This is a genomic window from Oscillatoria nigro-viridis PCC 7112, from assembly GCF_000317475.1.
GTDB lineage: Bacteria > Cyanobacteriota > Cyanobacteriia > Cyanobacteriales > Microcoleaceae > Microcoleus > Microcoleus nigroviridis.
The window spans coordinates 2014288-2071958 of the sequence record NC_019729.1 but is presented as its reverse complement, the minus strand read 5'-3'; the positions used below and the strand labels follow the sequence as shown (position 1 = coordinate 2071958).

The following is a 57671-nucleotide window of genomic DNA, read 5'->3' as shown; positions in this document are numbered from 1 at the left end:
ATTATAAATTTTTCTTTAATTCTGCCTTCGGTCTTCCACCTTCAAATTTTGGCTGCCTTCGACTGTAAACCATCCTGTCATAGAAGCGGCGTGGGAGAGGGAGCCGCTAGCAATCTCAAGTCATAATTTGTATCGCCTTGAAATTGAGAAACGCGGACAAAATAAGTCCCCGCAGGTAAAGGCCCATTGCTGACAATTGTTTCTGAAGACGTGCCTAAATTGTTAGACGAAGCAATAATATCGTTTAATCCAACGGCGCCGTTGCCGTTGATATCTTGAATTAATTCAACATCAACATCTGCACTCAAACCGTCAACATTTACACTGAAAAGGCTGGGAGTATTGAGGATGAAACTGTAAATGTCGGCTGGTTCAGCAGATCCCACAAAATCGCTCGCCGTTTGAATTTCTGTGAGAATGCCCAGGCTTTTTGCTGCGTTCAAATTGTCGGCGGGATCGGGGAGAGTGCTCAACAGTCCTTCTTGTTGACCGAATTGAATGTAATGGTCGATCGCACTTTTAACGGCGCCGCTTTGGACGGCTGCTGCTACCAGCGGATATTTTTCTAGATAAAAACTGGGATCGAAGAAAACGCTGGCTTTGCGGTTTTCTAATTGACCTGCTTTGAAGTAGTGTTCAAATGGGGTAAATTGATTTGTTTGGACTGCTGTCTGAATGTCGGGGTTGCTTGCTAGATAGAAACCAACATCGAAGAAAGGGTTGGGGTTGCGTCGTTCAAATTGACCGAATCTAATAAAGTGATCGGCTGCTGAAAAGCCATTGAGTTTCGCTGATACCGCTACATCTGTATTGGTGTCTAAATAATAGCTGGCGTCGAACAGGGCATTCGGGTCGCGATTTTCAAATTTACCAATTTTTCGGTAGTGATCGAAGGGACTCGATACCGTGCCTCTGGCAACTGCTACGGCGACATCTGGGTTGTTTTCGAGATAAAATTTGCTGTCGAACAGTGTTCTGAGGGTTAGCATTATTAAAAAAATCTCTCTGGACTTTAGTCTGGAAATTGCACGATCGAGAATCCAGTTTACATCAAAGTTTTGTTTTGTGAGGATGTCTTAATTATGGCTAAGTCTGCACTGATGGCAATGCTGCGCCGCGCTGCGAGTATTGCCCAGAAATCAAGGGAAACGGGCATTCCGGCTGCTGAACTGCTGGGGATGCTGAGCGATGGCATTCCCAATTCTCCCATATCTCGGCGTAGCTTGCTGCACGGGGGCTTAGCTGCTGCGGGGGCTGTCGCTGCTGCGACTTTTACCAGGGAGGGAGGGGGAGCTTTTGCTCAACAGGGCGGACGATCGCCGATTTTGGTTGTGGGTGCGGGGATTGCGGGTTTGACGGCGGCTTATCGCTTGGGCCAAGCGGGCGTGCGCGCCGATATAATCGAGGCAACTAACCGCGTGGGGGGGCGGATACGCACGGTTCCCAAGGTGGCTGGAACGCTGATTCCGGCGGATGTGGGGGGAGAATTTATTGACACCGGCCACACTAATTTAATCTCGCTGGCGACGGAATTGGGTTTGCGGGCGATCGACTTAGTTGACGTGCAGCGGGGATTTGTGAAGGATACTTTTTTCTTGCAAGGGCGCCGCTTTTCTCTCGAGCAAATAATCGCAGAATTTGCGCCGCTAGCGAGTAAAATTAGCGCTGATTTGCAGGCTATTGGAGATAATATTAGCTATCAAGATTTTACAGAAGCAGCGGAAAGATTGGACAATCTTTCGATCGCTGAATATGTAGACAAAGCTGAGACTAGCACCATTGTCCGGCAGTTGCTCCGCATTGCTTACACGACGGAATTCGGTCGAGATCCCGAAGAACAGTCGGCGTTAAATCTGCTGTTTTTAATCGGTTCTGAAGCTGGCAGTTTTGAATTGTACGGCAACAGCGATGAGCGTTATCAAATTGACGGCGGCAACAGTCAAATTATCAACCGTTTGGCGGGTCAATTGTCTGGTTCGATCGAAGCGGGGACGGTTTTGGAAGCGATTACTCTTTTGCCGGATGGCCGCTATCGGGTAAATTTGCGATCGGGACAAAGCGCGTTCGATCGCACTTACGAGCGAGTTTTGTTAACTTTGCCGTTCAGCACTCTGCGAGACGTTAACATTAACGTACCTTTGCCGCAACCAAAGCGCAGGGCGATCGAGCAATTGGGTTACGGTACTAATTCTAAGTTAGTTACCGGCTACCGCAGCCGAATTTGGCGGGAAGTTTATCGATCGACTGCTTCTGTTTATAGCGATTTAGGATTCCAGAATACCTGGGAAGCTACGCCTTTCGCCCCTACTCCTAACGGTTTAGTTACTAATTTTACAGGAGGAAAGCAGGGTTTGTCGATCGGTGCGGGAACTCCTGAAGACCAAGCACAAAGATTTTTGAACCAATTTGAAAGAGTTTTTCCCGGAGTGAGAAATTTGCGATCGGGCAAAGCTGTGCGAGCTTATTGGCCGGGAGAACGCTTTTCTAAAGGTTCTTATGCCTGCTATTTAGTCGGACAGTGGACGCAAATGTACGGCGTTGAAGGCGAACGAGTTGGCAATTTATATTTTGCCGGGGAACACACTTCCCTGGAAAATCAAGGTTACATGGAAGGCGGTTGCGAAACTGGACAAAGGGCGGCTGTTGAAATTTTGCAAGACTTGGGTTTGATACCTTCTGCTGATGCTTTGAATGCTCGAACTGCGAGCAGTTTAAACAGTCGCCGTCCGAGCCGGAAAATTCCCGGAGCGCGGAATCTTGGGAATAGAAAACCGAGTATTAGATAATCTCGTAAGGCGTGCATCTAATTCTTGTGGGGTGGGCTTCTAGCCCGTGCATCTAATTCTTGTGGGGTGGGCTTCTAGCCCGCCCGAAAATACAATTTAGATGCCCAACAGCTTATGGCGTACAACTTATCAAATAATCTCGTCCGGGTTAATTCCCCGATCGCGCAAATATTCAGCCAGTCGTTCGGCCCGTTCACGTTCGCGATCGGCCCGCTGGCGTTCTGCTGCTAACTGTTCTACACCCCATAAAAGCAGATTTCCTGCTTCATCCCACCAGCGCAACCAATAGCCTGAACGCTGTTCTTTCTCCCCTCGCCACGTTCCTAAATACAAACCAAGATCTGCCATCCAGTGGCGACCTTCCGCGTCGGGAAATTCTAATTCGTATTTGCCATTTTGCAAGCGATATACTTCCAGCCAGCCAGTTTCTGGGTCAAAAATGATGTAAGTTGGTACTTGCAGAATTTGTTCGTAAAAAAACCACTTTCCCGGAGGAAAAGTACGTTTTACAGAATATTCGCCGCCGTCTGTTTCCGACAAGAATTCCATCACAATGGTCGGGATTTCTCCTTCCAAGTTTGGGGTATAACTTTTGCGGTCTCTTCTCGATTCGGCGGGCAGTACCGACGGTACATAAACCCAATCAGGTGCTTTGATTACTAACTCGCCGTTGACAGTAGCGCAAATGCCAAAATTGCTGGCTATCAGCATTTGTGGCCCGATAAATCCTCTCAGTTCTAAGATTTCTCGCAGTGCTCCAGCAATTAGCGGTTGACCTGTATTCTCCACTGGTTTTTCTTCTAATTGGAAGTCGTCGGGCAACTTCTCCCAAGTTACGATCAGTTCTAACGTTTTTTGTCCTGGGTTATCTTTAGTAACGACCATGACTTTACTTTACTTTCTCAAGTTTGATGTCTTATCATAGCACAATGCAGCTTGAAGGTGGCGTGTCCTAAATATAGATATGCCAGCCTAAATTTTAGGTGACTTATATTGTAGAATTAATTCCAAACACTTCCCAAAAACAACATGATTGTTTTACCTTTAACACTAGCTTTATCTAGTTTGCTAATGTCGCCGATATCGGCTCGCCCTTTGCTTACAGACTCTACAAATACAATGGCTCAAAACTCACCAGTTGACGAGCCGTTTTGCTACATGAAAACCCCCGACGGCAAAACAGTAGACTTGGGCAAGTTGTGCGAGAAACAGCCAGCTTCTGGAACTTCCCAAACTTGCATTCCCGGTTCCAACATTGCTGCAAAAGTGTCAATTGCGGCGGCAAATTATGACGGCAACTTTTTCAGCGGTCAAGTCCTTAATCAAGGCTGCAAAACAATCAAGAATGTCAAAGTCAATTATGAAGTTTTGGACGAGTCAGGCAATTTAATTGACAACGGATTTATCTACGCTGAACCAGTTACTCTTGCACCCGGACAGTCAGCCACTTTTCGGGGCGAAGTGGTCACGGGGGATCAGGTACTAGCGACTCATGCAGACGGGCAAGAATGATTTTAGATTTTAGATTTTAGATTTTAGATTGAAGAATTGGACAATTAACCCCACGGATGAATCCGGGGGCTTTATCTCCCGGATGCTTTCGGTGAAGAATGATTGTTGAGATTTGTCCGATCGCTGATATCATATTCAGGCTCAGATATCTCTATGACTTACGCAGAGATCCCCCTCGCATCCCCCTTTTTAAGGGGAACTTTGAATAATCATAATCTTGTGCCACCCTTACTAAAGGGGGTTAGGGGGGATCGAAGTTGGAATATTCTTGCACAGATCCCCAAAAACAGAATTTGCGAGGGCAAAATATCTTGAAAACTCGATCGACATACTGGCAAATCTTACCCTACCTCCGTCCCCAAAAACACACCATCGGTAAAGCATTAGCTTGTACCGTAGTATTTACCGTATTTTGGCCGATTATAGCGTGGCTGGTTGGCGAAACAGCCAAATTTATAGGTAAAGGAGATTTACAAGGATTCGCTCAAATTGCTGCACTCAGCGCCATTATATTTCTACTTCGCGGTACGGCCCAGTACGGTCAAGATACGCTGATGGCAAAAGCAGCTTTGACTATTGCTTTAGAACTCCGGAAAAAAGTCTACTCCCACCTGCAAAAACTCAATCTCGGATACTTTGAAACTGCCAAAACCGGAGACTTATCCTACCGCCTCACCGAAGATATTGACCGCATTGGCGAAGTCGTAAATAAATTTTTTCATCAGTTTATCCCTTGTGTTTTGCAGCTAATTGCCGTCATGGGATATATGATTTATCTCAACTGGCAATTAACTTTGGGTGCATTAATTATTGCACCGCTGATGGCTATCTTAATTGGTTGGTTTGGCGAGAGACTGCTGAGTTACTCGCGCCAAAGTCAAAATCGCATCTCTGATTTATCCGCTTTGCTGACAGAAGTATTCAGCGGCATTCGTTTAATCAAAGCATTTGTGGCTGAAGACTACGAAATTGCCCGCTTTGCAGAAGAAGCAGAACAAAACCGCCGCGCTAAGTATTTGTCAGAAAGAGTAAAAGCACTTCAGTTCGTTGTAGTTGGCTTTTTGGAAGCGATGAGCGTGATTTTGCTTTTTTTCCTCGGAGGTTGGCAAATTGCTCGAGGAAATCTCACAGGTACTCAATTTATCAGTTATATCGCAGGGGTGGCACTTTTAATTGACCCGATCGCCATTACAACTGCTAATTACGGGGACTTTAAGCAGGGAGAAGCTTCGAGCGATCGCATTTTTGAATTATTAGCAATTGAACCCACAGTAGTTGAAAAACGGGGGGCAATTGAACTTCCCCACGTTACCGGCAAAGTCGAATACCGCAATATTAATTTTGCCTATAACTCAGAGACACCCGTTCTGCAAAACATGAGTTTGTTGGTGCTTCCCGGAGAAATGATTGCCCTTGTAGGCGCATCCGGTGCGGGGAAAACTACGTTAGTAAACTTGTTACCCAGATTTTACGATCCGCAAGCGGGACAGATTTTAATTGACGGTATTGATATTCAAGATGTCACCTTAAATACTCTGCGGAGGCAAATCGGAATTGTACCGCAAGAAACGATTTTATTTTCGGGTACAATTGCTCAAAATATCGCTTTCGGTCAATCTTATTATGAACTGAAAGATGTGCAAAAAGCTGCGGAGATTGCTAACGCTCATCAATTTATTAGTGAGTTTCCCGACGGCTATCAAACTTGGGTAGGAGAAAGGGGTGTAAATTTATCTGGTGGACAGAAACAAAGAATTGCGATCGCCCGTGCAGTTTTGCTCGATCCGAGAATATTGATTTTGGATGAAGCGACATCGGCGCTGGATTCGGAATCCGAAGGTTTAGTGCAAGAAGCGCTGGAAAGATTGATGCGCGATCGCACGGTGTTTATTATCGCTCACCGGTTGGCTACTGTGCGGAGAGCCGATCGCATTTTAGTGTTGGAAAAAGGCAGAATTGTGGAATCTGGGACGCACGAGGAGTTGCTCGAAAAGGGCGATCGCTACGCAGGCTACTACGCTCAACAGTTTAGTCAGTAGGTACGTTAGAAACCGGGTTTTTGGCCGTGTCTGCTGGCCTCAACGAAGTATTCTCGTAAAAACCCGGTTTCTGACCACCCGTGGGTAAGTCCTGTTCGGGATAGCTTCGGTTCACGAAGTTTATTTGTGGGGTTTGGGCGAAGCATTGGGATAGTTTAATTCTGGTTTTTTCTATTAGAGTGTCGCGCGAATGCTTCGCCCCTACGGGGGTTGGCGCCACAACGGAAAATGCGATCGCTAATCAACCCAATTTTCTAAGGTTAATCCTGGGATACGGGACAATTCTCTCACATTATTCGTCACCAGTGTCAGCCCCAAACTGATTGCTTGGGAAGCTATCAGCAAATCCATTGCACCCGCGACAATACCTTGACGTTCTAATCCTGCTCTAATTTGTCCATAAGTTTGCGTGCATCTTTCATCAAAAGCAACTATTGGTAAAGTTATTAAAAACTGAGTAAGTGCTGCCCGATTTTGCTCTTGACGCTGACTCTTGTAAACGCCATACTCAAGTTCAGCAATAGTAACAGATGAAATACCGATATCAAAAATTTCAACTGTTTGGAATTTCTCGAAAACTTTTTGGGGTTTTTGCTTGATGATGTAGATGCAGATGTTAGTATCCAGTAAAAATCTCATTCAAAATCCTCTCTACTCTCCACAGGAAGCTGCTCCCTAACTAGCATAAAGTCGTCCGAGAACATATTCAAACTATCAAAAAAAGTTGTCCAAGGATTTTCTTTCGAGATCAGGACAAGAGCATCTCCTATTTTTTTGACGTACACTTCATTTCCTGCAAAATGGAATTCTTTGGGTAATATGACTGTCTGATAGTCATCAGCTAGCGATAATTTAGCAGTATTCATTGTTTTTCCTCCAGAGTGATTTAACTTATACTTTAAATTGAATCTCCACTTGAGCCAATTAAATTGTAGCAGAGGATGGTAGGTTTAGTTGTCCCATGAGTTTCTTTCTTATTCTAGTTCCCGGTCAATTTCTTCAACAGTTCTGGAAACATGACGGCTGCGGATTTCTGTAAGCAATTCCAACACTTTACGCCGCCCCGGAGGCTTTTCTGGTATAATCACAAAAACTTCAACCTCTTCGCCCATAGAACCAGGAGGCACTTGAATTTCGAGTTTATTTCCTGCAATAACTTTGGTGGTAATCCGTATTGCTGACTGCATAGTTCCTCCTTTGCGGTGATTAATTTTCCACAGCCCCTAAAGCTTTGAGCGTGGCTTTTTCAACTTCCGTTAAACCCGTAACTCCAGCAATATTCATATTTTCATAAAGTCCGTCTGTGAGAGTCTTTATGCACTCTCCTTTATTGACATTCCAGAGTTTAATCGTGTTGTCACCACTGCCACTGGCAAGCCATTCACCGCTGGGACTGAATACGACTGAAATAACGGCGTTTTCATGTCCGGTTAAAGTCCGCAAACACTCTCCAGTATTGCCATCCCAAAGCTTGATAGTGTTGTCATCACTGCCACTTGCAAACTGTTGATTTTCGGGACTGAATGCGACTGAGTAAATCGAATTGTTATGTCCGATGAAAGTCCGCAAACATTCTCCGCTATGGCTATTCCAAAGCTTGATAGTGTAGTCATCACTGCCGCTTGCAATCAATTCACCATCAAAACTAAAAGTGACTGAATTCACCCAATTATTGTGTCCGGTGAAAGTCCGCAAACACTCTCCGCTATGACTATTCCAAAGCTTGATAGTATTGTCACTACTGCCACTGACTAGCCATTCACCATCGGGACTGAAAGCCACTGAACGCACTCTATCTTCATGGCCCATGAGAGTCCGCAAACACTCTCCGGTATGGTTATTCCAAAACTTGATAGTATTGTCATAACTACCACTGACTAGCCATTTACTGTTAGGACTAAATGCGACTGAATAAATCCAACTTTCATGTCCTATAAAAGTCTTCATACACTTTCCTGTATGGCTATTCCAAAGTTTAACTTTGTTGTCCAAACTGCCACTGACAAGCCATTCACCATCGGGACTAAATGCGACTGAACGCACTTTATTTTCATGTCCTTTGAAAGTCTTTATACACTTTCTAGTAGTGCTATCCCAGATTTTAATACTATTATCACTACTACCACTGGCAAACCATTGACCGTCTGGACTAAATACGACTGAAATAACCGCGTTTTCATATCCGGTCAAAGTCCGAAAACATTCTCCGGTATGGCTATTCCAAAGCTTAATTCTATTATCATGGCTGGCACTAATCAGGCATTGACCGTCGGGACTAAAGGCGACTGAAAGAAGCGAATATTCATGTCCGGTGAAAGTCCGCAAACACTCTCCAGTATGCCTATCCCAAAGCTTGATATTATTATCAAAACTGCCACTGACTAGCCATTCACCATCGGGACTAAAGGCAACTGAACACACGCTATTTTCATGTCCGGTGAAAGTTCGCAAACACTCTCCGGTATGGCTATTCCAAAGCTTGATAGTCTTGTCATAACTGCCACTAGCAAGCCATTCACCATCGGGACTAAAAGCCACTGAAAGAATCGAATTTTCATGTCCGGTAAAAGTCGGCAAGCATTCTCCAGTATGCTTATCCCAAAGCTTGATAGTATTATCAAAACTGCCACTGGCAAGCCATTCACCGTCGGGACTAAAGGTAACTGAACTTATAGAATTTTTATGTCCTTTTAAAGTCCGCAAACACTCTCCTGTATGGCTATTCCAAAGCTTGATAGTCTTGTCATAACTGCCACTAGCAAGCCATTCACCATCGGGACTAAAGGCAACTGAACGCACTGAGTTTTCATGTCCGGTGAAAGTCCGCAAACATTCTCCTGTATGACTATCCCAAAGCTGGATATTATTGTCAACACTGTCACTGGCAAGCCTTTCACCATCCGAACTGAAAGCAACTGAATGCACTGAATTTTTACCTGCCTGACAAGTTAAAATTTCTTTGGCACTTACTGCATCCCACAAACGAACAACACCATCTCTACCACCTGTAGAAAACAGTTTGCCATCGGGACTAAATGAGACAGAATTAACTGTACTAAACGCTTTAGCAAAAACAGATTCTGATAAATTTGTCTCAGTCAAATTGACGCGCCGCAGGCTAGCCTTTGTAAAATCACCACCTTTAATGATGGTATGAGAAAGGTCTTTTCCTTCTAAAGCAGCATTGTCCTTTTTTACTAACAGCGTCGCCGCATTCCCTCCCACGTAGCCTACTTCGCTTTCAGTTTTACCTCGCGTTGCTGCCAGAATTTCTAGAAGAGGCAAAACGCCAGTTTCAGAAACCATCGGTAACAACAAATCCATGACTGCTTTCGTCAGCGGCGCTTGTCCGAAACTGTGGCGAAGTTGCCCTAAATCTTCAGCAGCAAATCCCTTCAAAGCTGCGATAAGTTCACCCTTATTTCTCTTCTGGGCCTGAAGCCGACAATAATTAGACCAAGTATATTCTTGAGGTGCTGCATCAGGGTTGACACAAGACTGTTCCGGCGCAACTAATTCGGTAAAATCTGCAGCCAAAACTCCCAATTCCGCTGCAAATTTATAAGCGACAAAAAACTCTAATAACGAACGGTGCGCCGGAGCATAATCGCCATCTGCATTGCGAATCAGCATCGTTTGACCCATCATGTCATAATGCCAGTGGTCTAAGTCTTTTTCCTCTTGCACGACGGAACCAAACAAGCTGCGGATGCGATCGGGAAAACCGCGATAATTGAGGCTCATTTGGTCTGTAGACAGCATTTCCCACGATAACTCGCACAAGAAATAAAGCTTATCTGCTACAGAAGTAAAAGTACGTTCTGCTTTGATATCTCTCTCTATCTTCCGCCGCACCGCATACAAATAAATCCGCGACATATCCACTGGTTTTCCTGCTTCAATATCGGGCAATGCTTCCAAAATTAACTCGGTCATCACCGGGCGACGCGCTAAATCCAATAGTTGCGGGTTTCCCATCACTTTTTCCACTGTCGCCGCTTCTGTTTGAAATGACAGCGCTTGCCCAATTTGCTCGTCGTTAAATTTCTCTAATTCTAATACTTCAAATTGAGGAGTTTCGCCTGTTAAAATAGTTGTTGATGCTTGCAGTTCGGCATTTAACAATGCCCGTCCTTCCTTGGCTTCGGGAAAGTGTTCGGTACGGCAAGTGAGGATGACTTTTGCGCCGGGAACGACGGTTTTTGCTAATTCCCAAAAGTTGTTAATCATTTCCTGCCGATCGCACTTGGCGGCCATTTCATCAAAACCGTCGAAAATCAGCAGAAATTTACCCATGCGATTCAGTTGTTCAAAGGCCGAATAACCCGCCAAAGGTATCTCGTGCTTCCGAAAGAAAAACTCGGAAAATAGCGACTCGACACTAACTGCTTTGGCGTAATCCCGCAAAGGAATTACTAACGGCAAACGCGGACGTTCTAAGCCGCGCTTTTGAGCATCTCGGTAGCGTTGCAGCGCCATCCAAGCATAGTGCATCGCAAACCAAGTTTTCCCGGTTCCAAATTCTCCTAAAACTGAAATATGTTCTTTTACTGGGTCATTCAACCACAGGTCAATATAACCTTCGATCCAGCCATCTCGCCCGTCATAATGACTGACGCCTATTTTGCACTGAGTATCTGGGTCGATTTCGTCTTTCGTACAAGCTAGCGGTACGTATTTAGTATCAATTCCCCGCTTTTTGATTGCAGTTTCCAGCCAATCCAGATAAGCGGTAAAATCGGCATCTTGGTCGAGCAATTCATCGAAAGTAAAGCAAGCTAGATCGCTATTTTCATCTTTTTCAACTTCATCCCGCGCGGCGCGACTGATCCGGCGGGCGGTGACTAACCATCCTTCATCGGTGCGCTGTTTTTCCACCGACTCGCGCAAGGCTAAGATGTCTCTGAGTCCCGCTTCTCCGGCAATTCCGCGCACTAAAATGCGATCGTACCGATTGCGTCTAACCGGGACATTGATAATCCATTCAAAATAGTTATCTCCCCAGATTTCATATTTCTCAAACTTATAACTTAATGTTTCAAACCAACCGCGAACTTGTTGCGATAAAATAAAGGCTTGAGACTTTTGAATATTAGTTGATGCTGCTGCGGGAAGTGCGGGATAATCTTCGGCTTCCAACCGCGCAAATTCGGTGCGAATTCCTTCCAGCGTGGGGAGGCGTTCGATGCGATCCATTACCATAGATAGGCGTTTTTGCAAAGAGGCGATCGCATTTCCCACCATCACATCTCCCAGCGTGCGCGTCCGTTTTGCGACTTCCATAAACACGGCCGCAAATGCCATGAATTCCCGTCTGGGGTCAATGCCTAAATCTCGAATTTCTCGCCCCAAAGCACTTTCGTTGAGAAAGTCATCGCCTGCTTGAATTAAAATGGCTGGGCTATCGGACTCGAAAGCTTTGCGAAATGCTGATTCAATCTCTTTTTGGCGAAATAGTTCTAAAATCTGCTTGGGTTTGCCTGCGCCGTACTCTACTAAAGTATAAACATAAACTCCGCTAAAATCTGCCGGCGGAGCATCGGGGTCGAGGTTAAATCTTTTTAAGATTTTGATGACAGTTTCGTTGCGCTGAAACTTGTCTTTGACGGTGCCGAAGGGAATTGCCGTCAGGAGGCTGATAACTAAGTCGAGACTAATTGGGATCATTGAGTTCTTCCTGTTTATCCGGGGTCGTAATGCTCAAATCTCAAATCGGTAGGCTGTGTCCCTGAAATGCGCTGCGGGCGATCGCAAACTGCTTGAATTTTATGTTAACGCATCAGCCAACTGTCGCGCACTGACAGTCCGAGATTCGCACAGTCAGATATTTGCCATATTCCGACAGTAATCTCACAGTCCGAGATTTGCCATATTCCGGCAGTAATCTCACAGTCCTAGATTTGCCATATTCCGACAGTAATCTCACAGTCCGAGATTTGCCATATTCCGGCAGTAATCTCACAGTCCTAGATTTGCCATATTCCGACAGTAATCTCACAGTCCGAGATTTGCCATATTCCGACAGTAATCTCACAGTCCGAGATTTGCCATATTCCGACAGTAATCTCACAGTCCGAGATTTGCCATATTCCGACATTCCGCCAGGGGTTGAAACCCCTGTCTCATAGCTAAAGTCCTCTCAAGAGGACTATGGAATCATATTTTATTTAGTAATTTGATTTAACCCAGAAATTGCATGATATGTAATAACATTATTTGGTAAGTTGTTACTCACAGTTTGCATCATTTTTAAGAAATATTTCAGTCCTCTTAAGAGGACTTTCGCTATGAGGCGAATATTTTAACCCCTGCCGGACTGTGGGATTCTGCGAATATTTTAACCCCTGCCGGACTGTGGGATTCTGCGAATATTTCAACCCCTGCCGGATTGTCGGATTCTGCGAATATTTTAACCCTGCCAGACTGTCGGATTCTGCGAATATTTTAACCCCTGCCGGATTGTCGGATTGTGCGAATATTTTAACCCTGCCAGACTGTCGGATTCTGCGAATATTTTAACCCCTGCCGGATTGTCGGATTGTGCGAATATTTTAACCCTGCCAGACTGTCGGATTCTGCGAATATTTTAACCCCTGCCGCAGCGTGGGAATACCTAAAAAATATTACCATTTTTTCCTCGAAATGACCACTATAATCTCGAAAAAAACCGATACATATTGTAGTAATGATAGCTCGAATTTAGTTGGCATATCCAATTTTTAAAAGTTAAAATATAGATAACTAACCAATAAAAGTTGCTATCTATGAAAATACAATCTTCTGTCTTAGTCCACCTGGGATTTGGCAAATATGTACGCTCCGATCGAGTAACAGCAGTAATACCAATTGAAGAAGAACGGGGGCCGGGTCGGCGCACTTTCGTGCACGTTGATGGCGAAGCAGACCCGATCGTTGCTTCGCGCGCCGAAGATACAATTGTTCGCGATTTGGTGCAGGAACCGCGCGAAATAACTCAAGCTCGGCAGCAACAAGAAATCCTCCAAGATTTGCTGGCAGATTTGAGCAATGTTAACGTCACCGTGCGCCGGATCAGCCGCGATGAAGGCGGACTCGACCTCGAACGTTTGGAGCGCCGCATTCGCCAAATTTTAGACGCCTAAAAATGAAAGACCGCCCGCGCGGTCTTTCTTATTGTTGGTGTCGCTAAGGGATGAGAATTAAATAAAATCCACTTTTCATGACTGTTGTGGGATGGGCTCTTATAGCCCGTCCTTTCTGGGCGGGCGGGACGCCCATCCCACAAGAAAAAAGGGAAATTATTTAATTGACGATCCTAAAAATTTTAAGTTACGGGTTTCAATGTAATTTCGATGTCCGCTAAACCGGTGAGTTTTTCCACCACGGGCTCTTCTTCAACTCGCGGTACAAAAATAGTTAAACCTCCCGGAACGCACTCAATAGAAACCGGAGTCATGCCGATGATTTCGCCGTCTACAACCACTTTTTGAGGCGGATCGGCACTAATTGTTACTTTTTTTGCCCGCAAATAACCGATGTCGTCGCGATCTGTAGGATTGCCGCTCAAAGCTGTTTGCAAAAGGTGATAAGAAGCTGCGATCGCCCCAGCTTTATTCTCAGGCGCCACCAGCGTTACGTCCAGCAAGCCGTCATCAAAAATAATCCCGGCAGGCCCTTGAGCTAAAATGGAAGTAGGCGGCGCTGCATTCGCCACTGTCACCGCCACAGCAGTAAGGCTGATAATTTTATCATCGGTTTCGATTTCCGCTTCAAATCTTTCTAAATTGTTTAACTGTTTAATTCCTGACAAAATGTAAGCCAGCATTCCCCAGCGATTCTTCATTTCGCGATCGGCTAGTTCGACGGTTTCCGCCTCAAAACCCACTCCAGCTAACAAAACCATCGGCATTTCACCGTTGCAAATCCCCGCATCCACCACCCGCGTCAACCCTCCCAAAATAGTGGCGCAGGCGGCTTCAATTGTATTTGGAAGGTCTAAAGCATTAGCAAAAGCATTAGCAGTTCCCCGCGAAATAATTCCTAAAGGAATATTTGTACCCACAATCGCCCCGGCAACTGCTGACAATGTGCCGTCGCCCCCGGAAGCAATAATTGCCTCAACTCCCCTAGCCACTGCTTCGCGGGCAATGTCATCTGCGTCTACTTCTGGGGTTGTCAGCCGAATGTCTAAGTCAATAAAAGGCTCTAAAAGTTCCTGAATTCTAGCTAAGTCTTGGTCGGGGTCGCTATTACCGGCGACGGGATTGAAAATAAGGCAAGCTGAACGTTTCATAGTTGGTAATAGGTAATCGGTAATCGGTAATGGCTGAACTCAAACCCTAGATTTTTTGTCGTTTGTATCCAAGTTTCGACCGCCATCGCATCCCCCTTAATAAGACGACTTTTGACTGTTCTTATCCCCCCTTATTAAGGGGAGTTAAGGGGGAGCAAGACTCAACTATAACGCTGATTGATATCATGTCCGATCGAGTGACCGCGATTAAAAGGGCGGGTTTTTGAGATTGTCAGTTATGGGCAGATATTTTTCGTGAACCCGCCCCTACCTGATTTCGGGCGAAGCGAAGCGGAGGGAATCGACCGGACATAATATGAGACATGGTGTTAACATTAAGTTTACACAAATGCCATGCCCGCTAAACTTCTACAACAAGCCTCACCTATTTTTCAAAGGTTTAATTAGGACTTGACAAAAGTCCACTCTAAGACTTCGCGGGGAGCTTTGTGCAGCGCTTCCTTGATTTCCTGGTTGCTGTCGAACTTGACTCGATCCAAGTGGCACGCTTCGACGTTCACAGTAAATTTATCGCATTCAAAAGGCCAAGGAGTTACAGTCACGAGTTCGTTGCTGTGCTGTACAATATCGTAGCGCTTGCCGTCCGGGCCGACACTAATTTCTAAAGCTCGTTCTCCGGCGGGTAACTCGCGGCTGCAAAGAATTAACGATAGCCGATCGCACCACTGGAAAAAAGCATAAGCTGCTTTAGCATCTTCCTCGGAAATTTGCAACTCTTTTTGCCATTTTTTTTGATTTTCCAGTTGTTCGTCCAAAAACTCGTCGAGTTCTTTCGACTCTCCCCGCTTGCCTTCGTTGAGATAGCTCATGTGCATAGAAATCAGCATGGCTACCCACCTACCGCGATATAGGGCATTCTCCGTCATGGCTTTAATTTTCGGCAGAGAGGTTTCTGTCTGCAAGGTAAAATCAAAGGGCGCGCCCGCTTCAGTTAAAATATTTTCTTCCCACTCTTTCTCCAAATCGTCGTGATGAGAAATCGCCGCTATGGTTTCGTAAAGGCGAACCGGAGATTTCGAGCGCTTCCACTGTCCGCCAAGTTGCGCCGCGAGCAAAGCGTGGGCGCGGTGGTAAATAATTTCCCAGCCGGTGGCGGTTAAGTTAGCAATCATTGAATTTTTCTCCTGAATTAAGTTGAGTGCAAAGATGAGACGAGCAATTGCTTTAATCTTTGATTGATAGATCGATCGCAGATGCAAGGCAGATTAACGCTGATTAACCCAGATAATTTCCTGTTACGGCGATCGCATGAATGCAATGCGAGTCTATTGAAGTTTTCCGGGTTTGAGAGAGAATCTTGAGAGTTTCAAGCTGAGGAATTAAGCCGTTTGCTGCGGCCTGCGCCCGATCCTGACGGCAACTTCATTTGTTAAATTACAAAAGGTTCGATCGAGATCTCCTGCCATTTCCCCTCAAATCGTTCGACAACCAAAGGTCGGATGCGGAACTTCGGGGGACACCCGTCGAGAACATCAATCCGCAAACACGAATAAGGACGGCGTTTGTGGGAACCTTGACCGCTGCGGCCGACAAATAGCAAAGATTCCGCTACCCGCCGGCTGGCTGTTTCGGAACCCGACTGCCGCGCCCACCGATAAGCTTCAGGACTCGATACTTCCTGCAACACCGGCCCTTCCGGGCGCTGGCGGCGGAGACTGTGGCCGCTTCCCCCGCAGACAATCCAATGAATCCCAGAGTCGCCGTGTCCGGTATTCCCAGTCCGCAGGTATTCCAAACAGTGAGCGTGGCCGGTCAGCACCAAATCTACTAGCGGACGCCCCCGCGCCACATCCCCAACAGCATCGGCCACCCCGTCGAGAACCTCGCGCAATCGCCACCGAACCGCCAAAGTTTGAGCTTGATTCCACTTTGTCGTCTCGGTCACGTAGGGGGGATGGTGCAGGTAAATTACCCGCCCCCGCACCTCGGAATCAGCCCAAGACGCAATCAGTCTTTTTTTCAGCCATTCGAGCTGTTCAACGTCGGTGGCCGCTGTTTGGTTGGGCGACAGTTGTTTGTCAATGTCCATCAGGATTTCGTCAACTTGCTCTAATTTGGCGGCTAAGTCGTCTAGCTGTTCGGCTTCCTCGGGAATTAGGGGGTTGAGCCGATCGCACATTTCGAGCATTGCCAATTTTTCTTGTTCCAACTTCTGCCGGTCGAGTTCCAAATTCTGGCGGCGAAGGTCGCCCTGTTTGGTTTTCGGGATCGGCAAGGGCTCGTTGAAGGTGTTGGAGTCGAGGGCGAAGAAGTCGATACCGCCGCTGCGGAACGTGTAGTAGCGGTTGGGTAAGCGGGTAAAGCGTCCGGGTTGGTAGCGGAGGCAGCGGCCGGTGCTGGTGCTGGCGCTGTAGTGGGCGTCTAGGTGGCGATCGAGTTCTTCCGGCATTTTGTGAGCTTGCAGGTAGTCGAGAAACGCTTTGGCGTAGGCATTTCCGCGATCGGAACCGTGCCAGCCGACATCGAGATCCAACTTGGAACCCAACAGCCGGCGCAGCGGCAAAGCTGTCGCCGACAGAAGGCCGTAGACTATGGGCAAGTCGTAATAGTCGTGGTTTCCCGGTACGGGCAAAAACGGAAAGTTAAACACCATGCGATCGTAGGCAATCCGAGAGGGATGCTCGCCGCCGACTATAAATTCTCGGTAGGGGCGAATAAAGTTTTGCAAGTAATATTCGCTGGAACCGACGAGATAAACGACATCGCCCGTGTGGATGAGGAAACGGCAATTTTCGCGCTCCGAGAGCATCAGTTCGGCCACTTGCCGCTGGGGATTGTGGCCGCGGTGATTGCCCGTGCCGCTGTCGCCTGCGACTAAAAACGAAAACTCTGGAGAGTCGCTGGTTTGAGTTTCTAAAACCATCCGAGTTTGGTCTATTCCCCGATCGACGATCGACTGTTCTTGCCACCGCACCCGCTCTTTCATTTTGCGGATTTTGACTTTTATTTGCGGGTCGGAAACGAATTTCAATTCACCTCTTCTCCAAAATTGCTGAGTTCCTAGTTAATAGTGTAGCGATCGGGCGAGTTTTTACCTCTCTCTAAAAGCTGAAAATCGAGGCGCGGGCAGTCAGAAAGCGGGTTTGGGACGAGAATACGGCGTTACAACTGACATCTTGCGCCATTCTCTTTAACCCGCCGGGGGTTGAAACCCCCGTCTGACAGCGAAAGTCGGTTAAAACCGACTGAAAAGCTGATAGGAAAAGGCTTTTAGTCCTATGCAAGAGGACTTTCGCTCTCTCGACAGGGGTTTCAACCCCTGGCGGTTATTAGATCTTTAGTTTTACCTAGTTAATCGCTGACACAATTATGAAAAAAGCGAATAAATTAATCGATATTTATTAACCATTTTTTAACTAAAGTTGCGTCTACTTCTTATGCTGCCTTCACATCTCGCTGAAGTCAAGTGGTTGTGCAAATTATGCACAATTGATTCCCAGCAAGCCATTCAGCTTTGGCCCAGATGTCTGGTGTTTTTGCGAAATAGTTTTAACGTTCTGGACTGGAGGGATTAAACGGAACTTACCCCCTGCGGAGGGAGTTCCGAGGGCTGTATTCTTTTCCCCATCTCGGTTTTAGCCAATTGACCGCTCTCAAACCGTAGTCATGTATTTAAGATTTTCTTAATATTGAGGGCGAAAGTATTGTTCTATCATGAATTTAAGCAAAAACCCCGCCACATAAGGGTTAGAGAAAATTGTAGTCATGTAAAAGATTTTCCCCCTCCGGGAAAGTCTTACCCTGTAATGGTTTCAGACCAAACTTCCCCCGTGTATGGGGGAAGTTCCGATTAAACCTCCTAATCCTTTCATCCCCGCAACTATTGCTGAGGAGTGTTAAGGTTTTATAAATAAAACCCTGAAAACCCCGTGACTTTAGTCCGGGGATGAAAGGGACAAGGAGGCTTTAGCCTCCCAGTCTATTTTCTGAGCTCTCAGGATGGCGCTGTCAAGTAAAACCATGTAAATCTTTGTGAACAACTAGAGGGATGTTAAGCCGACTCTGGTAGCATAAGACTATCGTGATGAGGTCGAAGTCATGTTAGTTTTTGAGTTCAAGGCATACGGGAAAAAACAGCAATTTGACGCTGTAGACGAAGCAATTAGAACAGTGCAGTTCATCCGAAACAAAGCACTGCGATTTTGGATGGAAAACGAAAAAGTTGATAAATACGCATTGAACAAGTATAGCGCTGTTTTAGCTAAGGAATTTCCGTTTTGCGATGACTTGAACAGCATGGCTCGACAATCTAGCTCAGAAAGAGCGTGGTCGGCAATCTCCCGATTCTACGACAACTGTAAAAAGAAAGTCCCAGGAAAAAAAGGATTCCCGCAATTCCAGAAACACAACCGCTCCGTCGAATACAAGACTACGGGCTGGCGTCTGGCAGACGACCGGAAATCAATCACTTTTACCGATAAAAAAGGAATCGGAAAGCTCAAGTTAAAAGGAACCCGCGACTTGCATTTCTACCAGCGCAGTCAAATCAAACGAGTACGCTTGGTAAGGCGAGCAGATGGATATTACGTGCAGCTTTGCGTGCAAGTTGACCGTTCTGAAGAAATTGAAGTTACCGGAAAGACCATCGGATTAGACGTGGGACTCAAAGAGTTCTACACGGATTCTCATGGCGTTGCAGTTGATAACCCGCGTTTCCTCCGCCAGGGAGAACGCAGGTTGAAAAAAGCCCAAAGACGAGTTTCAAAACGAGTTAAGGGTTCGCAAAACAGAAAAAAAGCTAGAGCAATTCTAGGAAAGCGCCACCTCAAAATAAGTAGACAGCGTAAAGATTTTGCCGTGAAGTTGGCAAGATGCGTCATCCAGTCTAACGACTGTGTAGTCTACGAAGATTTGAGGATTAAAAATATGGTGAAGAATCACTGTCTGGCAAAATCGATTAACGACGCTTCTTGGTATATGTTCCGAATTTGGCTGGAATATTTTGGCAAAGTATTCGGAAGAATTACGATTGCTGTGCCAGCTAACGGAACAAGTCAAGAATGCTCTAGTTGCGGAACAATTGTTAAGAAAAGTCTCTCAACGCGAACCCACGCTTGTCGGTGCGGGCTTGTCCTTGACAGAGATTGGAACGCCGCTAAAAACATCCTGAGTCGGGGGTTGAGTACGACGGGGCACATCGGAACTTGGATCTTAGATCCGAACGCTTGTGGAGAATTGACCGCTACCGATGTTGAAGTAATTCTGCATCGGCAAGTCGATTCTGCGAATCAAGAATCTCCTCGGCTTTAGCCAGGAGAGTGTCAATTGATAATCTCAATCAACACTCAAGGCATCGAACCACTGTAAAATCCGATTCCATGCCCACCACCGATCGCGATCGGCAAATTGATGCTGACAGCGTTTACTACTGATATGCCCAACATGACCGCCGTAGGCTGTCAGCACTAATTCTAAGGCTGGATTGTTCGCGCTAATGGCTTGCAACTCAGAGACAAGCACCGGGTCAAACATCGGATCGTCTGCTGCATAGAGGATGAAAGTGGGTTTTTTGAGGTGAGGCAAAATGTGTAGAGCGCTGCTAGCGTCATAGTATTCTTCCACAGAGGAGAAACCTAACGGGCCAATTACCAGTTCATGGTCAAAGCCCCAAATGCTGTTGGCGCGTGCAATAGCGGCAGGATCGATCGCCCCCGGATGTGATGCGGCGATGTTTTTTGCTAGTTTTTTTAACTCTCGCGCGATCGCCTTTTCTAAAAATTTCCCCCACTCATCTTTAACTAGATAAGACAGAGAACGGTTCGAGTCCAAGCTGGGGCAAATCACCGCCGCGCCTGCTAGTTCTGACTCTTCGATCCCTAAGTCCGGCCCCCAATCTGCGATCGTCTGAGCTGATTTTACCGCCCACAACGCTAATTGTCCGCCCAGGGAATAACCCGTGAACCAAAAAGGGGCGGGACATCCCATTTCTTTAGCAGCCGCAGCAATCCGAACGAAATCTTCGCCTTCGTATAGGCCATCAGAAGTCAGGGTGGGAGAGAGTTGGGCTGTTTTGCCGTGAGCTCGCCAGTCAAATAATACCACTGCACAGCCTCGGGCATAGGCTTTACGGCCTAGTAGCCTGAGAAACCATTGATTATCCAGATCGCCAGTAATGCCGTAAGTCCCGACAATGGTATATCGGGGATTTTCGGGGATGGCAACCCAGCCGAAAATCGGGACTCCACAGGCACCAGTAAAGATGTGTTCTCGGTAAGGGGGCTCTGGGTCAGCGATCGTCTTTTCCCAGCGGCGACTAGCCCTTAATGCGGTGTACAACGTCATTAATAGGCCGTTGTTCAGCAGCCAAGGTGGAGTATAGGGAATGGTCATAAGCGGATGTGGGAAATGTCTGTCTCGTTGGTGGGAGGTTTTTACTTGACAGGTTGGCTATTCTAGCGAATAACCCTGAAAACCGCAATACTTTTTGAGTAAATGCACTCAAGGGCGAAGTCAAGCCAAAATAATAAACAGGACTTACGCAGGCAGGCTATATGTAGCGTGCCAGTGTTTAAGCGATCGCTCTCGATTGGTCTGTGGCCCAAAAGTTGTTCGGGATGGAACGATCGGTAGTTGCTGTTTCAGCATTCTCAATTTTTTCAAATATTTCATTTACAATTTCATACTCTTTTCCTGAAGTTTTATATTTTTTAGTGTTTTCTATTTTCATAAAACTTTTCCACTCAGTAGTTGCTATTTCACCACGATTAACTATTAGTTGAATACTATAATATTTCCTCAAAAATTCCTGCGGTAGTAATAACATTTTTTCAATTTTCTGTTTGTAAGCTGTCGCGCATCTAAATTAGATTTTTAGGGCGGGCGAGACACCCCACAAAACTTTTAATAAAAATTACTATACAAATTAGATGCACGCCAGCTTATCAAACATTTGTTGCCTTAAAAAAAAGATTTTTATTCCTCTCTAAAAAATCTAGATCTTCTAAATATTGAAGACTGTAGCAAATATTACTTCTTCAAGCCTCATGATATTGATATTTTGTATCATCTCTTTCTCTAAACTTCCTAGTCAACTGTCTTAAGTGCTCTACAGGTGTAGGAAGAAGTTTATGATTTTCTATTTTTAGCATAATGCTTTACTAGATTAAAATTTTTATTTTTTGAGCCGTCAACCCACATAAATGAGCTACCCTATCATCTATCTCAGCTTTCGCACCTCTTCTGACCATTGGATAACAACTGTATATTTCATGGTTCTGAAGTTTCGGGTTGAAATTATAGTCCTGGACACCCTAGCCCACAAAGAAACCGGGTTTTTTAACTCTTATTGAGGGTTTTAAGCAAGTATTGTGGTTAAAAAACCCGGTTTATGGCTACCCGTGCGTAAGTCCTGAATTATTAGACCTCTTGCAAAAAAGATATATGTTATAATCAGAAGTTTTAAATTTAGCCCCCTAGAGCTAACTCATAATTGTAAATTGCTGCAAATTACAACGCAGACCGTAACGGCGACGGCGATTTCGAGGGAGCATCTCAATGAAAGCAGCCCTCCGCTAGAAATAGGAGTTAGGAGTCAGGAGTCAGAAGCCAGGAGAAAAGAGTCAGAAGTCAGGAGCCAGAATCAGTGTTTTTACAAATATGAGATGCTCCCGATTTCGATAACGACTCGACAATATTTTAAAAATTTTGAGACTCCGATTGACGTGTTCAATCATAATTCGCTCCTGTGCTAGAAATCGATTGTAGTCTTTTTCTATTCGAGAAAGTTTCCCCTTTTTTTGTTTCTTTCTAGGGATATAACTATTAGGGCGATCGTCCTCGATCCCTTGATAGCCACTATCTTGTCAGCTATTTGTTTCGGGATGAAAATGAATTTTACTTTTTTAAAATAAGTTAAAGTCATGGCAATGCCCGGTCCAAAAGCAGTGCAAATAATTTCTCTGGTCTCTTGATTAATTACCAATTGAGTTTTTAGAGTCTGACATTTTTTCTGGCATGAGTAATATCTTTTCTGTTTTTTTTGGGTCGTTCAATCGCTGTTTCTGTGACATCCATCACCACGACCTCTGGATAATCAGAGTTTTTGAGTAATGCCTTTTTCCCAGGAATACGGAACTTTCCCGTTTTCATTAAAGTTGATTCGATATCAGTTACAATTCGGCTGCTGGGTTGATTCAAATACTCCCCAACTTGTCCCAATATGAAAATATGTGCGATATTCTCGCCAATATTAATCGGCGACTAAGACCTGTTCTTCGAGAGCGCCGGATGGTGCGACCTCCTCTTCTGTCTTTAGGATTTTCTACAGCCAAGTTTACGCTTGGCATTAACCATTGCTTTTAGGGTTTGAATCTTGATACCAAATCTACGTTGAAATTGATCGGGTTTCAAATTTAGGTAAAATTGATTTTTCATGATTTACTTATTTTGTAACGACCAACAGAACTTTCTAGCATCTTATCCTGTTTCTAGCAAGACAAGAGTGCAAATAAGTCAGGAGTTGGGATTCAATCAACTCTCAGCAAAAAATTTCATGATATCATAAAACTATTTTGCAAGAGAGCTATTGGTTATTTGTTATTGGTTCCCAACTAGCAATTCCCAATTCCTAATACTTCGGCTACGCGATCGTACAAGTGCCCGATGCCCTACGCGGGCCGATGCCCTATTCCCCATGCCCTACGCGGGCCGATGCCCTGCGCGGGCCAATTTCCCATGCCCCATGCCCCATGCCCGATTCCCCATTCCCGATTCCCCATTCCCCATTCCCCATTTATGAACAATCCGATTATTTGGCTGCACGGCGACTGTTTGAGTCCAGAAGGCCCCGCTTTTCAAGCGCACCCAGAGGCACCGGCAATCTGGGTTTGGGATGATGCGCTGATTGATGAATGGCAGTTGAGTCTCAAACGAATGGTGTTTATTTACGAATGTTTGCTGGAGTTGCCTGTAGTTATTCGGCGGGGCGATGTGGCGGCGGAAGTGATCGCTTTTGCGATCGAATCCGGTGCGAATCAAGTGGTAACTACCGAAAGTCCCAGCCCTCGGTTTCAGGATATTTGCCGGAAAATTAAGCGATCGCACCCAATAGAAGTTTTGCCACCGGAACCCTTTGTCCGCTACGATGGTTACATTGATTTGAAGCGTTTTTCTCGCTATTGGCGCGTCGCTGAAAAATATGTTTTCTAATTGGGAATTGGGAATTGGGAACTAGAAATTGGTAACTAGAAATTGGTGTTAAATCCATTAAATCCTGTACACTGCTTGTTGCCGAACTTTAAGGGAGCATCTCATATTTGTAAAAACACTTCTTCTGCCTCCTGCCTCCTGACTCCTGACTCCTGCCTCCTGACTCCAATTTCTAGCTTGCCAGCTTTCATTGAGATGCTCCCAACTTCAACTCCCCTTCAAACGCTCCAACAGCCATTGAAATCTCGATTTAGCCAAATCGGGATTTTCCACATTTTCCCGGATAGCGCCCTCGTCGTCGGGTTCTTGATATATTAAACAATCACTCTCATCGCCGAAGCGTTTGACTGTACCGCGCAGTCTCGACGACAGAAATTTGGTAATCGCCCGATAAAACCGCAGGGAAAAAAGCACGTCTTGCTCGAGTTTTTCAGTTAGCAGTCGCCGGGGAATTGAGAGGATGAGGCACTCTTCAATTGCCGTGACGCTAGCAGAAGGAAGCCTCCCGTCTACAAAAGACATTTCGCCCAAAACTTCCCCGGAAATAATTTTTCCAATTTCTTTGTCGCCCAAAGATGATACAGCAACGCTCAAAGTTCCCTCCAGAACTATGTACAGGGCGTCTAAGGGCTTACCTTCGGCGATCAGGGTTGTGCCGGGGAGGACTTGGGTGCGGGTGCCGTTGGCGAGCATCCAATCGATGTCGCGATCGCTCAATTCGCTTAATATGACTAGAACTTTGCTCATAAAGTCAGGTTGAGATGAGATAATTTGTATTTTTTGACTTGTTTAGTTGCGTGCTGTTGTGAGATGGTCAGACCCTGAGCGAAAGCGAAGGCTAAACTTTACAAATAGAACACTAAATTTTACACAATTTTCATAATATTCAGTAATTTTGACCCGAGCGAGCCACAAATATTTCTCGAGTTGGTGGTATTATTCTACATTAATTGTCATCGACTGTGCAGCAGCCGATCGCGTTGTTTTAACTGCACTTGCTTTGGACGGCGGGGCTGCCAAAACAGTTTTGAAACCTTGTCGTCTCTTGGTTTCGAGCTGGTGCGCCCTCAAAAACCGGATTTTTTCGGCGTGGCTGCGAGTGCAGCGCCCCCAAGTACAGTATTGTAGAATGCCAGCGAAACGCACGATCGACCCCTCAATTAAACAGGAGCAAGGGTGCAATCATCCCTAGGATTGATTTTTACCCGATCGATCTGTAAATTAAAATTAGCCTCTAAACCCACCGTCCGTTCTTGAATCTAATCAGCTTGAGAGTTGACTATTCAACGGTAAAATGGCAATCTAGGAACAACACAACTCATATTTGTGTCTTTTTTTAGGAAAGCTCTCGACGGTCGCCCTCAAACACTTACACTTTTAACACAGCCTTCATTGAGGAGTTTCTATGAATAGTCTATTTTCCAAGTCTACTTTTGCGTTAATAAATCTTGCAGCTTTAGCTGTTTGTTGCAGTACCATGTCAGCGAAAGCTGAAACTGGCAACTTGCCCGATGTCGCTACAACTGCAACAATAGCAGCTCAAAATATTGACCAAATTTCTGAGCCGACGGCAACTTCAGCAGTTAAACCCGACGCAGAAACAACGGCTAGTAATAAAAAAATTGATTCAATCAGTTGGAGCGAACTAACAGAAGCGGCAGAGCCAGCAGCCTCTGAACAGCCCGCCAACTTGCAAGTATCTATTGCTGCACCCGAAAAATCGGAAGCAGCAAAATCGGAAATTGCTGAGACAGAAACAGCGCAAAATACCTCCATTGCTGCTGAGACCCAAAAGTCGGAAGAAACCGCTAAAATTGCTGATAATGGTGTCAGAGTGCAGTCAACAGTAGAGACTGCCAAAAAGAGCGATCGACCTACCTCAATTGTTGCCCAGAGCAATAATCTGGAAGTAACAGCAACGAAAGAAGAAAAAGAAGTCAAAACAGCACAAGAATTGTTGAGCAATCCTGTCAGCACTTCGGCCTCAGCTTTGACAAACCAACCGAAAGTTGCTGAAAAACCCGCAACTGTCTCGGAACCCACTAAAAAAGTGGCTCAAGGAACTCAAATCCGACCAGGCCGAGCTACTCGTTCTGGGCCCAGCTACATCGGCATTGGCGGCAATCTAGGTTTTGGCGGAGATACAGCCTTGGGCGACAGTTCATTTGCCATTATTAGCAAAATCGGTTTGACCAACAATTTCTCGGTGAGACCGAGTGTTTTGTTCCGCGACAACTTAACTGTTCTAGTCCCCGTTACCTACGATTTTGTATCTCAAGAGGCCGTCGAAGTCAGCGATGATTTTGTGATTACTGCCGCTCCTTATGCAGGTGCGGGCGTCGCATTTTCTACCGGTGATAACAGTAATTTTGGCTTCTTGATTTCTGGTGGTGTAGATGTGCCGCTGTCGAGAAATTTTACAGCAACAGCGGGACTGAATGTTGGTTTTCTCGACGGAGCTGAAGTGGGATTGTTAGTCGGTGTCGGCTATACGTTCCCTAATCTTGTCAGGTAGTGTTGCTGTTTGAGCAAACGCAGGACAAATAAATAGGCGCGGGGTTGGCTGTAGGAATACAGTCAACCTTTTTTGATCGTAGAAAATCTGCCTGTGCGACCGATGTAGGGTGCGCCATAAGCACAGACCGGTAATGTAGGTTGCGCCATCAGCACAGACCGCCGATATTGATTTTTGTGAAAGATATAATGATGGTGCGATCGATCTGAGATGTTGCGTCATTATTGTCAAGAACGGGCTCTTCGGCCCGTTCCACAAAGAGTATATTTTCTTGTGGGGTGGGCAAGAGAGCCCGGCCAAAAAAAGGATTATTGAAAATGGTGCAAGATATAAGATCGATCGTACTTTTTCACCAACCACCCGAAAAAACCGTGACTAAAACAGAAATCTTAGCAGCACTCAAAAATCTGACTGCAGAAGAACGCCTAGAAATCATCGAAACAGCTTCGCGGATGATGCGCGAAGAAATAGAAGAAAAAGCCCAGCGCAAAGCTGAGAGAAAGCGGAAACTCAAAGCCGCAGCAGAAGCAGCAGTCAAAGATTATATGCCGGGAGGTGCTTTACATGACTTGTGGTCGGCTGATAGCGAACCCTATTTTGAATCCGAGGAAGAATACCTTAACGCAGGGATAAAAACTAATGCGTAGAGGTGAAATCTGGCTGGTTGCGCTTGAACCTACTGTGGGCGCCGAAATCGGCAAAACCCGTCCGGTAGTAATTGTCAGCGATGAAACGGTGGGAATTTTGCTGCTTGAAGTTATTGTTCCCATCACTGACTGGAAAGAGCGATACACCGAGAGAAATTGGATGGTTCGACTAGAACCAAGCGGCGAAAATGGCTTGACTAAAGTCTCCGCCGCCGACGCTTTTCAAGTCCGTTCCGTTTCCCAACAAAGATTTGTCCGGCAACTCGGAACCTTGTCCGAGACAATTATGGAAGAAATTGCAGAAGCACTGACAATTGTTCTGGATCTAGATTGAATAACTAGGCAACAGCGTACAAATAGTGTTATTTATAGATAGATTGTATGGCGCGATGGCCTAAATGATTCCTATACAACTTACACTCAAAAATTTTCTCAGCTATCGAGAAGCTGCTTTAGACTTTCGCGGCTTGCACACCGCTTGCATTTGCGGGCCTAACGGTGCTGGCAAATCCTCCCTCTTAGAAGCCATATCTTGGGCACTTTGGGGCTGTTGCCGCAGCGATACGGAAGACGATATCATCCATATCGGCGAAACTGATGTGCGCGTTGATTTCACTTTCTCCACCGACGGCCAAATCTACCGGGTGATTCGCAACCGCCGGCGCGGACAATCGGGAAGTTTGGAATTTCAAGTCAGCTTGAATTCTGCCGAGAGTGAGGAAAAACTTAATTTTCGCACGCTCACAGACAAGGGGCTGAGAACAACTCAACAAAAAATCCTCGAACACATCAAACTTGATTACGATACTTTCATCAACTCGGCGTATTTGCGCCAGGGGCGAGCTGATGAATTTATGCTCAAAAAGCCGATCGAACGCAAACAAGTTTTAGCCAACCTGCTCAAGCTCGACTCCTACGATACTTTATCCGACCAAGCCAAGGATACCTCCAAACAATTTAAAGCTCGAGTCGATGTACTCAAACAGAGTTTGCTAACCGTACAAGAGCAACTGCAACAAAAAGAGACGATCGCCTCAGAACAAACTCAATTGCAGCAAGCAACTGATTTGCTTCAGCAGCAGCAGCAAGCCGACACAACCGAGTTACAGCAACTGCAACTCCAGCACCACAACCGCCAAACTTGGCAAAAACTCCTCGCCGGCCACCAGCAACAGCACTACAATATCTCTCAAGAATGCCGCCGCTTGCAGCAAGAACTCAGCGCAGCAAAACAGCAGCAAAATGAGCTGCAAGCCCTCCTAGGGCAAGAAAATGAAATAACAGCAGGCATTGCCTATTTCCACAGCTTGCAAGCTACAGAAGAGACTCTGGCTGGCAAATTCAAGGTTAACCAACAAGCCCAAAATCAGCGCCAGCAATTGCAAGAACAGCAGCGGCAAGAACTGAGCTTTTTGCAAAGCAAAATTCAGCAGTTGCAAGCTCAATTAGAGGTTTTAGAACAGGATGAAAAAGATGTTCTGGAAATTCTCAAACAGCAGCCGGAGGTTGATAAAGGACTCGCACAGTTGCAAGCAGTTCGATCGCGCCTCAACGAACTAGAGCAACTGCAACTGCAAGTTTCGCCGCTGCTACAACAGCAGCAGCAAAAGCAACAAAAGCTCGATCGCGCCCGCGCCGGTTTAACCGCCCGCTTAGACGAAATCAACCGACAGGTGCAAGTTCAGCAGCAGCAGCGACAGCCGCAATTACAGCAGGAAATCTCGGCCATCGCGAATCAAATTTTGCAGTTGGAAAACAAGCGAGTTTATCAGCAGCGAGTCCGCGAAAAAGGTCAAGAAAGGCACGACTTTCTAGGAAACCTGCAAGCCAAAAGCCGCGACTATCAAACCAGACTCGCCGAGATCGACCAAAAACTGCAACTCTTGCGGAAACATGAAGGAGAAACCAGCGCAGGCGAAGGTAAAGCCTCGAATTTTGCGGAAAACGAGCCATCGAATTCGCATTTAATGGTGCGGGATGCAAATTTTGGCAATTGTCCTTTGTGCGATCGACCTTTAGACGAACACTACTGGAATTTGGTAGTCGCAAAACACCACTCCCAACAGCAGGAAATCTGGAACCAACTGTGGGTTGTGCGCGAACAGTTGGCCGTCTCCGAGCGCGAAATTCAAGTCCTCAGACATGAATACCGCGAACTAGAAGAGGAATTAGCGCCCTACCAAGAATTGCGGGAACGCCGCAGCCATTTGCAAGCACAATTAGATAGCCTGGGCCAAGATGAAAACCGGCTGCAAAGTATGCGTCAAGACGCTGCAGAAATAGAGCGCTTGCTACGCACCGGCGAGTATGCAGCCGATGACTTGGGCGAACTCCAGCAAATCGAACAGCAACTGCAACAGCTCAATTACAGCGATCGCAGCCACTCCCTCGCCCGCAGCGATGAAAAGCGCTTGCGGTGGGCGGAAATTAAGCAAGCTCAAATCAAAGACGCTCAGCAGAAACTGAATAAAATTAATGCCCGCCGCCCGGATTTGCAAACTCAATTAGCCACGGTACAGCAACAGTTAGAACAGCAAAAAAATAGCTCGGAAATACAGCAGCAAATTCTGTCTTTAGATAGATACATTGCGGAAATTGGCTATAATTTGGAACAGCACGAACACGTGCGGAGCGAAATGCGCCGATCGCAGTTTTGGATCGCCCGCGCCGAAAAATTGCGATCGGCAACTGTGCAGTACCCGCAAGTGCAGCAGCGGGTTAATGAAATAGCAAATTCCATCGCAGTGCGCGATCGAGATTTGCAAGCTGTCAGCGCTCAAACTTCCGCGATGAACCAGCAATTGCAAGAACATCCCGATCCCACAGCCAGAATAAGTGCGATCGAACAGCAAATCAGTCGCCGCCGGCAGCAGCTAGACCAACATTTGGGAAGTCTCGGACGCCTCCAGCAGCAGCAGCAAAATCTGGAAACTCTGCAAGTTCAGCTAGTAGCTCAAAAAGAGCAAATGCAAGTTGCCAAACGCCAGCAGCGAGTTTATCAAGAGTTGGGTCAAGCCTTTGGTAAAAACGGCATTCAAGCTTTAATGATTGAAAATGTTTTGCCTCAACTCGAAGCTGAAACCAATCAGATATTGTCGAGATTGAGCGCGAATCAATTGCACGTTCAATTTATTACTCAGCGGGCTGCTGCTTCTAAAAAAGCCACTAAATTGATTGACACTTTAGACATTTTAATTGCTGATGCTCGCGGTACTCGCGCCTACGAAACTTACTCTGGCGGTGAAGCTTTTCGGATTAATTTTGCGATTCGGCTGGCGCTGGCGAGACTCCTGTCTCAGCGGGCGGGCACCGCTTTGCAAATGTTGATTATTGATGAGGGATTCGGGACTCAGGATGCTGAAGGGTGCGATCGGCTGATTGCTGCAATTAATGCGATCGCCTCCGACTTCGCCTGCATTCTCACCGTTACCCATATGCCCCACCTGAAAGAAGTTTTTCAAGCCAGGATTGAAGTAAGCAAAACTGCTCAGGGTTCTTGCATTAACTTGTCAATTTAAAAGGGTTGATGAACCGGATAGAAGGAGAAGAAAAAAAGTTCAACATATGAGTATTTTTACCGAAGAATAATTGATGATTCAGGAGCCAGAATGCAGAATGGATTCTGTGCAACTGGATGGAGAATCGAGGTTTAAAGCCCCCCAGTTTAATCGTGGAGCAGAAAAAATTCTTTCCGTTACCGTTACCCCTAACTTGGCGCATGGGGTATTCTGAATTCTCAATTCTCAATTCTGTCTTCTGACCAAGAATTTCAAAGGTGGTACCCGCCACGTGATTTATCCGTGGAATCAATCCCAAATCGAAAATCGAAAATCCTCAAGAAAGAGCATTTATCTCGCGCAAGTCAATCTAAAATCTCAAATCTAAAATCGCGCAATCGATTGACCAAGAATTTCAAAGGTGGTACCCGCCACGTGATTTATCCGTGGAATCAATCCCAAATCGAAAATCGAAAATCCTCAAGAAAGAGCATTTATCTCGCGCAAGTCAATCTAAAATCTCAAATCTAAAATCGCGCAATCGATTGACTCCTTCTCATCTTCTGTTTTCTTTGGGCCTTCGGTATTTTCACCTTCTGTTTTCTGGATAAGTGCCTAATACCTTCGGTTGTACTACTTTCAAACCAGAAGGCAACTGTATGCGCCTGCCCCAAACCATAATGGAATCAGTCATTGCCAATCTAAAATCTAAAATCTAAAATGGTATTAGTCGTTTCCCCCGCCGGCTGTTTTGGGCTGCTGGCTTGGTTAACAAGGCTAAATTAAAAATAAAATTATAGAATAAGAATGGCTCAAGCTATTTATATTTTTTTATTGTTCTGTCCGCTCCCAAGGAGTTTGGATATTGCTACAGATGACAACAGACTCTTTCAACCTGTCTCTCCTAGAGCGGGCGATCGCAGCGTCGAGCAACAGCATCCTCATCGCCGATGCTCGCCAGCCTGACACACCTATTATCTACTGCAATCCTGCTTTTGAGAAACTGACCGGTTACAGTGCCGAAGAAGTTATTGGACGCAACTGCCGATTTTTGCAGGGCCCCGATACCGATCGGGCCGAATTAGACAAACTTCGCAGCAGTTTACGATCGGGAACGGAAATTCAGGTAGTTCTCAAAAATTATCGCAAAGACAAAACTCCTTTTTGGAACGAATTAATGGTTTCCCCCATCCTAGACAATGAGGGGAAATTAACTCATTTTATCGGAGTTCAGAACGATATTAGCAAAAGAGTAGCAGCCGAAACAGCCAGGGAAGAAAGCGAAGAAAGATTGCGCGTAATTGCCCGCACTACTCCCGTTCCCCTGTTAATTACGCGCCTAGAAGATAGCCTGATCTTGTATGCAAATCCTGCTCTCGGTGAAAGTTTAGGGTTGAGTTGCGAACAACTTATTGGGGGTAAAAAGATTGATTTTTATGCCAACATCAACGATCGATGTCAATTGCTAGAATTAGTCAAACAAAACGGCTTTAGCGACAGCAAAGAAATCTGCCTCAAGAAAGCAAATGGCAGTTTTTTTTGGGTAAAAATGTCGATGCGCTCGATTAATTTTAACGGCGAAGCAGCAATTTTATCGGCATTTTACGATATTACCGATCGCGTAGAAGCAGAAACAGCACTACGGCAAAGCGAAGCGAGGTTTCAAAAACTAGCCGCCAACGTTCCGGGAATGATTTATCAATTTCAGTTAGCAGCAGACGGCACTATGTCATTCCCCTACGTCAGTTCCGGCTGCCGCGAACTCTGGGAATTAGAACCAGATGTACTCCAAAATTCAGCTATTCCCGCGATCGAAATTATTCATCCAGACGATGCGCCAAGCTTCCAGGAATCAGTTGCTATCTCAGCTAAAACTTTAGAGCCTTGGCGGTGGGAAGGCAGATTTGTTTTTCCGGGCGATCGGATTAAGTGGGTTAGCGGGGCTTCCCGGCCAGAAATGGGCGAAAAAGATAACATTATTTGGGACGGCTTGTTGATTGACATTAGCGATCGCAAACTTGCAGAATCAGCACTCCGGCAAAGCGAAGCCAGATTCCAAAAAATGGCCGCCAACGTGCCGGGAATGATTTATCAATACTTGCTGCATCCCGACGGTTCAAATGAATTCATTTATGTGAGTTCCGGCTGTTGGGAACTCTACGAATTAGATCCAGAAAAAGTTCAACAAAACTCCGATTTAATTTGGGCAACGGTGCATCCAGAAGACCTAAAAAATCTGTTAGAATCAATCGCAATTTCCGGCGCAACTCTCAAACCTTGGATATATGAAGGGCGGATCGTAACCGGATCGGGAAAAGTGAAATGGATTCGCGGCATTGCCCGCCCCGAACTGCAACCGGGCGGCGATATACTGTGGGAGGGGGTGACAATCGACATCAGCGATCGCAAGCTAGCAGAAATCGCCCTGGGCGAGTCAAAAATCGCCCTGCAACAAGCCAATCAAGAACTTGAAAAGCGCGTCCTAGAACGCACGGAAGCCTTGGAAAGCTCCCAAAAAATGCTGTGGTTGGTAATCAACAACATCCCTCAGTTAATCGCCTGGAAAGATCGAGATTTAGTTTACTTGGGAGGTAACAAAAACTTTGCCAAAGTCGCAGGTTTCAATCACCCCAGTGAAATCGCCGGTCTCACCGACTTCGATATGCCCTGGAAGCCGGAAGAAACAGAATTTTTTCGAGCCTGCGACCGCCGCATTATGGCAACTAACACCCCAGAATATCACATCATAGAATCCAAAATGCCAGCCGACGGCACCCAGTGCTGCCTGGATACAAATAAAATACCTTTACACGACAATTCCGGCAATGTTGTCGGCATTTTGTCTACGTTTGAAGACATCACCGATCGGCTTTCCCTAGCAGCTAAAGTCCGGGCAAGCGAGGAACTATTTCGCACTATTTTTGAAGATGCACCCATCGCTATCTACTTAGCTAATTTAGATGATAACAAGTTAGTGCGAGTCAATAAAACTTACTGCGAAATGCTGGGATATACCGCAGCAGAATTGCTCGCCAAAACATTTATTGAACTTGGGCATCCCGAAGATAATCCCAAAAATCTCCAAGTTGCTGAATCTCTCGATCGGGGAGAAATTACGAGCTATCAAATCGAAATCCGCCAGATTGCCGCTACAGGTAAAATTGTTTGGGTAAACGTGACAGCTACTTTGATTCGAGACGGCGAAGGAAAACCTATTTACAAATTAGGGATGATTGAAAATATTACCAACCGTAAAATTTCTGAAGCAGCACTCCAAGCTTCCCAATCTCAATTGAAAAAACAAGCAGCCCAATTGCAAGAAGCCTACGAAAAACTACAAAACGCTCAAATCCAATTAGTTCAATCCGAAAAAATGTCTAGCCTCGGTCAGATGGTGGCTGGCATAGCCCACGAAATTAACAATCCCGCAACTTTTATTAACGGCAATATTTCTCATACTTACAACTATTTTCACGATTTAATTGAACTGTTAAGTCTCTACCAGGAATGCTATCCGTCCCCAGGGCCTCAGATTGCTGAAAAAGTTAAGGAGTTAGAGTTAGATTTTCTGAAGGAAGACTTGCCAAAAATGCTAAATTCCATGAGAGTAGGAGTAGAAAGAATCAGTAAAATTGTGTTGTCGCTGCGGAACTTTTCGCGACTGGATGAATCTGAAATGAAGTTGGTAGACGTTCATGAAGGCATTGACAGTACACTGTTAATTTTGCAGCACAGATTGCATCAGGCAAGTATAAAAAGCGGGATTGAAATCATTAAAGAATACGGAAAGATCTCCAAAATTTACTGTTGTGCGGGTCAGTTGAACCAGGTCTTTCTAAATATTATCAGCAATGCGATCGACGCTCTAGAAAACCAACCGGAACCTCGGACGATCGTGATTCGTACCCTCATGAAAAAAGCTGGGTTGAAAAGCCACAGTAAAACCCAGCTCAGTGATTGCGATCGCATTGTAATTTGCATCGCCGACAGCGGCCCGGGAATGAGCGAAGAGGTTCGCAAGCGGCTGTTTGACCCGTTCTTCACCACCAAGCCCGTAGGGGCTGGAACTGGCTTAGGATTATCCATCAGCCATCAGATTGTGGTAGAAAAACATAAGGGAAGCCTGCGGTGCATCTCAGCGCCCGGACAGGGAGCGGAATTCTGGATTGAAATCCCCTGCTGAGCGATCGTCCATTAATCAAAAAGTTTAAATATCTAACTTTTAATTCCCAATTGCCGTCGGTACTTGAGTTATCAAGGTTTTGAATAAACCGCACTCAGAGGCCGGAACAAATCGCACTCAGCGGTGTGCTAATCTGCAGCCCTTATTCGCTAGGCAATTATGCTGAAAAAACTACCTTTATCCTGGTCTCGCTACATTCCAGCCGGGTTGACGCTGGCTTTGGGTGTCGGACTGTCGGCCCTGGCATTTGCCTTGGTTTGGGACTGGGAAGACAAGCGCCGCGACTACGAAATGCACCGCCGCATTGACGATATTTCGATCGGCATCGAACGCCAGGTCAACTCCGACTTAGATAGCGTTCTCGCCCTCAGCGACTACATGAAAGCCTTCAGCGCCGTCGAGCGTTCCTCTTTTGCTAGGTTTGTCGCCCGTCCCCTATCCGTCCACCCCAGCCTGCAACTCCTGGCTTGGGCCCCCCGCGTCCCCGATTCGCAGCGGCGCAACTACGAAACCAAAGCTAGAACCGAAACAGAACCCAGCTTCGAGATTACAGAGCGCGGCCCGCGAGGAGAACTCCGCAAGGCCCTCCAGCGTTCCGAATACTTCCCGGCTTTCTACGTCGAACCACCAGCCGGAAACGAGACAGTATTAGGCTTTGACCTCGCCTCCCACCCACAAATCCGCGCGGCGCTCGATCGAGGGCGCGATACAGGAGAAATGATTGTCACCAACTACGTCGGCCTAAGTCAGGGCAATTCCCCGGAACTAGGTCTTTTGGCCATAGTTCCGATTTACGAAAACAGCACTAAACCGACTACCCTGGAATCCCGTCGCCAATTGCTACAAGGATTTGTTCTGGGCGTATTTCGAGGCAAAGATATTTTCCAAACCTCTTTAAAAGGACGCAATACCGACTACCTCACTATTTATCTCGTTAGCGAGGCTCCTGACAAGCAAGAAGCACCGTCGCTGTTACCCCAAACGGGGAACCCGGTTCTCAAAAATCTCCCTGCTGACCGCCAAATTCAGCAATTTGCGGTGCAGTTCCAATCCGAGAGCCAACAAGTGCTTCCAGCATCAGCCGCTGCTGACCTAGCCATGATGCAAAACTGCCCGATTCTTGACAATCCAGGCCCGAACTATACAGCTTGCAGAAGGCGGCTGAAAATTAGCGGCCGCCAGTGGTCTATGTACGTGTCGGCAACGCCGGAAATTCGCCGGATTCGCAAGCACTGGCGCTCTTGGGGAACTCTGACGATGGGGATGCTGTGGACTCTGATTCCGGTCACATATATGCTGACAGCTTTGAGCCGCACCGCCCAAATCGAAAAGCTAGCCCGAGAAAGAATTCGCCAAGCCGAACAGTTGCAGGCTGCTTACCTGCAGTTGGAACTCGAACAAGCTAAATCCGAGCAACTGCTGCTAAACGTTTTGCCGGCAGCGATCGCCCTGCGTTTGAAGGACAACGAACACAATATCGCCGAAAGTTTTGCGGAAGTAACTGTGATGTTTGCCGACATTGTGGGGTTTACAGAGCTTTCGTCGAGAATTTCAGCGACGGCGGTGGTGGAAGTGCTCAACGATATTTTTTCGGCTTTTGACCACTTGGCCGATCGCCACGGTTTGGAGAAAATTAAGACTATTGGTGACGCTTACATGGTTGTCGGCGGTTTGCCTACGGCCAGAGAGGATCACGCCGAGGCGGTTGCGAACATGGCGATCGATATGCTGCACGAAATTAGGCTCCTGAGTTTAGAACATTCGGAACCTTTCAGCATTCGGATCGGGATTAGCAGTGGCCCTGTCGTTGCCGGCGTCATCGGCTTAAAAAAGTTTATTTACGACCTCTGGGGCGACACAGTAAATATTGCTTCGCGAATGGAATCCCACGGGATTACCGGCTGCATTCAAGTCACCGCCGAAACTTACGAGATATTAAAAGATAAATATACTTTTCAGAAGCGCGGCGCCATTCAAGTTAAGGGCAAGGGATACATGGTTACTTATTTGCTGACTGGCAAAAAGATTATTGACCCAGCCCAAACAAGGATACAAGCCTCCGAATCCCCGATCGACTAAGACTTGCGATCGCCCAGCTAAAATAGTATAAACTCAAGGTATTCTATCACCCCTGCACCAAAAAAAGGAAAAACCATGACGACGCTGCTAATTCAAACCGAAAGCGTCCCACTGACGGTCAATCTCCCTGCGATCGAATCGATGACTGTTGAACAGTTTTATGAATTCTGTCTAGTTAATCGCGATTTGAGAATTGAGCGTACAGCCAGTGGGGAAGTCATTATCATGTCACCAGCTTTTTCAGATACAGGGAATCGAAACGGTAAGATTTTTCAGCAACTTGCGAACTGGGCAGAAGAAGATGGCACAGGTGAAACGTTTGACTCCAGTGCAGGCTTTACCTTGCCAAATGGAGCAACCCGCTCCCCCGATGCCTCATGGATTAAACTAGAGCGCTGGAATGCCTTAACTGAAGAACAAAAAGCCTCATTCGCACCGATTTCTCCGGACTTTGTGATTGAATTGCGGTCTGCTAGTGACACTCTCAAGGGATTACAAAACAAGATGCAAGAATATATTGAGAACGGTGTATCGCTCGGCTTTTTGCTCGATCGCAAAAACAGAAAAGTCTACATCTACCGTCCCGATCGCGAACCTGAAATCTTAGATAATCCTGAAACAGTCAGCGCCGACCCAGAGTTACCGGGATTTGTTTTGCGGATGGCAAAAATCTGGTGATTTAGATCGTTAAACCATACTCAAAGACATCAATTCATCGGTCATTTCAAAATTCGCCGTCACGCTTTGCACGTCGTCCAAATCTTCCAGTGCATCCATTAACTTCAAGAGCGATCGAGCTTTTTCAGGAGTATCTATTTCCACTGTATTGCTGGGAATCCAGCGATTTTACGACTGCAAAACTGCAAAGTTTTTGTGTTTCAAATGACACTCCCCGCTCTTTCAGAGACTGGGATTCTTGGTTCATAGATACCTTATTTTTTAGCTCGAATCACTAAATCAATTAACTGTTCTCTTCCCCAGAGTTGTACCCCATTCGCTTGAGCCAGTTTATGAGCATTGGATGTAAACATACTGTTTGTAATAACGATCGCATCTTGCGCCGCGTAATACTTAACCGCACTAACCACTTCTTGCACGGCGGAATTTCCCACTTTTCCTTGATAGCGTTTTGCCTGGACAACGGTTTTCTTGCGGGCTTTAGAGAGAATCAAGTCCGCACCAAAATCCCCCGTTTTGGGTGTCATTTCGACCGCATAACCGAGATTGCGGAAACAGCAGGCTAAAAATTCCTCAAACTCTTCTCCTGTCATGCGATCGACCTGATCGATTAAATACCCAATCTCGGCCACTTCTAACCGCGTAGAACCTGCTAAAATCTGCTTGAATTTTTTCAGCAGAATGGCACTCAACTTAGTAGAAGGAGAATGAGAAGATAAGGGAGGAGCTTGTGATTCAGTATCTATTAAATTCGCAATCTTTGGCACGTCTAATAGCGCAGCAACTTTTATGATTTTTTGGAATTTTTGCACCATCCTGGAACTCAACTTATTAGGAGAAGGAGAATCAGAAGATAAAGAGGGAGTTTGTGATGCAGATTGAACTTCAGTTTGTGCTTCAGTGGGTTCCGATACCGCATCCTCGATCGAAGTTTGCTGGGCTTGCTTTTGGGCTTGCTTTCTTTTGCTCAAAACAGCCCGTTGAATTGTCAGCAAAATTTTTCCCTCTTGTTGATTAATTTCACCGTCAGCCTCGACGATCTCAGTGCATCGCTTTAAAAGTGGTTCGGCAAAGTCGAGTTCAAGTTGTTCGAGTAAAATATCCAACTTGGGAAGTAATTTAGACTTATTTGTCACAGCTTCAATCTCAGCTAAAGTCCTGGGATTTAAATTCGCCGCTCGTAATTCCGGTAATAACTCATCCCATCGGGTGAATTTTTTGCTCGCATAGACGACATACACCAAAATCCAATCCATCACCGTTTCTTGTGCGATCGCTGTCTCTAAATATTGCTCACTTTCCGCTTGCAATACCTCTTGTAAATCTTCGAGCTTGGTTTCGATTTCCGAGGAATCGAGATCGGCTTCATAAAACCGACAAGCACCGTATCCCAGCGCGTAAATCATTGCCGCACTGGCGCTAGCATTAATTACCGCACCCGCCAACGGAATATTGCTGACAAGCGTAACTCCAGCTTCGATCGCTAAATTGCTACCCAAGGACAAACCAAAAATAGCGACAACTTCTGCTTTGCGATCGCTCGATCGCAAATCCATGCCATAGGCGGCAGCAATTTGATAAACCAACTCGGCAGATAACGCCGTCATTGCCGCTAAATCCATGCCAGACAACGCCAAAGCCACGCCGGGAACTAAACTGCTCACCAAGCCACTTCCTGCAGCTAGCAAGGCTTTTTCCACCATCAAGTGATGTGCGATCTCTTTGGGTTTCTCGTGAGGATATTGGCGCTGTAACTCTCGAACTTGCGCCTCGGCATTTACGACATCAACAGCATCTATAGCATTAACTAACCAGTCGATTTTGAACTTTTGGGTCAGTTTTTTCAGGATAGGACTCTGCGAAATAAAAACTAGGGATGAACCAAAAAAATTGGGAACTTGCATTGCTGCACTTCCCGCACTCGCCGCTGCATTCCCCACAGCACTCGCCGTATTAACAACAATCGCACTTCCAGCACTAACGGCTGCATTCCCCACCGCACTCGCCGTATCAACAATCGCACTTCCAGCACTGCCTGCCGCATTCCCTACCGCACTCGCCGTATCAACAATTGCACTTCCAGCACTCGCCGCCGCACTCCCCACCGCACTCGCCGTTGCAGAGACGGCTCCGAACACTGAACCGAACCAATTGGATGTATTCTCTGGTTTAGCCTGCACGTCCAATTTGGATCGATCGTTAGTTTCTGTTACTTCGTTTGCTGACGGAATTTCTTCGGAGTTGGTGCTGCCTGTTGTGATTTCGTTGTCATCTAGCATGGCTTGAGTTTGGGGTGACGTTTTCATTGCAGCTTTTTCAGCAATGCGTTGGATTGACATTCCCCGCCCGCGTAAATATTGGGGATTCGTCTCCTGGTAATATTGTAATGCGACGATCGTCCTGCTGCCAAATTCTCGTCTTTTGCAGTGGCAGCAGGACGCTCCAGATCCCTCATCTTTCAGCCATTAAACCATACTCAAAGACATCAATTCATCTGTCATTTCAAAATTCGCCGTCACGCTTTGCACGTCGTCCAAATCTTCCAGTGCATCCATTAACTTAAGGAGCGATCGAGCTTTTTCAGGACTGTCTATTTCCACTGTATTGCTCGGAATCCAGCGATTTTCCGACTGCACAACAGCAAAATTTTTTTGTTTCAAAACATCAGCCAGTTGTTCCAAATCAGCCACACTTGTAAATACCTCTGCACCTTCAGTATCCTCATCAATTAATATCAAATCATAAGATTCCGCAGCCGCCTCTAGCGATGCTTCAAACAATTGTTCCTCATCAATCGGGCCGCGTACCGTACAAACTCCTTTGTGGTCAAACATCCAGCCCACACAACCTGTTTCGCCCAGGTTGCCGCCATTTTTACTAAAAGCTTCTCGCAAGTCAGCCGCCGTGCGGTTGCGGTTGTCTGTCAGCGCTTCAATCAGAATAGCAACCCCGCCAACGCCGTAACCTTCGTAGCGAATAGCTTCTAATTCCGAACTTCCCCCGGCCAAGCCGGCACCTTTGGCGATCGCCCTTTCTATGTTTTCATTAGGAATACTCGCCGCCTTGGCTTTTTCTATAGCCGTCCGCAGTTGAAAATTGCCAGCGGGATCGGGAACTCCGCTGCGGGCCGCGACAATAATTTCGCGAGATATTCTCGCAAAAACCTTGCCTTTAACGGCATCAACTCTCGCTTTTTGGCGTTTAATATTCGCCCACTTACTGTGTCCTGCCATACCGATTTAAGATTTTCGATTTAAAATGTGCGATCGACATTAAACAATAACACCCAGATTTTGACAAATCAGAGTAACATAGGGTGCACCTCGGCGCACGTTACACACATAGCATAGAATGGGATTTTTCGCACCAATCTCAACTTTAATTAAACCGGATAACGGCTTCAGAGTCAGTCAGGTGAGAAGTATCGCCATTAAGTGCGATCGACCATTCTCCCTCACCCCGCACCACTTTCACCAAACAGCACAGAGAAGCGTTAATTTCCGTTTCTGCACCGCCCGCTAGCCCGATCGCAGTTCCTAAAACCGACGCACCGTGACCTACTAATAACATATCTTCGGGAAACTCTGCCGCGAGGCGTTTAGCCGTTTCCCCCGCCCTTTTGAGACAAGCTTCCCCAGTTTCGGGATAATTAGCAATACCGCCTTTGTATGAAGCATCAATCCTGGGAAAACGCCGGCACAAAGCTTCGACTGACTCAGTTTCCGGCATTTCTGTCATCCATTCAGGATTCAGCCATTCGCACAGTCCCCACTCAAGTTTAATTGACAAATCGAGAGCTTCTGCCGCGTGATTTGCTGTTTGGACAGTTCGCAGAAAAGGGGAAGCAAAAATGTGAGAAATTCCTTCTCCTTTGAGGCGATTGGCGAGTTGTTTGGCTTGAACGTGACCGTCTTCGGAAAGGTGGGGATCGTAGCGGTGTTCTGCGGTGAGAAACCAGTCGGGGTTAACGAAGTCGATGCGGTTTCCGTGTCGTGCGATCCAGACTGTTTGCGGCATGAGTTGGTTTTAGTTTTGCTTCTTGATGTAAGATTATATCAAGGTTTGGTAATTTGGTTTGGTGCGAAGCTATTGATGTGATTTTTTTTAACCGCAGATGCACGCAGATAGACGCAGATAGATGGTGGATTGGGTAAGGGGTGATGGAGTGCGATCGGATTTTTCCCCTTAAAGTCTTTCCAGCCATTTTTGCAGAGCTAAATCAATTAATTGACCTGAACTAAATTTACAGGCGCGCTTGTCTAACTCGTCTATAGTTTCTAAGATGTTCGGATATCGCTGGGCAATGTTCATTTTAATAAAAACATTTTTTACATCCTTAGCTAAATCTATATACTTCATCTCTTCATAAGTGAAGATTTTAGAAATTGCAGAGTTTTTAATAATTTTAATGGCGCTGTTAATATACTCTATCAAGTTTCTTTCATTAAAATAAGTATACCTATAATTTTGTTGCCACTGTTGGATATTTGTTATGTTCTGCTTTACTTTTTCTGTTTGATTAGCTATTACCTTCTTGTTAGAGCTAACTTTACCACCAATTCCGCTTGACACGTAGCCCTCTATCAAAGCATTGCCATCCCAATCAGTCCAGATTCTTGCTCTGCCGAGAGTTTTACTTGTCAGACCTTTTAATGGCAACCACAGAAATAAGATTATACTTCCTTTACTATCCGAACACAACTCAGCGCAGAATTTACTATTTTTACTATTTCCCTTTCCATACTTGATACTGCCAGCAGACACAAATTCTTCCATCCGCGTATCAAAACTGAGAAGTTTCTGCCTAGTTTTTAATATTTCTTGCTGTTGACTAAGCTGGCAATTACTCAAAAGTTTCAAAAGTGCTTTGGGTGGACTGGGTATGTTCTCTGTGCTTTCTCTTTCTTGATATGTAATCTCTACTTGTGAAGTGTGTTCGGCATCTACATCTTTCAAGTGTAAAGATAAATTTTGCCCGTCAGGAACGATCGCAAATTGCAAAAATTGAAAAAATAGCCCGTGATACTTCCTATCTGTAAAATTATCTCTGTGAAATTTGGGCGCAATTGCTATTAAGCGAACGGGTTGAGCGTAATCCACGCGATCGGCAAAAGGTTTGTGTTCCAACAAAGCATCGTAATAACGGGTTAACTGCTGAACGACATATCTATCTTCGCCGTTTTTTAACTCCAGCACAACTAACCGTTTATTCTCGTCCACCGCTATAATATCGCATCTTTGCTCGTTGACAGTGAATTGGCGCTTGATGACCGTCAAACCGAGCAAACTTTGCAAGTGAACTTCGACAAAATCCTCTAAGGCTTCTTCACTTGCAAATTCCCACCCCGACCCTGTTTTCCTCAATGCGGCGCTGCTTAGCATTTTGACAATTCTTAAAGTCTTTAACGAATTTTACCACTAATGTCAGCAGCCCGCCGGAGGTTTAAATAAACCCCGATCGCCCTGACAGCTTCCCAGCCATCCCGCCACAAAATCGCCTTTAAGTGGGAGCGCTATAATAGTAACTATTCTACACTCCCATCTCTTGACAAATTATTAAAAATATGCTCATCAGTGACAGCGATCGCGCTACCATTCGCTCAGTCGTAGAACAGCAACTGCAAGCATTTCAAAAAGACGATGCAGCAGGGGCTTTTGCCTTCGCCAGTCCCGGAATTCAGCAGCAGTTTCGCACAGCCGAAAACTTTATGCACATGGTAAAAATTGCCTATGAAGCTGTCTACCGTCCGCGATCGGTATTATTTGAAAACCTCGCGACTGTAGAAGGAATTCCCGCTCAGCCTGTGCTGTTGCTGGACTCGGAAGGCATCCCAATCCGAGCCATTTATCTCATGGAAAAACAGTTTGATAATAGTTGGCGAATTAATGGCTGTTATTTGGTTTCCCTAACAGCATAATAAGTTATGCTTAATTTTAGGCTGAGCTTTTTTTGCTAACTCGCAGCATCTTATTCCCGCCTTTTTGAAACTCGTAGGGAGCCTCTTGAATTTCTACACTAAAACTTCTCTTTTTCAATTCTGTGACAGTCGGATTTAAGCGATCGGATTCCTCCCCGCTAAAACTCTGCAATAGGGGGAATACCCGGACTTCCTTCGCAACCCGACACATTTCTGTAATAGCTTCCAGATGAAATTCTTCCGAAAGCAGGTGAGAATAAGCAAATAAGAAATGGCTGCACAAAGCTAGATCGAATTTACCGTTCTCGAAAGGCAAAACTGGCAGTTCAGCATTGATGTAGCGACCTTGCTGCAAGCCTGATGGAAAATCTTCTAAAAATTCCTGCATCGCCTTCATTCTTACTTCGCCTAGCTGGTACGGCGATTCAAAATTGTTCCACAGATAGCCGTCTAAATTGGCTTTAACACCGTCAATCACAGTTTGATATGTTTCTTGGATGCGATCGCCAATTTCTACCGCGCTAAACTGATAAACTGGATCGCAAGAAATTACCTTTTTACCTTGGCGAGTCATTTCGGCATTGAAACTCGCCGGGCCGCCCGCACAATCAAGAATTGCTAGCTTGAGGTCACTTGATGTCAAGCTAAACATTCCTATGTATTCATCCAAGCAGCGTCCCCAAGGAATTACTTTATCGAGCTTGAGTCCCACGTATTTTTTACTCGCAAATAAGAGCAGATAATTATGATTATATCAATTGAATCATTCAATTTCCCAATCTAAAATCTAAAACCTAAAATCTAAAATCGGTCGATCGCACAATTTTTATGCTTCCACCTGTGGATTTTGCAGCGAAGCGAGGCTACACTGGACAGCAGGGAAAATAAACTAAAATCAACTAGCTAAATTGCTTTTGTTCAATGGCAGGCCGCAACCAGGGAAGAAAAATGAAACATACCGTTCAAACCGCTACAAGTCTGAGTTTGTCAGCACTTCTGGTGCTATTGAGTTCGCTGCCCAGTAGAGCTCAGTTGCCTGCCATCAGAAATCCTGCGCCCGCTAGGAACCCAAACCAACCGAGAGTACCGCCGCCGCCACCTCCGGGTTATAGTTTGCCGCCGATCGGCAATTCTGCGCCGCTGACACCAGAAGCAGCTTATACTTTAGGATCGGGCGATCGCATTGCTTTAGATATCTTCGGCGTCCCTGAATTCAGCAAGGAATATCAAGTGTTAGTTGACGGGACGCTCAATTTGCCAATCATTGGCAGCGTCTCGATTCAAGGGTTGACGCTGCAACAAGCCGCTAACGTGATTACCAAGCGATACGAACCCTTCATAAATGTTCCCGTTGTTACCGTGACTGTGATTGTCGCTCGCCCCGTAAATATAGGTCTTGCGGGTGAAGTGACTCGCCCGGGTTCCTACAAGATTAATCCCACTAGAGAAGGAGGAGGAGTAAAATTCCCGACTTTGATGGAAATGCTGCAACTTGCAAAAGGGGTGACATCAGCAGGAGATATGCGAAATGTCCAAATTCGCCGTCCCCGCAGAGGCGGGCCGGAGCAAGTTACTACTGTTGATTTGCAGGATTTTTTAGACACGGGAAATTTGCGTCAAGACGTTACCATTCGAGATGGAGATACAATTTTTGTACCGACAGCAAGGGCCCTGAATACTGAAGAAGTCCGTCAAAGAGCCAGTGCTAATTTTTCCGCTGATATTACTAAACCAATTGGCGTGGTAATTGTCGGGGAAGTAAATCGACCGGGGCCTTATACTGTATTTGCTTCCGATGTGCGATCGAGCAACCAACAAACAGAGTTGAGTTTTGTATCTATCGACCAACAGCAAGGAGCAGTTGTGGGCTTGCCAACAATAACTAGAGCACTGAAAATTGCTGGTGGTATCACTACAGAAGCTGACATTCGCCGCGTGCAAATCCGCCGCCGAGTCAGAGGAGGCAACGAACAAACTATCATGGTAAATCTGTGGGATTTGCTGCAAAAAGGCGACGCCACTCAAGATATTTTGCTGCAAGAAGGAGATAGCGTGATTATCCCGACAGCAGCTAATGTAGACTTGGCTGAAGTTTCTCAAGTCGCAAATAGCAGTTTTTCTCCGAACGCGATTAGCATCAATATTGTAGGAGAAGTAATTAGGCCTGGGGCTTTGCAGGTACGGCCTAGTACATCCCTGCACCAAGCTTTGCTGACCGCAGGCAGTTTCAATCAATTGCGGGCTAAAAAAGACAAGGTAGAACTATTGCGTTTGAACCCCAACGGTACTGTTTCTCGCCGCACGATCGAGGTGGATTTTGCTCAAGGCTTGAATCCTAATAATAACCCAACTCTCCGCAACAACGATGTGATTCTGGTAGCGCGATCGGGCTATGCTAGGGTAGCAGACAATATCAACAGTTTCTTGCAGCCAATAACAGGAGTTGCAACTGGGATCGGCGCTGTTAGCGGCGTTCTTACAGGGTTTCAAACAACTATCAACGCTTTTCAAAACTTATTTTTGGGAGGGGATTTCGAGCGGCGAAATCAGCTCAGACAGATTCGCGAACAACGTCAAGACAGACAAGAGCAACGTGAAGACAGACAGCTAGAAAGAGAGATACAACGTGAAGATAGATTGCAGCAAGCAGAAGACAGACGCTTGCAACTGGAAGACAGACAGCGGCAAATAGATCTTCAGAATCAGCAGCTTCTGATTCAACAGCAGCAACTTCAGCTCCAAAATCAGCAGCCGCAGCAAATGCAGCCACAAACTACGACAACTACTCCTTGATATCTAGTCAGGTAAAATAACCCTTATAAGTTTGTAGTGAGGACTTCAGTCATCACTGCAAAAAAATTGATTGTGGTCGTTGAGTTCAAAACACACGATTAAAGTTCGCAAGGAATTTAAAGTAATAATTTAAACACATATTATGTCATAAAAATTGCGAGTTGTTAAGGGATCGTTCAAAATATTTAACAAAACTTTTCTGTATATATCTAAACCTTTAGCATTGAGGTGAACGCCGTCAATTGTTAAATCTGCATTGAGAGCTTTTTCCTTAAACAATGCTTGTATACCGCTAGATTCCACGGTCAGATTTTCGTCGGCGGCTACTCGATCGATGAGAACATTGATTTCATCAACTCTAGCAATTGTTCCGGCAAATTTAGGATTGTAGCTGGCGGCAAGAGTTGAGTAAAAAGCAGGAATCAGAATAATCTGTTTTGTTCCGATAGATCGCATCACGGCGATCGCCTGTTTCAAATTGCTGACAAACTGCTCGTCGCTAATGCCGTACATAGCATCATTTGTGCCGATCGCCAAAATCGCTTTTTCGCAGGTAAACCGCTGTGGCACTACAAGTTTAAGCTGTTCTAGCAGCGAAACTGAACTCATTCCGCCGATCGCAAAATTAAAGTTTTCTTCACCCAAAGAATCGCCGAGGGCCGAGGAAATAGAATCGCCCCACACACACCCTTGATATTGCCGTTCTTTAATTTGTTGTACCTGATTGTACACAGCAACTTGCCACCAGAGGGCAGAACTAACTGTATCTCCCGAAGGTTGCGGGCTAGCTAACACCCGAAACGGGATGTAGCCCGACAACAACAAAGCCAAGGCGACAAAGATTAATCTAAATTTAACTTTCATAAAACTTGCTGCTATTCTTGCTACTTTAGTTTATGCTCTTCGTTTAACCAGGCTTCAGGATTTATGCAAATTTATCGAAATTGCGGTCCGGCTGTTGCGGTCAATATTTTTAGGGGCGGGTTTCACCAACAATCTGTAAGCCAGATCCAGAATATTTATCAACCCACCTTCTTAATTAACCTTTCGCCCCCAACAATTCAGGTTGCAAAACCTGATTTAATTTGCCGCTGCGAAACCCCTCCAAATCCAAAGTCGCGTACACAAAACCCAACTCCTGAAACACCGCCACCAATGCAGGCAAATCCGTATTTACCACAAACTCCTGAATCTCCTCTGCGGGTAACTCAATGCGCGCCGTATCTCCGTCCGATCGCACTCGCAAATTTTTAAGTCCCAACTGTCGCAAATACCGTTCGGCGCGGCCCACTCTTTGCAACTTTGCAACGGTGATTTCTTCGCCGTAAGGAAAGCGCGAACTCAAACAAGGTTGAGCCGGTTTGTCCCACCAAGGCAAACCCAATTCTTTTGCCAATTGCCGCACTTCCAATTTAGTCATGCCTACTTCTGCTAAGGGCGATCGCGCGCCGCGTTCCTTCGCAGCCTGAATTCCGGGACGGTAATCCTTTAAATCGTCACCATTAACCCCATCCACCACATAAGGATAACCCTTTGCTAGTGCTAGGGGTTTCAAAGTATCGTGCAGTTCGCTTTTGCAGAAATAGCAGCGGTTAACCGGGTTAGAAGTGTAATTTGGATTGGCCATTTCCTGAGTTTGTACTTCCTGGTGGGCAATCCCAATTTCGGCTGCTTGAATGCGCGCATCTTCTAAATCTTCTGGCAGTAAAGACGGGGAAACTGCCGTCACTGCCAATGCGCGATCGCCCAATACATCAAAAGCGATTTTTGCCACCAAAGTGCTGTCTATTCCGCCGGAGTAGGCGATCAAAGCCCGTTCCATCTGTGCGAAAATATTTTTTAATTCTGCGAGTTTTTCTACTAACATAATTTCAACTTTTTGTGACAAACAGAGAAGTAAGAAAGCAAACTAAATAAAGAAGGATGAAGAAAGCAGATATCGATCGGGTTCCCTTCTTACCTCGAACCTGTTCATTCTTCCGACGGACATCGGACTTCTAATGCTATTCTGGATCGATACCGAGGGCTGCCAATCGAGCCAAAAGTTCTTGATTTCGCTGTCTTTCCTGTTCCAGCAGCGTTTCGGCTAACTCTTTGTCTTGCTGTTGGCGATCGGCCCGCTGGCGTTCATTTTCTGCCCTTTCTTCCGGCCACAAAAGCAGTTCTCCGCCCTCCGTCCACCAGCGCAGCCAATATCCCGTTCTACCTTCGCGAGTTCCCTGCCACACTCCCAAAAATAGATTTAATCCAGGTATTAAATAACGGCCGTTTTCATCAGGATTTTGATTGTCATAACGCTCTGATTCAAGCGCATAAACTTCTATTCTGCCTGTATGCGGTCGAAAAATAACATAGCGAGGAACTTTGATTACTTGTTCGTAAAAAAACCACTTGCCGATTTCTTCTGTGTGTTCTACAGAGTATTCATCGCCGTAAGTTGCTGATAGAAATTCCATCACTACAACAGGGACAGTTCCTTCGGTATGAGGCGTGTAACTGCGGCGGGGATAGTTGTGAGGCCAAGGTTGAACCGGCTGCACGTACATCCAGTCTGGGGCTTTGCAAATAGTGCGATCGTCCACAGCAGCACACAAAGCAAAATTAGAAACTATTAGTGCATCTTGCATTAGTTCCGGGCAATCCACTACAGACTGGCGCAAACCGTTAGAGATTAAAGGATGTTCTATATTTTCCACGGGGTCGTCTGGTAGGATGAAATCATCGGGTAGCACTGGCCAAGTAATCTTGAGCTGCGATATCGGTTTGTGAATTACAGTAGTCATAAGTCACCTCATTTTACCAATAAAAGTTTGAGTTTTAGTCGAGATGGGCGATCGATAACCTTCTCTATATCTTAGCGCGCTAATTCGATCATAAAATTGTTTGTAGTGATGATTTTAGTCTTCCCTACAAACCATTACCCTGAAGGTGCGGAATGCGCCTTTTAAAATTCCCGGCGGGAAAATATGGCGATCGCAATTGACAACAGCAGCACCACATACAGCAAACCGTAGCCAGCATCTGTAATCAAACCTGCCAAGTAAGGAACTTGTCCGTAAACAGCATCATTTCTCAAATTGAATCTGGCTAAATCCGGCAAAACCAGATAAAGTCCCATCATCAATTGTTCAATGCCAGGATTTTTAGTTAACTTGCCCAAAGCCACTAAATCCCGCGTCGAATGTCCCATCAAATAAACGCCAAATGTCAGTAAAGTGGCCAGCAGCGAACTGCTAAAAACGCCAAATAAAATCCCGACACCGGCCATCAGACACAGCTCAAACCAGACAAAAAACGAAGCGATTAAAATGCTTTCCAAAGGGAAAGTAATGCGGCTCAAACTCAGAATAGCCAGATAGATAACAGTCATTGCCGCTACAAGCACCGCCAGCACCGCCGACAGCCCTAAGTGCTTCCCCACAATTAACTCAGCCCGACTTATCGGCTTAGCAACTAATAGGTAAACAGTGCGCTTTTCAATTTCTTTGTTGACCAATCCGGTAGCCACAAAAACTGTAGCAATTATACCGAGAATGCTCATAGCAGCCAAACCGACATCTAAAATAATTTTCTTCTCGGTTGTCGCCGCCAATTCCGGTATCAACCGTACCGAGGCTCCCATCAACAGAGCAAAAATAATAATTAAGTAAAGGATGCGATCGCGAATTACTTCCCAAAATACATTGGTCGCGACTGTCAAGATTCTTCTCAAATTCATCTAGTTATTAACCCGCCCAAAACTTTCGCCATACTTTAGTGTAACGAAGAAGGAAGAAGGAAGAAGGAAGAAAGAGAATTTTTTCCTTCTCAGACTCTCAGACTCTCCCACTCTCCGGCAATACCGATCGCAATTAGTTAACAGAGACAGAATCGGGACCATCTCATATTTGGAAAAATACTTCTTCTTGCTCCTTCCTTCTTCCTCTTTCCTTCTGCCTCGCAGCAAGAGAGCCTCCTGCCTCAAAACTGCAATTTCTAGCTTGGTTGCTTTCATTGAGATGCTCCGACAGAATCAAACTTGACTGTCCCCCGCCGTTCCATCTTTTTTCTGTCCGGGTTGAGAGCGTTTGATGGCATCGCAGGTTACAGTTGCCCTATTGGCTACCTGGAACACCTCGCAAGATTTGGTAAACGAATATATTTCCGGTCTAAAAACCAATCCCAGCCAAGTTGCCTGCATCTGTAACTGATAGCGGGACTCTCCTTGGACGATCGAAGTTTTGACATCCCAGCTCGCATCTTCTGGGACTATCTCAGTTGTGTTTAAAGCTTGATTTCGCAGAAAAAATCTCTCGTTGTCAATATCTATTAACATTTGCTCTACCTGCGCCCACGGTTTTGTGCGGGCTTCATTTCGCAGGTATCGCTCCATTGCATTGAGGATGACAACTCCTCGGGAGCGATTAATAGTTGGCTTTTGAAATGTCACCACATAATCGCTTTGCCTCAAATCCTGAGATAAAACGCTCGGATACTGTTGTATCCAACCTTGAATTAAAAAGTGAAAAGCAAACCAACAGGAAAACAGCAGGTGAACTAAAGTAATCATCAAAAACTGAGGGCGCACCAACGACCTGATACCTTCCCGTTTGGACTCGCTATTCCAAATCTCTATTATAGCAAGAACGACTACTGCTATAATTGGGCCTGATATCCATGCTATTTCCTTCCTATCCGACGGCAATCTTACCAGCAACCACAACCCAATTAAAATGCTTGTCACCCACGGACTCAGACTTACTCCTTTAATCACAAAAGGTTGCTGGCTGGTCAGCAAACCCATTGAAAGTGTAAAAAATAACCAGCTCATATCAAAAAGCAGAGTTCTCGTCCGCCAGTCAGTGACTGCCGCGACTGTCAGCAAAGCTAAAAAGATGCTGAGTAGTAAAGGAGTCTTCCAGTGAACAACTTTAGGCGGAATCATCGCCTTTTGGATTTTTTTATTGGTTTCCCAAAGGTTGTTGGTCAGCTTAGTGAGTTGCTGAGTGACATCTAAAAATTGCTTCATCATAAATTTCAATAGACGCTTTGCAAAAACAACACGGTTAAAATAACGACATTGCTAACAGTGTGGGCGATTAAAATTCCCCCAAACTGGGTAGTTACTTGAAAAGTTCTTTTGGGAGGACGGCGGGTGAGGGTCGGCGGTCCTAAAAACTGAGGTTGGGAAGCTTTTTTATTGCCGGAAACCATGTTGTCTATGAATTCTAATCCCTGCCATTTAGCTAGAAAGGTTACTGCTAATACTGAGAGTGCTATCATAGTTATTGGAGCGTAAACATTATCCCCGCGTCCTAATAAAATATAACCGATAAGCTGTTCCCGCAATTCTTTGCTAAGAACGCTTTCAATGCCGAAGAAAACTAACCAGCCTACGCAAGTGCAAGATAGATTGAGTATGGCTGTATATTCAATGCTGGTTTTGGGGCCGAGTTTAAGTAGTTTTTGCAAAAACCACGATTCGATCGCGATCGCCAAAAACATAATTAAAATTTGCACCAAAACAGTCCGAAATGGGAAAACACTCGCAATCATAAGCCTTTAGGTATATCAGTCCGTGTTAAAATTTAATTGTACAGCACAAACGGAATAATCTTAACCGAAGGTTTTAGCACCTGATTGCGTTAGATCGCTGCTTAAAAGATTGGGGGTTAGAACTTATCGTATAATCTGTTGAGATCCGCCAACAGAATGGAAAAATTAAACATTCAAGGCGCGCGATCGAATACCCACCCCGATACAGACTCAAATAACTGCTGATTATGGTAAGGAATGGCATTGGTATTCGGACAGCCTCATCCCGTTCGGAACGCGCCGCAGGTCAGATTCACGTCTACGACGGCGCTGGTAAAGGCAAGTCTCAGGCAGCTTTGGGAGTAGTGTTGCGATCGATCGGGCTGGGTATCAATTCTGACTCGCCCACGCGAGTCTTGTTGCTGCGCTTTCTTAAAGGCCCCGGCCGCTCCTACGACGAAGACGGGGCAATAGAAGCCTTGCAACGGGCATTTCCGCACTTGATCGACCAAGTGCGTACCGGCAGAGCCGAATATTTTGGGGCCGAAGCAATCACCCGCTTCGATCGCGCAGAAGCTCAGCGAGGCTGGGATATCGCCAAAGGAGCGATCGCCAGCGAGCTCTATTCCGTCGTGGTACTAGACGAACTAAACCCCTTATTGGACTTGGGTTTGCTGCCAGTTGACGAAGTAGTCCAAACCCTCAAAAACAAACCAGAATATTTAGAAGTCATCGCCACAGGCCGAGCGGCCCCCGAAGCTTTGCTGGAGATTGCCGACTTACACTCAGAAATGAAGCCCCACTATCACCCCGCAGCGGCAGAGCATCATATTTCCGGTATCGAAATATACACGGGAGCGGGGAAAGGCAAGTCTACGAGCGCTTTGGGCAAAGCTTTGCAGGCAATAGGTAGGGGTATCAGTCAAGACCAATCTCACCGGGTGTTAATCGTGCAATGGCTCAAAGGCGGCACCGGTTATACAGAAGATGCGGCGATCGCAGCTTTGCGGCAAAGCTACCCGCAGCTAGTAGACCACCAGCGGTGCGGCCGAGATGCTATAGTTTGGCGGGGACAACAGCAAGAGCTAGACTGCATAGAAGCAGAACGGGGCTGGGAAATCGCCAAATGTGCGATCGCCAGCGGCTGGTACAAAACGATTATTCTCGACGAGCTCAATCCCACAGTAGACTTAGAACTGCTGCCGGTAGAGCCGATCGTAGAAGCCCTGCTACGCAAGCCGCGGGATACAGAAATTATTATCACCGGGCGCTGCCACAAACCCCACGCTTACTTTGACTTGGCAAGCGTACACTCCGAGGTATACTGTCACAAACACTACGGCGATCGAGGCGTAGAACTAAAGCGGGGCGTAGACTTTTAAAGCCCGGAGCGGTACTCGGTTCGATCCGGGTCAGAATTATTAAATGACGGCCCTGCCTGGAAAACCGGAAATTGCCACAAAGCCTTGTTACCAAGTAACAAATCTCCCAATTTCCTTGTCTTCCCGATCGCCCAGATCTGCCTTTTTTAATCTTTAATTTCCTCCCCCGGACGCGATCCCCGACCGCCAATCCAGAATGGAACATTAAGAATATGAGCCGCGTCTTCTGGAGCGTGAGCACCTGAGACAGTGCACCAGGATTATTAAAGGGTGAAGACTTTGAAAATAAAAGCTTACAAGCAAAAAATCCGCGAGGGAGAAAGTCTAGACAGGGTTAACGCCAGTAGGCTAGACTTGCGGCTGGCAAACAGGTTAAACTACAGCGGAATCCAAACATTCGGTGTTGTAGGCAGTGTCTGTAGTCGCACCAGCGACGATCAACAAGTAGAGGAGTGAAGCTTTATGACAACGTTAGATGACAATCCTAATCAACTAGATTTAAACCTTCCGGGACTAGGCCCGGATACAGTATTCGCCGGAGCAGGGGCGGATTTCATTAAAACTTCCACCCTGGGCGGCAGCTTAATATTTGGCCAAGGCGATAACGATACTCTGATTTCAGTTGGCCCGAACGATACCATATACGGTGGCGACGACGAAGATTCAATCAGATCTCAGCGCACTCCGGCTTTGCTGTTTGGCGACGGAGGCAATGACACCATAGTCGCTGAAGCCCGCGCTACCGTGGCCGGCGGCGAGGGAGACGACATCCTCCAAGGTACTGTCGAAGCTAACCTGATGTTTGGTAATCAGGGCGCAGATACGATTCTGGGAGGGGCGCAGAGAGGAGATTCCCTCTACGGCGGTAAGGACAATGACGCGATCGGCTTCTTCATCGCAGGCGGTGGCAACAACCTTTCTTTACAGGGTGGCTTGGGTATTGGCTTCGCTGGCAATGAAGGCAGCAACTACTTGCGGGGTGATAATGGCGACGACTTGGTTGTAGGTATCAATGTAAGAGACACTCTCTTTGGCGGTAAAGGCAACGACACCCTAAGAGGTGTGGCCAGCAACAGCTACCTGTCCGGCGATAATGACGACGACATCTTAGTCATTACCAACAGTACGCAAAGCAGCCCATTTACTTCCTCCGTCATCACGATCGGCATTGAGAGAACCACCTTGATTGGCGGTGGCGGCAACGATTCTCTCTACGGCGCGCTCGGCGAGTTTGGCGGCGGCAGAAACTTCTTTGACGGCGGCGACGGTAACGACACGATCAGGGTTTTTGCCACTTCTGATACCGCGTTGGGAGGTGCAGGCGACGACTTCATCGTGTCGGCGTCGGTGCCGAATGTAATTTCGAGCGTAGGCGCCTCCAGTTCATTTCCAGGCTTCGCGGGTCGCAACTTGCTCGACGGCGGAGTAGGCAATGACACGATCGTCGCTGCCTTCTCTAGCGATACGATGATCGGCGGCGAAGGCAACGACAGCCTGAGCGGTACCTTTACTAATGCAGCCGGTGGAGATGGCAACGATACTATCGATGCTACCAAGGCCTTTTTTACTGGTACTGGTACTGCTTTTGTTACTCTAGACGGCGGGCTGGGCAACGATCTGTTAATTGGCTACACCAATCCTACTACTGGCAGCAGCTTCACCGTCACCAACCTCATGAACGGTAGCGAGGGAAGTGACACCATCATCTTTGGCAGCGCGCGCGATCGCGTGATTGGCAACGTTGCGGGTAACGACTTCATCTCCTACGCTAGCGGCGTCAGCTTTACCGGTATTACAGCGCCAACCTTGATTACCGATACCTTAGGCAGCAACTTCATTATTGGTGGCAACGGCACTGATGTCATCACTACTGGTAGCGGAGATGACATCCTGTTCGGCGACACATCCAATAGTACCCTCGGAGGATTCGGGGACGATACCTTAGATGCTGGCGGCGGGAACGACACCATGCTGGGCGGCTTTGGGAACGACTATTTGATCGGCGGCGACGGTAACGACTCTCTCGGTGGCGGGCCTGGTGCTGACACGCTGATTGGCGGAGCGGGTAATGACAGCTTCTACTACAACAACTTCGGCGAGGGCGGCTCGGGTAGTGGGCCAGACCAAATCGGGGATTTTGTGGTCGGTCAAGATAAGTTTATCTTGCAATTCAACAGCTTCCCCGGATTGAGTGCAGTCCAAGGTACGAATCGGCTTTCTTCGAGGTCGTTCTTGGTGCTTGAGAGCGGGGCTTACACTAGCCAGTTTGGTCCAGCCGGGGCTGCCGCGTCAGATGCGTTCCTCTTTTATGAAAATGGAACCGGACGACTAGGATTTGACCCTGACGGTACTGCTGGTTCTAACCCAGGCGTGACGCTGGCAAATCTGAATGGCAGACCGGGCATTACGGCTGCTGACATTACCCTGATTTAATTTGGGTAAAAGTGGGTGGGGGTCGATTCTGAAACATCGCCCTACGGACTCTCAAAACTAATTGTGCTTTGTTTCGAGCTGGGGATATCCATCCCTGGCTTTTTTATTGGCATCAGCATGGGGCAATTTTAGATTTTAGATTGATATCAATTCCGGTAGCACCGTCAGGCGTAAAATCCAGTCAACAGCCAACAATCAGGGATGGTGCAACCGGACTCGATCTAATTCATCTGCGTTAATCTGTGTTTATCTGCCCTCATCTGCGGTGAAAAAAAGAGAATGTATTAACCGCCCCGGACAACGGATTGACGCCCATTTACGCAGAGGTCGAGAATAGAGATAGGAATAATTCCGATGCTAACAGATTTGATATGATTGGTAATTTTAATCGAAAATCGCCAATCTAATGAGGGCTGGGGCTGGTTCACCGGTGAATTTTGCCACGTGCCAATCATCTTTAGAACTGACGCATCAGAACCAAAGAAACCGGGTTTTTCACTCCTAGTTAAAGACAGGGGTGCAGTATTTCGGTAAAAACCCGGTTTATGCCTCCAGGACTAATCTTGATAAATCGCCCCCAGCCAAGTCAAAAAGTCAGATAAAAACAATGACAACAATTAAATACCTAGATATTGTTGCTTTAACTGAAGATTTAGAAGCAACCCATTTTGAAACAAAACAAATCATTAAATTATATATAGCCTTTTTCAGATAGATGAGGTACAAGTTTAGATTTTAGATTTGAGATTTGAGATTTTAGATTGGGGGATTGAGGAATTGTTAATTAATTAGTAAATACCTCATCTTTATGAGAAGCGCTATAAAGGAAAAGTAGGAACAGTCGTGATGGAATTTGATGGCAGTGCTTTTGAGGTATAATTTTCTCATCAAGATGGCACAACTTATGCAATGGAAACAATTCCCGCCACAAAATTAATGCTTTTGCACTATGAATTACTAGAATCTGTAGGGGCGGTTCGTCGGTGAATTTTGCCACTAATAATCTTTATAAACCGCCCAAGATATTGGTACAAATAATTTATGCTTATTATAAAAAATCCCGAAAACACACAGTTTGCGGGATTGAGTAGGCAGGAAAATTGTAGGGAATACTGTGACTAAGCTCGGTCTACAATCTCTTTGGCTTTATCTTTGAGGTCTTCTTTCAGGTGAATTGCTGATGCTTCATCCTGCTTGGCTTGACCTTCTAATTTATCTTTCTGATTGCCTGTAACTTCGCTAACAGCTTCTTGGATTTTGCCTTCAATATTCTTCGCTGTTGCTTCGACTCTATTTTCAATGCTCATACTTTTATCTTCTAACTCGACAACTACTAATATATTAATTTTAAATTTGAGTCGGTATCCCTCTTTAGATAGATTTGTGATTGCGTTTATTTCTAAGTGAAAGGTTCCATCGGAATTTCCACAAGTTTATTTCGGGAGGAAAAACCGGATTTAATGCCGATCGCCGATTTCGGCACTTTAAACTTTTTCGCCAACAGCACGATTAATTCTTGATTGGCTTTACCCTCGACTGGCGGAGATTTGAGATGTACTGTGAGGCTGCCGTCGGGTTGTTCTGCGATGCTTTGCTGTTTGGAATTCGGTTTAACTTTGACTGTGAAAATAGTCATACTTCGACTTTTTCTGAATGTTCGATTTTTGTCCCTAAAACTTTCAGAAATTCAGCCAGCCAGTTAGAATGTGCTGGCCACGCGGGGGCGGTGACTAAATTGCCATCGACTACGGCTTCGGTAACTGGAACTTCTGTATATTTGCCGCCCGCCCGGAGTACGTCGGGGCTGCAAGCCGGGTATGCGGTGCAGCGTTTGCCTTCGAGTACGCCGGCGGCAGTTAGGACTTGCAAGCCGTGACAAATAGATGCGATCGGCTTTTTGCTGTTGGCAAAGTAGCGGGTAATTTGCAGCACTTGTTCGTTGAGGCGGATGTATTCTGGGGCGCGTCCTCCGGGGATAACCAAAGCGTCGTAGTCGGCGGGGTTGATTTCGTCAAAAGTCGCGTTTAAAGTGAAGTTGTGACCTGGTTTTTCGGTGTAGGTTTGATCGCCTTCAAAGTCGTGAATTGCGGTGCGAATTTTTTGGCCTGCGGCTTTGTCCGGGCAGACTGCGTGGACGGTGTGACCTACCATTTGCAGTGCTTGGAAGGGAACCATTACTTCGTAGTCTTCTACAAAGTCGCCGACTAACATTAAGATTTTTTTGGCTGTCATGTTTCCAACTGCTGTTATTTTGA

General features: G+C 46.1%; 46 protein-coding genes and 2 pseudogenes. 19 read left to right on the top strand and 29 right to left on the bottom strand.

Annotation, left to right across the window (positions count from 1 at the left end):
• Nucleotides 1–77: 77 nt before the first annotated feature.
• The gene (locus OSC7112_RS08840) at nucleotides 78–989 is read right to left on the bottom strand and encodes a PPC domain-containing protein (protein ID WP_015175585.1); all 912 of its coding nucleotides are present in this window, start codon (nucleotides 987–989) and stop codon (nucleotides 78–80) included.
• Nucleotides 990–1082: 93 nt separating this feature from the next.
• Here OSC7112_RS08840 and OSC7112_RS08835 point away from each other — a divergent pair, with 93 nt between their 5' ends.
• Nucleotides 1083–2786, top strand: coding sequence for a flavin monoamine oxidase family protein (locus OSC7112_RS08835; RefSeq protein ID WP_015175584.1), 1704 nt, complete (start codon nucleotides 1083–1085; stop codon nucleotides 2784–2786).
• 129 nt (nucleotides 2787–2915) lie between these two features.
• Here the strand turns inward: OSC7112_RS08835 and OSC7112_RS08830 are convergent, their stop codons facing one another.
• Entirely contained in the window at nucleotides 2916–3671 is a 756-nt protein-coding gene (locus tag OSC7112_RS08830) for a Uma2 family endonuclease (protein ID WP_015175583.1), read from the bottom strand.
• A gap of 234 nt (nucleotides 3672–3905) precedes the next feature.
• On the opposite strand from OSC7112_RS08830, the gene OSC7112_RS08825 reads away from it, so the two are divergent.
• Nucleotides 3906–4298 carry an FxLYD domain-containing protein gene (locus OSC7112_RS08825; RefSeq protein WP_223300793.1) on the top strand — a complete coding sequence of 131 codons (393 nt, stop codon included), beginning with the start codon at nucleotides 3906–3908 and terminating at the stop codon, nucleotides 4296–4298.
• 311 nt (nucleotides 4299–4609) lie between these two features.
• Nucleotides 4610–6337, top strand: coding sequence for an ABC transporter ATP-binding protein (locus OSC7112_RS08820; RefSeq protein WP_015175581.1), 1728 nt, complete (start codon nucleotides 4610–4612; stop codon nucleotides 6335–6337).
• Between the two features lie 237 nt (nucleotides 6338–6574).
• Here OSC7112_RS08820 and vapC read toward each other — a convergent pair whose 3' ends face one another.
• The 5 genes from vapC to OSC7112_RS37995 all read right to left on the bottom strand — a co-directional run bounded on the left by vapC (nucleotide 6575) and on the right by OSC7112_RS37995 (nucleotide 12434).
• Nucleotides 6575–6976, bottom strand: coding sequence for a type II toxin-antitoxin system tRNA(fMet)-specific endonuclease VapC (gene vapC, locus OSC7112_RS08810; RefSeq protein ID WP_015175580.1), 402 nt, complete (start codon nucleotides 6974–6976; stop codon nucleotides 6575–6577).
• Nucleotides 6973–7203 carry an antitoxin gene (locus tag OSC7112_RS08805; protein ID WP_015175579.1) on the bottom strand — a complete coding sequence of 77 codons (231 nt, stop codon included), beginning with the start codon at nucleotides 7201–7203 and terminating at the stop codon, nucleotides 6973–6975. Before OSC7112_RS08805 ends, vapC begins: the two co-directional genes overlap by 4 nt.
• A 108-nt stretch (nucleotides 7204–7311) precedes the next feature.
• Nucleotides 7312–7524, bottom strand: a complete 213-nt coding sequence (locus OSC7112_RS08800; protein ID WP_015175578.1) for a hypothetical protein — start codon at nucleotides 7522–7524, stop codon at nucleotides 7312–7314.
• Between the two features lie 19 nt (nucleotides 7525–7543).
• Nucleotides 7544–12004, bottom strand: a complete 4461-nt coding sequence (locus tag OSC7112_RS08795) for a WD40 domain-containing protein (RefSeq protein ID WP_015175577.1) — start codon at nucleotides 12002–12004, stop codon at nucleotides 7544–7546.
• 112 nt (nucleotides 12005–12116) lie between these two features.
• Nucleotides 12117–12434 carry a hypothetical protein gene (locus OSC7112_RS37995; RefSeq protein WP_015175576.1) on the bottom strand — a complete coding sequence of 106 codons (318 nt, stop codon included), beginning with the start codon at nucleotides 12432–12434 and terminating at the stop codon, nucleotides 12117–12119.
• 667 nt (nucleotides 12435–13101) lie between these two features.
• Between OSC7112_RS37995 and OSC7112_RS08790 the strand changes: the two genes are divergently transcribed.
• Entirely contained in the window at nucleotides 13102–13458 is a 357-nt protein-coding gene (locus OSC7112_RS08790) for a hypothetical protein (protein WP_006631047.1), read from the top strand.
• A gap of 182 nt (nucleotides 13459–13640) precedes the next feature.
• Here OSC7112_RS08790 and OSC7112_RS08785 read toward each other — a convergent pair whose 3' ends face one another.
• The 3 genes from OSC7112_RS08785 to OSC7112_RS08775 form a co-directional block, all read right to left on the bottom strand.
• Entirely contained in the window at nucleotides 13641–14609 is a 969-nt protein-coding gene (locus tag OSC7112_RS08785) for a YegS/Rv2252/BmrU family lipid kinase (protein ID WP_015175575.1), read from the bottom strand.
• Between the two features lie 404 nt (nucleotides 14610–15013).
• Nucleotides 15014–15742, bottom strand: a complete 729-nt coding sequence (locus OSC7112_RS08780; RefSeq protein WP_015175574.1) for a DUF3891 family protein — start codon at nucleotides 15740–15742, stop codon at nucleotides 15014–15016.
• Between the two features lie 257 nt (nucleotides 15743–15999).
• A complete protein-coding gene (locus OSC7112_RS08775) occupies nucleotides 16000–17601 on the bottom strand; it encodes a metallophosphoesterase family protein (protein ID WP_015175573.1) in 1602 nt (533 codons plus the stop codon).
• A 1067-nt stretch (nucleotides 17602–18668) separates the two neighbouring features.
• On the opposite strand from OSC7112_RS08775, the gene OSC7112_RS08770 reads away from it, so the two are divergent.
• Nucleotides 18669–19880 (top strand): RNA-guided endonuclease InsQ/TnpB family protein, encoded by a 1212-nt coding sequence (locus OSC7112_RS08770; protein WP_015175572.1) that lies wholly within the window; start codon nucleotides 18669–18671, stop codon nucleotides 19878–19880.
• A 24-nt stretch (nucleotides 19881–19904) separates the two neighbouring features.
• Here OSC7112_RS08770 and OSC7112_RS08765 read toward each other — a convergent pair whose 3' ends face one another.
• From OSC7112_RS08765 to OSC7112_RS34420, 3 genes and pseudogenes are all read right to left on the bottom strand, one after another.
• Nucleotides 19905–20960 carry a YheT family hydrolase gene (locus OSC7112_RS08765; RefSeq protein WP_015175571.1) on the bottom strand — a complete coding sequence of 352 codons (1056 nt, stop codon included), beginning with the start codon at nucleotides 20958–20960 and terminating at the stop codon, nucleotides 19905–19907.
• 178 nt (nucleotides 20961–21138) lie between these two features.
• The gene (locus tag OSC7112_RS08760; protein WP_015175570.1) at nucleotides 21139–21393 is read right to left on the bottom strand and encodes a hypothetical protein; all 255 of its coding nucleotides are present in this window, start codon (nucleotides 21391–21393) and stop codon (nucleotides 21139–21141) included.
• A gap of 796 nt (nucleotides 21394–22189) precedes the next feature.
• A pseudogene (locus OSC7112_RS34420) lies at nucleotides 22190–23003 on the bottom strand (transposase family protein).
• A gap of 360 nt (nucleotides 23004–23363) precedes the next feature.
• Between OSC7112_RS34420 and OSC7112_RS08745 the strand changes: the two are divergent.
• Nucleotides 23364–23777 carry a hypothetical protein gene (locus tag OSC7112_RS08745; RefSeq protein WP_015175568.1) on the top strand — a complete coding sequence of 138 codons (414 nt, stop codon included), beginning with the start codon at nucleotides 23364–23366 and terminating at the stop codon, nucleotides 23775–23777.
• Between the two features lie 207 nt (nucleotides 23778–23984).
• Here the strand turns inward: OSC7112_RS08745 and OSC7112_RS08740 are convergent, their stop codons facing one another.
• Nucleotides 23985–24524 carry a cyclic nucleotide-binding domain-containing protein gene (locus OSC7112_RS08740; RefSeq protein ID WP_015175567.1) on the bottom strand — a complete coding sequence of 180 codons (540 nt, stop codon included), beginning with the start codon at nucleotides 24522–24524 and terminating at the stop codon, nucleotides 23985–23987.
• Between the two features lie 148 nt (nucleotides 24525–24672).
• Between OSC7112_RS08740 and OSC7112_RS08735 the strand changes: the two genes are divergently transcribed.
• From OSC7112_RS08735 to OSC7112_RS08690, 8 genes are all read left to right on the top strand, one after another.
• Nucleotides 24673–24969 (top strand): hypothetical protein, encoded by a 297-nt coding sequence (locus OSC7112_RS08735; RefSeq protein ID WP_041622433.1) that lies wholly within the window; start codon nucleotides 24673–24675, stop codon nucleotides 24967–24969.
• 213 nt (nucleotides 24970–25182) lie between these two features.
• The gene (locus OSC7112_RS08730; protein ID WP_015175566.1) at nucleotides 25183–26292 is read left to right on the top strand and encodes a hypothetical protein; all 1110 of its coding nucleotides are present in this window, start codon (nucleotides 25183–25185) and stop codon (nucleotides 26290–26292) included.
• Nucleotides 26293–26609: 317 nt separating this feature from the next.
• On the top strand, nucleotides 26610–26939 hold the full coding sequence (locus OSC7112_RS08725; RefSeq protein ID WP_015175565.1) for a hypothetical protein: 330 nt from the start codon (nucleotides 26610–26612) through the stop codon (nucleotides 26937–26939).
• Nucleotides 26932–27273: a type II toxin-antitoxin system PemK/MazF family toxin gene (locus OSC7112_RS08720; RefSeq protein ID WP_015175564.1), complete on the top strand. Its 342-nt coding sequence runs from the start codon at nucleotides 26932–26934 to the stop codon at nucleotides 27271–27273. Before OSC7112_RS08725 ends, OSC7112_RS08720 begins: the two co-directional genes overlap by 8 nt.
• Before the next feature lie 64 nt (nucleotides 27274–27337).
• A complete protein-coding gene (locus OSC7112_RS08715) occupies nucleotides 27338–30457 on the top strand; it encodes an AAA family ATPase (protein ID WP_015175563.1) in 3120 nt (1039 codons plus the stop codon).
• Between the two features lie 853 nt (nucleotides 30458–31310).
• On the top strand, nucleotides 31311–34619 hold the full coding sequence (locus OSC7112_RS08700; RefSeq protein WP_015175561.1) for a PAS domain-containing sensor histidine kinase: 3309 nt from the start codon (nucleotides 31311–31313) through the stop codon (nucleotides 34617–34619).
• A gap of 159 nt (nucleotides 34620–34778) precedes the next feature.
• A complete protein-coding gene (locus OSC7112_RS08695; protein ID WP_015175560.1) occupies nucleotides 34779–36698 on the top strand; it encodes an adenylate/guanylate cyclase domain-containing protein in 1920 nt (639 codons plus the stop codon).
• 75 nt (nucleotides 36699–36773) lie between these two features.
• Complete coding sequence (locus tag OSC7112_RS08690; protein WP_015175559.1) at nucleotides 36774–37376, top strand: Uma2 family endonuclease; 603 nt, start codon at nucleotides 36774–36776, stop codon at nucleotides 37374–37376.
• Between the two features lie 9 nt (nucleotides 37377–37385).
• On the opposite strand, the pseudogene OSC7112_RS36945 reads toward OSC7112_RS08690, so the two are convergent.
• The 5 genes and pseudogenes from OSC7112_RS36945 to OSC7112_RS08670 all read right to left on the bottom strand — a co-directional run.
• Nucleotides 37386–37541: pseudogene (locus tag OSC7112_RS36945) on the bottom strand (YebC/PmpR family DNA-binding transcriptional regulator); the annotation flags it as partial.
• Nucleotides 37542–37630: 89 nt separating this feature from the next.
• The gene (locus OSC7112_RS34415; RefSeq protein WP_015175557.1) at nucleotides 37631–39715 is read right to left on the bottom strand and encodes a restriction endonuclease; all 2085 of its coding nucleotides are present in this window, start codon (nucleotides 39713–39715) and stop codon (nucleotides 37631–37633) included.
• A gap of 126 nt (nucleotides 39716–39841) precedes the next feature.
• A complete protein-coding gene (locus OSC7112_RS08680) occupies nucleotides 39842–40609 on the bottom strand; it encodes a YebC/PmpR family DNA-binding transcriptional regulator (RefSeq protein ID WP_015175556.1) in 768 nt (255 codons plus the stop codon).
• A 145-nt stretch (nucleotides 40610–40754) separates the two neighbouring features.
• Nucleotides 40755–41393 carry a histidine phosphatase family protein gene (locus tag OSC7112_RS08675; RefSeq protein WP_015175555.1) on the bottom strand — a complete coding sequence of 213 codons (639 nt, stop codon included), beginning with the start codon at nucleotides 41391–41393 and terminating at the stop codon, nucleotides 40755–40757.
• A 168-nt stretch (nucleotides 41394–41561) separates the two neighbouring features.
• Nucleotides 41562–42758, bottom strand: coding sequence for an endonuclease NucS domain-containing protein (locus tag OSC7112_RS08670; protein WP_015175554.1), 1197 nt, complete (start codon nucleotides 42756–42758; stop codon nucleotides 41562–41564).
• Nucleotides 42759–42940: 182 nt separating this feature from the next.
• Between OSC7112_RS08670 and OSC7112_RS08665 the strand changes: the two genes are divergently transcribed.
• Complete coding sequence (locus OSC7112_RS08665) at nucleotides 42941–43294, top strand: DUF4864 domain-containing protein (RefSeq protein WP_015175553.1); 354 nt, start codon at nucleotides 42941–42943, stop codon at nucleotides 43292–43294.
• A gap of 16 nt (nucleotides 43295–43310) precedes the next feature.
• Here the strand turns inward: OSC7112_RS08665 and OSC7112_RS08660 are convergent, their stop codons facing one another.
• Nucleotides 43311–44006 carry a class I SAM-dependent methyltransferase gene (locus tag OSC7112_RS08660; RefSeq protein WP_015175552.1) on the bottom strand — a complete coding sequence of 232 codons (696 nt, stop codon included), beginning with the start codon at nucleotides 44004–44006 and terminating at the stop codon, nucleotides 43311–43313.
• 236 nt (nucleotides 44007–44242) lie between these two features.
• On the opposite strand from OSC7112_RS08660, the gene OSC7112_RS08655 reads away from it, so the two are divergent.
• Complete coding sequence (locus OSC7112_RS08655) at nucleotides 44243–46087, top strand: polysaccharide biosynthesis/export family protein (protein ID WP_041623006.1); 1845 nt, start codon at nucleotides 44243–44245, stop codon at nucleotides 46085–46087.
• Nucleotides 46088–46216: 129 nt separating this feature from the next.
• Here the strand turns inward: OSC7112_RS08655 and OSC7112_RS08650 are convergent, their stop codons facing one another.
• The 6 genes from OSC7112_RS08650 to fraC form a co-directional block, all read right to left on the bottom strand.
• Complete coding sequence (locus OSC7112_RS08650; RefSeq protein ID WP_015175550.1) at nucleotides 46217–46951, bottom strand: SGNH/GDSL hydrolase family protein; 735 nt, start codon at nucleotides 46949–46951, stop codon at nucleotides 46217–46219.
• Nucleotides 46952–47126: 175 nt separating this feature from the next.
• On the bottom strand, nucleotides 47127–47954 hold the full coding sequence (larE, locus tag OSC7112_RS08645) for an ATP-dependent sacrificial sulfur transferase LarE (protein ID WP_015175549.1): 828 nt from the start codon (nucleotides 47952–47954) through the stop codon (nucleotides 47127–47129).
• Between the two features lie 136 nt (nucleotides 47955–48090).
• Nucleotides 48091–48870 carry a Uma2 family endonuclease gene (locus tag OSC7112_RS08640; protein WP_015175548.1) on the bottom strand — a complete coding sequence of 260 codons (780 nt, stop codon included), beginning with the start codon at nucleotides 48868–48870 and terminating at the stop codon, nucleotides 48091–48093.
• A 161-nt stretch (nucleotides 48871–49031) separates the two neighbouring features.
• Nucleotides 49032–49805, bottom strand: coding sequence for an ABC transporter permease (locus OSC7112_RS08635; protein WP_015175547.1), 774 nt, complete (start codon nucleotides 49803–49805; stop codon nucleotides 49032–49034).
• Between the two features lie 294 nt (nucleotides 49806–50099).
• Complete coding sequence (locus tag OSC7112_RS08625; protein WP_015175545.1) at nucleotides 50100–51098, bottom strand: DUF5357 family protein; 999 nt, start codon at nucleotides 51096–51098, stop codon at nucleotides 50100–50102.
• A 5-nt stretch (nucleotides 51099–51103) separates the two neighbouring features.
• Nucleotides 51104–51622, bottom strand: coding sequence for a filament integrity protein FraC (gene fraC / locus OSC7112_RS08620; protein ID WP_015175544.1), 519 nt, complete (start codon nucleotides 51620–51622; stop codon nucleotides 51104–51106).
• 227 nt (nucleotides 51623–51849) lie between these two features.
• Here fraC and OSC7112_RS08615 point away from each other — a divergent pair, with 227 nt between their 5' ends.
• The 3 genes from OSC7112_RS08615 (at nucleotide 51850) to OSC7112_RS08610 (ending at nucleotide 55416) form a co-directional block, all read left to right on the top strand.
• A complete protein-coding gene (locus OSC7112_RS08615; RefSeq protein WP_015175543.1) occupies nucleotides 51850–52983 on the top strand; it encodes a cob(I)yrinic acid a,c-diamide adenosyltransferase in 1134 nt (377 codons plus the stop codon).
• 279 nt (nucleotides 52984–53262) lie between these two features.
• Nucleotides 53263–53439: a hypothetical protein gene (locus tag OSC7112_RS39530; protein WP_190274353.1), complete on the top strand. Its 177-nt coding sequence runs from the start codon at nucleotides 53263–53265 to the stop codon at nucleotides 53437–53439.
• 6 nt (nucleotides 53440–53445) lie between these two features.
• Nucleotides 53446–55416 carry a calcium-binding protein gene (locus OSC7112_RS08610; protein WP_015175542.1) on the top strand — a complete coding sequence of 657 codons (1971 nt, stop codon included), beginning with the start codon at nucleotides 53446–53448 and terminating at the stop codon, nucleotides 55414–55416.
• A gap of 1118 nt (nucleotides 55417–56534) precedes the next feature.
• Here OSC7112_RS08610 and OSC7112_RS08605 read toward each other — a convergent pair.
• The 3 genes from OSC7112_RS08605 to OSC7112_RS08595 form a co-directional block, all read right to left on the bottom strand.
• Nucleotides 56535–56723, bottom strand: coding sequence for a CsbD family protein (locus OSC7112_RS08605; protein ID WP_015175540.1), 189 nt, complete (start codon nucleotides 56721–56723; stop codon nucleotides 56535–56537).
• Nucleotides 56724–56815: 92 nt separating this feature from the next.
• Nucleotides 56816–57052, bottom strand: a complete 237-nt coding sequence (locus tag OSC7112_RS08600) for a DUF167 domain-containing protein (RefSeq protein WP_015175539.1) — start codon at nucleotides 57050–57052, stop codon at nucleotides 56816–56818.
• Nucleotides 57049–57648 carry a DJ-1/PfpI family protein gene (locus OSC7112_RS08595; protein WP_015175538.1) on the bottom strand — a complete coding sequence of 200 codons (600 nt, stop codon included), beginning with the start codon at nucleotides 57646–57648 and terminating at the stop codon, nucleotides 57049–57051. The genes OSC7112_RS08600 and OSC7112_RS08595 overlap by 4 nt, the downstream gene beginning before the upstream one ends.
• Nucleotides 57649–57671: the final 23 nt, after the last annotated feature.

What these genes read in the sequence shown, in the direction of transcription:
- OSC7112_RS08840 (WP_015175585.1), bottom strand. Translation starts at nt 989, where the DNA reads ATGCTAACCCTCAGAACACTGTTCGACAGCAAATTTTATCTCGAAAAC.
- OSC7112_RS08835 (WP_015175584.1), top strand. Translation starts at nt 1,083, where the DNA reads ATGGCTAAGTCTGCACTGATGGCAATGCTGCGCCGCGCTGCGAGTATT.
- OSC7112_RS08830 (WP_015175583.1), bottom strand. Translation starts at nt 3,671, where the DNA reads ATGGTCGTTACTAAAGATAACCCAGGACAAAAAACGTTAGAACTGATC.
- OSC7112_RS08825 (WP_223300793.1), top strand. Translation starts at nt 3,906, where the DNA reads ATGGCTCAAAACTCACCAGTTGACGAGCCGTTTTGCTACATGAAAACC.
- vapC (WP_015175580.1), bottom strand. Translation starts at nt 6,976, where the DNA reads ATGAGATTTTTACTGGATACTAACATCTGCATCTACATCATCAAGCAA.
- OSC7112_RS08805 (WP_015175579.1), bottom strand. Translation starts at nt 7,203, where the DNA reads ATGAATACTGCTAAATTATCGCTAGCTGATGACTATCAGACAGTCATA.
- OSC7112_RS08800 (WP_015175578.1), bottom strand. Translation starts at nt 7,524, where the DNA reads ATGCAGTCAGCAATACGGATTACCACCAAAGTTATTGCAGGAAATAAA.
- OSC7112_RS08795 (WP_015175577.1), bottom strand. Translation starts at nt 12,004, where the DNA reads ATGATCCCAATTAGTCTCGACTTAGTTATCAGCCTCCTGACGGCAATT.
- OSC7112_RS37995 (WP_015175576.1), bottom strand. Translation starts at nt 12,434, where the DNA reads ATGTCGGAATATGGCAAATCTCGGACTGTGAGATTACTGTCGGAATAT.
- OSC7112_RS08790 (WP_006631047.1), top strand. Translation starts at nt 13,102, where the DNA reads ATGAAAATACAATCTTCTGTCTTAGTCCACCTGGGATTTGGCAAATAT.
- OSC7112_RS08785 (WP_015175575.1), bottom strand. Translation starts at nt 14,609, where the DNA reads ATGAAACGTTCAGCTTGCCTTATTTTCAATCCCGTCGCCGGTAATAGC.
- OSC7112_RS08780 (WP_015175574.1), bottom strand. Translation starts at nt 15,742, where the DNA reads ATGATTGCTAACTTAACCGCCACCGGCTGGGAAATTATTTACCACCGC.
- OSC7112_RS08770 (WP_015175572.1), top strand. Translation starts at nt 18,669, where the DNA reads ATGTTAGTTTTTGAGTTCAAGGCATACGGGAAAAAACAGCAATTTGAC.
- OSC7112_RS08765 (WP_015175571.1), bottom strand. Translation starts at nt 20,960, where the DNA reads ATGACCATTCCCTATACTCCACCTTGGCTGCTGAACAACGGCCTATTA.
- OSC7112_RS08760 (WP_015175570.1), bottom strand. Translation starts at nt 21,393, where the DNA reads ATGTTATTACTACCGCAGGAATTTTTGAGGAAATATTATAGTATTCAA.
- OSC7112_RS08745 (WP_015175568.1), top strand. Translation starts at nt 23,364, where the DNA reads ATGAACAATCCGATTATTTGGCTGCACGGCGACTGTTTGAGTCCAGAA.
- OSC7112_RS08740 (WP_015175567.1), bottom strand. Translation starts at nt 24,524, where the DNA reads ATGAGCAAAGTTCTAGTCATATTAAGCGAATTGAGCGATCGCGACATC.
- OSC7112_RS08730 (WP_015175566.1), top strand. Translation starts at nt 25,183, where the DNA reads ATGAATAGTCTATTTTCCAAGTCTACTTTTGCGTTAATAAATCTTGCA.
- OSC7112_RS08725 (WP_015175565.1), top strand. Translation starts at nt 26,610, where the DNA reads ATGGTGCAAGATATAAGATCGATCGTACTTTTTCACCAACCACCCGAA.
- OSC7112_RS08720 (WP_015175564.1), top strand. Translation starts at nt 26,932, where the DNA reads ATGCGTAGAGGTGAAATCTGGCTGGTTGCGCTTGAACCTACTGTGGGC.
- OSC7112_RS08715 (WP_015175563.1), top strand. Translation starts at nt 27,338, where the DNA reads ATGATTCCTATACAACTTACACTCAAAAATTTTCTCAGCTATCGAGAA.
- OSC7112_RS08700 (WP_015175561.1), top strand. Translation starts at nt 31,311, where the DNA reads ATGACAACAGACTCTTTCAACCTGTCTCTCCTAGAGCGGGCGATCGCA.
- OSC7112_RS08695 (WP_015175560.1), top strand. Translation starts at nt 34,779, where the DNA reads ATGCTGAAAAAACTACCTTTATCCTGGTCTCGCTACATTCCAGCCGGG.
- OSC7112_RS08690 (WP_015175559.1), top strand. Translation starts at nt 36,774, where the DNA reads ATGACGACGCTGCTAATTCAAACCGAAAGCGTCCCACTGACGGTCAAT.
- OSC7112_RS34415 (WP_015175557.1), bottom strand. Translation starts at nt 39,715, where the DNA reads ATGTCAATCCAACGCATTGCTGAAAAAGCTGCAATGAAAACGTCACCC.
- OSC7112_RS08680 (WP_015175556.1), bottom strand. Translation starts at nt 40,609, where the DNA reads ATGGCAGGACACAGTAAGTGGGCGAATATTAAACGCCAAAAAGCGAGA.
- OSC7112_RS08675 (WP_015175555.1), bottom strand. Translation starts at nt 41,393, where the DNA reads ATGCCGCAAACAGTCTGGATCGCACGACACGGAAACCGCATCGACTTC.
- OSC7112_RS08670 (WP_015175554.1), bottom strand. Translation starts at nt 42,758, where the DNA reads ATGCTAAGCAGCGCCGCATTGAGGAAAACAGGGTCGGGGTGGGAATTT.
- OSC7112_RS08665 (WP_015175553.1), top strand. Translation starts at nt 42,941, where the DNA reads ATGCTCATCAGTGACAGCGATCGCGCTACCATTCGCTCAGTCGTAGAA.
- OSC7112_RS08655 (WP_041623006.1), top strand. Translation starts at nt 44,243, where the DNA reads ATGAAACATACCGTTCAAACCGCTACAAGTCTGAGTTTGTCAGCACTT.
- OSC7112_RS08650 (WP_015175550.1), bottom strand. Translation starts at nt 46,951, where the DNA reads ATGAAAGTTAAATTTAGATTAATCTTTGTCGCCTTGGCTTTGTTGTTG.
- larE (WP_015175549.1), bottom strand. Translation starts at nt 47,954, where the DNA reads ATGTTAGTAGAAAAACTCGCAGAATTAAAAAATATTTTCGCACAGATG.
- OSC7112_RS08640 (WP_015175548.1), bottom strand. Translation starts at nt 48,870, where the DNA reads ATGACTACTGTAATTCACAAACCGATATCGCAGCTCAAGATTACTTGG.
- OSC7112_RS08635 (WP_015175547.1), bottom strand. Translation starts at nt 49,805, where the DNA reads ATGAATTTGAGAAGAATCTTGACAGTCGCGACCAATGTATTTTGGGAA.
- OSC7112_RS08625 (WP_015175545.1), bottom strand. Translation starts at nt 51,098, where the DNA reads ATGATGAAGCAATTTTTAGATGTCACTCAGCAACTCACTAAGCTGACC.
- fraC (WP_015175544.1), bottom strand. Translation starts at nt 51,622, where the DNA reads ATGATTGCGAGTGTTTTCCCATTTCGGACTGTTTTGGTGCAAATTTTA.
- OSC7112_RS08615 (WP_015175543.1), top strand. Translation starts at nt 51,850, where the DNA reads ATGGTAAGGAATGGCATTGGTATTCGGACAGCCTCATCCCGTTCGGAA.
- OSC7112_RS08610 (WP_015175542.1), top strand. Translation starts at nt 53,446, where the DNA reads ATGACAACGTTAGATGACAATCCTAATCAACTAGATTTAAACCTTCCG.
- OSC7112_RS08605 (WP_015175540.1), bottom strand. Translation starts at nt 56,723, where the DNA reads ATGAGCATTGAAAATAGAGTCGAAGCAACAGCGAAGAATATTGAAGGC.
- OSC7112_RS08600 (WP_015175539.1), bottom strand. Translation starts at nt 57,052, where the DNA reads ATGACTATTTTCACAGTCAAAGTTAAACCGAATTCCAAACAGCAAAGC.
- OSC7112_RS08595 (WP_015175538.1), bottom strand. Translation starts at nt 57,648, where the DNA reads ATGACAGCCAAAAAAATCTTAATGTTAGTCGGCGACTTTGTAGAAGAC.